The 57,671-nt window shown below is 41.3% G+C and carries 55 protein-coding genes and 3 tRNA genes (2 of these 58 running past the window's edge); 8 read left to right on the top strand and 50 right to left on the bottom strand.

The window, feature by feature from the left end:
* A protein-coding gene (locus DWW85_RS06170; protein WP_117808014.1) for a sodium:alanine symporter family protein crosses the window boundary here: on the bottom strand, positions 1-312 show its beginning. The gene continues 1,407 nt to the left of window position 1, outside the view; only the first 312 of its 1,719 coding nucleotides appear in the window; it begins with the start codon at positions 310-312; its stop codon lies off the left edge, out of view.
* A gap of 194 nt (positions 313-506) precedes the next feature.
* The gene (ileS, locus tag DWW85_RS06165; RefSeq protein ID WP_117808013.1) at positions 507-3,677 is read right to left on the bottom strand and encodes an isoleucine--tRNA ligase; all 3,171 of its coding nucleotides are present in this window, start codon (positions 3,675-3,677) and stop codon (positions 507-509) included.
* A 429-nt stretch (positions 3,678-4,106) separates the two neighbouring features.
* Between ileS and DWW85_RS06160 the strand changes: the two genes are divergently transcribed.
* From DWW85_RS06160 to DWW85_RS06150, 3 genes are read left to right on the top strand one after another with little or no spacing between them, the layout of a single operon-like run.
* A complete protein-coding gene (locus DWW85_RS06160) occupies positions 4,107-4,427 on the top strand; it encodes a PadR family transcriptional regulator (RefSeq protein ID WP_008402371.1) in 321 nt (106 codons plus the stop codon).
* Positions 4,420-5,013, top strand: coding sequence for a DUF1700 domain-containing protein (locus tag DWW85_RS06155; RefSeq protein WP_117808012.1), 594 nt, complete (start codon positions 4,420-4,422; stop codon positions 5,011-5,013). Before DWW85_RS06160 ends, DWW85_RS06155 begins: the two co-directional genes overlap by 8 nt.
* A gap of 2 nt (positions 5,014-5,015) precedes the next feature.
* Complete coding sequence (locus DWW85_RS06150) at positions 5,016-5,984, top strand: DUF4097 family beta strand repeat-containing protein (protein WP_117808011.1); 969 nt, start codon at positions 5,016-5,018, stop codon at positions 5,982-5,984.
* Between the two features lie 154 nt (positions 5,985-6,138).
* On the opposite strand, the gene DWW85_RS06145 is transcribed toward DWW85_RS06150, so the two are convergent.
* From DWW85_RS06145 to DWW85_RS06135, 3 genes are all read right to left on the bottom strand, one after another.
* Positions 6,139-7,215: a HigA family addiction module antitoxin gene (locus DWW85_RS06145; RefSeq protein WP_117784530.1), complete on the bottom strand. Its 1,077-nt coding sequence runs from the start codon at positions 7,213-7,215 to the stop codon at positions 6,139-6,141.
* Positions 7,208-7,579 carry a hypothetical protein gene (locus tag DWW85_RS06140; RefSeq protein WP_117808010.1) on the bottom strand — a complete coding sequence of 124 codons (372 nt, stop codon included), beginning with the start codon at positions 7,577-7,579 and terminating at the stop codon, positions 7,208-7,210. Before DWW85_RS06140 ends, DWW85_RS06145 begins: the two co-directional genes overlap by 8 nt.
* Before the next feature lie 182 nt (positions 7,580-7,761).
* Positions 7,762-8,487 carry a hypothetical protein gene (locus DWW85_RS06135; RefSeq protein WP_181986514.1) on the bottom strand — a complete coding sequence of 242 codons (726 nt, stop codon included), beginning with the start codon at positions 8,485-8,487 and terminating at the stop codon, positions 7,762-7,764.
* Between the two features lie 333 nt (positions 8,488-8,820).
* Between DWW85_RS06135 and DWW85_RS06130 the strand changes: the two genes are divergently transcribed.
* Complete coding sequence (locus tag DWW85_RS06130) at positions 8,821-9,753, top strand: ABC transporter ATP-binding protein (RefSeq protein WP_117808008.1); 933 nt, start codon at positions 8,821-8,823, stop codon at positions 9,751-9,753.
* Positions 9,746-10,519 (top strand): ABC transporter permease subunit, encoded by a 774-nt coding sequence (locus DWW85_RS06125; RefSeq protein ID WP_117808007.1) that lies wholly within the window; start codon positions 9,746-9,748, stop codon positions 10,517-10,519. The genes DWW85_RS06130 and DWW85_RS06125 overlap by 8 nt, the downstream gene beginning before the upstream one ends.
* 71 nt (positions 10,520-10,590) lie before the next feature.
* Here DWW85_RS06125 and DWW85_RS06120 read toward each other — a convergent pair whose 3' ends face one another.
* From DWW85_RS06120 to DWW85_RS06110, 3 genes are all read right to left on the bottom strand, one after another.
* Positions 10,591-11,319, bottom strand: a complete 729-nt coding sequence (locus tag DWW85_RS06120; RefSeq protein WP_117808006.1) for a M23 family metallopeptidase — start codon at positions 11,317-11,319, stop codon at positions 10,591-10,593.
* Positions 11,320-11,534: 215 nt separating this feature from the next.
* A complete protein-coding gene (locus DWW85_RS06115) occupies positions 11,535-12,596 on the bottom strand; it encodes a SpoIID/LytB domain-containing protein (protein WP_181986513.1) in 1,062 nt (353 codons plus the stop codon).
* 169 nt (positions 12,597-12,765) lie between these two features.
* The gene (locus DWW85_RS06110; protein WP_117808004.1) at positions 12,766-13,827 is read right to left on the bottom strand and encodes a glycoside hydrolase family 5 protein; all 1,062 of its coding nucleotides are present in this window, start codon (positions 13,825-13,827) and stop codon (positions 12,766-12,768) included.
* Between the two features lie 281 nt (positions 13,828-14,108).
* On the opposite strand from DWW85_RS06110, the gene DWW85_RS06105 reads away from it, so the two are divergent.
* Positions 14,109-14,324, top strand: a complete 216-nt coding sequence (locus DWW85_RS06105; RefSeq protein WP_008402359.1) for a cold-shock protein — start codon at positions 14,109-14,111, stop codon at positions 14,322-14,324.
* 455 nt (positions 14,325-14,779) lie between these two features.
* Here the strand turns inward: DWW85_RS06105 and DWW85_RS06100 are convergent, their stop codons facing one another.
* The 6 genes from DWW85_RS06100 to DWW85_RS06075 form a co-directional block, all read right to left on the bottom strand.
* Entirely contained in the window at positions 14,780-16,531 is a 1,752-nt protein-coding gene (locus tag DWW85_RS06100) for a phospho-sugar mutase (protein WP_117808003.1), read from the bottom strand.
* Positions 16,532-16,634: 103 nt separating this feature from the next.
* Positions 16,635-17,621: a hypothetical protein gene (locus tag DWW85_RS06095; RefSeq protein WP_242996065.1), complete on the bottom strand. Its 987-nt coding sequence runs from the start codon at positions 17,619-17,621 to the stop codon at positions 16,635-16,637.
* Between the two features lie 118 nt (positions 17,622-17,739).
* Positions 17,740-18,057, bottom strand: a complete 318-nt coding sequence (locus tag DWW85_RS06090; protein WP_117808001.1) for a type II toxin-antitoxin system RelE/ParE family toxin — start codon at positions 18,055-18,057, stop codon at positions 17,740-17,742.
* A 2-nt stretch (positions 18,058-18,059) separates the two neighbouring features.
* The gene (locus DWW85_RS06085) at positions 18,060-18,338 is read right to left on the bottom strand and encodes a type II toxin-antitoxin system Phd/YefM family antitoxin (RefSeq protein WP_008399788.1); all 279 of its coding nucleotides are present in this window, start codon (positions 18,336-18,338) and stop codon (positions 18,060-18,062) included.
* 164 nt (positions 18,339-18,502) lie between these two features.
* Positions 18,503-19,432: an acyl-CoA thioester hydrolase/BAAT C-terminal domain-containing protein gene (locus DWW85_RS06080; RefSeq protein ID WP_117808000.1), complete on the bottom strand. Its 930-nt coding sequence runs from the start codon at positions 19,430-19,432 to the stop codon at positions 18,503-18,505.
* An 86-nt stretch (positions 19,433-19,518) separates the two neighbouring features.
* A complete protein-coding gene (locus DWW85_RS06075; RefSeq protein ID WP_117807999.1) occupies positions 19,519-20,139 on the bottom strand; it encodes a TetR/AcrR family transcriptional regulator in 621 nt (206 codons plus the stop codon).
* Between the two features lie 325 nt (positions 20,140-20,464).
* On the opposite strand from DWW85_RS06075, the gene DWW85_RS06070 reads away from it, so the two are divergent.
* A complete protein-coding gene (locus tag DWW85_RS06070) occupies positions 20,465-21,052 on the top strand; it encodes a GNAT family N-acetyltransferase (RefSeq protein WP_117807998.1) in 588 nt (195 codons plus the stop codon).
* Here DWW85_RS06070 and DWW85_RS06065 read toward each other — a convergent pair.
* From DWW85_RS06065 to proS, 20 genes are all read right to left on the bottom strand, one after another.
* Complete coding sequence (locus DWW85_RS06065; protein ID WP_117807997.1) at positions 21,039-21,620, bottom strand: thiamine phosphate synthase; 582 nt, start codon at positions 21,618-21,620, stop codon at positions 21,039-21,041. The two genes, DWW85_RS06070 and DWW85_RS06065, sit on opposite strands and share 14 nt — an antisense overlap.
* Positions 21,613-22,872, bottom strand: a complete 1,260-nt coding sequence (gene thiH, locus DWW85_RS06060) for a 2-iminoacetate synthase ThiH (protein WP_117807996.1) — start codon at positions 22,870-22,872, stop codon at positions 21,613-21,615. The genes DWW85_RS06065 and thiH overlap by 8 nt, the downstream gene beginning before the upstream one ends.
* A gap of 13 nt (positions 22,873-22,885) precedes the next feature.
* A complete protein-coding gene (locus DWW85_RS06055; protein WP_117784548.1) occupies positions 22,886-23,650 on the bottom strand; it encodes a thiazole synthase in 765 nt (254 codons plus the stop codon).
* Between the two features lie 221 nt (positions 23,651-23,871).
* Positions 23,872-24,525, bottom strand: coding sequence for a sulfur carrier protein ThiS adenylyltransferase ThiF (gene thiF / locus DWW85_RS06050; RefSeq protein WP_117807995.1), 654 nt, complete (start codon positions 24,523-24,525; stop codon positions 23,872-23,874).
* 3 nt (positions 24,526-24,528) lie between these two features.
* Complete coding sequence (gene thiS / locus DWW85_RS06045; RefSeq protein ID WP_181986512.1) at positions 24,529-24,723, bottom strand: sulfur carrier protein ThiS; 195 nt, start codon at positions 24,721-24,723, stop codon at positions 24,529-24,531.
* Positions 24,724-24,932: 209 nt separating this feature from the next.
* Complete coding sequence (locus DWW85_RS06040; RefSeq protein ID WP_117784551.1) at positions 24,933-25,580, bottom strand: DUF6796 family protein; 648 nt, start codon at positions 25,578-25,580, stop codon at positions 24,933-24,935.
* Positions 25,581-25,736: 156 nt separating this feature from the next.
* Positions 25,737-26,336 (bottom strand): YitT family protein, encoded by a 600-nt coding sequence (locus tag DWW85_RS06035; protein WP_117808134.1) that lies wholly within the window; start codon positions 26,334-26,336, stop codon positions 25,737-25,739.
* Between the two features lie 293 nt (positions 26,337-26,629).
* A complete protein-coding gene (locus DWW85_RS06030) occupies positions 26,630-27,253 on the bottom strand; it encodes an L-2-amino-thiazoline-4-carboxylic acid hydrolase (RefSeq protein ID WP_242996062.1) in 624 nt (207 codons plus the stop codon).
* Between the two features lie 55 nt (positions 27,254-27,308).
* On the bottom strand, positions 27,309-27,800 hold the full coding sequence (locus DWW85_RS06025; protein WP_117784554.1) for a hypothetical protein: 492 nt from the start codon (positions 27,798-27,800) through the stop codon (positions 27,309-27,311).
* 139 nt (positions 27,801-27,939) lie between these two features.
* Positions 27,940-29,307 carry an MATE family efflux transporter gene (locus tag DWW85_RS06020; RefSeq protein WP_117807993.1) on the bottom strand — a complete coding sequence of 456 codons (1,368 nt, stop codon included), beginning with the start codon at positions 29,305-29,307 and terminating at the stop codon, positions 27,940-27,942.
* 255 nt (positions 29,308-29,562) lie between these two features.
* A complete protein-coding gene (locus DWW85_RS06015) occupies positions 29,563-29,721 on the bottom strand; it encodes a nucleotidyltransferase domain-containing protein (RefSeq protein WP_117807992.1) in 159 nt (52 codons plus the stop codon).
* 248 nt (positions 29,722-29,969) lie between these two features.
* Complete coding sequence (locus DWW85_RS06010) at positions 29,970-30,926, bottom strand: hypothetical protein (RefSeq protein WP_242996060.1); 957 nt, start codon at positions 30,924-30,926, stop codon at positions 29,970-29,972.
* Positions 30,927-31,038: 112 nt separating this feature from the next.
* On the bottom strand, positions 31,039-31,659 hold the full coding sequence (locus tag DWW85_RS06005) for a DUF6796 family protein (protein WP_117784556.1): 621 nt from the start codon (positions 31,657-31,659) through the stop codon (positions 31,039-31,041).
* Between the two features lie 112 nt (positions 31,660-31,771).
* Positions 31,772-32,572: an MBL fold metallo-hydrolase gene (locus tag DWW85_RS06000; RefSeq protein ID WP_117807991.1), complete on the bottom strand. Its 801-nt coding sequence runs from the start codon at positions 32,570-32,572 to the stop codon at positions 31,772-31,774.
* A 6-nt stretch (positions 32,573-32,578) separates the two neighbouring features.
* Complete coding sequence (locus tag DWW85_RS05995; RefSeq protein WP_117807990.1) at positions 32,579-33,226, bottom strand: esterase; 648 nt, start codon at positions 33,224-33,226, stop codon at positions 32,579-32,581.
* Between the two features lie 113 nt (positions 33,227-33,339).
* A complete protein-coding gene (locus DWW85_RS05990) occupies positions 33,340-34,440 on the bottom strand; it encodes a hypothetical protein (protein ID WP_117807989.1) in 1,101 nt (366 codons plus the stop codon).
* A gap of 30 nt (positions 34,441-34,470) precedes the next feature.
* The gene (locus DWW85_RS05985) at positions 34,471-34,755 is read right to left on the bottom strand and encodes an antibiotic biosynthesis monooxygenase family protein (protein WP_181986511.1); all 285 of its coding nucleotides are present in this window, start codon (positions 34,753-34,755) and stop codon (positions 34,471-34,473) included.
* Between the two features lie 115 nt (positions 34,756-34,870).
* Positions 34,871-35,233, bottom strand: a complete 363-nt coding sequence (locus DWW85_RS05980) for a VOC family protein (RefSeq protein WP_117807987.1) — start codon at positions 35,231-35,233, stop codon at positions 34,871-34,873.
* A 182-nt stretch (positions 35,234-35,415) separates the two neighbouring features.
* Positions 35,416-36,756, bottom strand: a complete 1,341-nt coding sequence (locus DWW85_RS05975) for a CCA tRNA nucleotidyltransferase (RefSeq protein ID WP_117807985.1) — start codon at positions 36,754-36,756, stop codon at positions 35,416-35,418.
* A gap of 396 nt (positions 36,757-37,152) precedes the next feature.
* Entirely contained in the window at positions 37,153-38,589 is a 1,437-nt protein-coding gene (proS, locus tag DWW85_RS05970; RefSeq protein WP_117807984.1) for a proline--tRNA ligase, read from the bottom strand.
* Between the two features lie 299 nt (positions 38,590-38,888).
* Here proS and DWW85_RS05965 point away from each other — a divergent pair, with 299 nt between their 5' ends.
* On the top strand, positions 38,889-39,584 hold the full coding sequence (locus tag DWW85_RS05965; protein ID WP_117784560.1) for a hypothetical protein: 696 nt from the start codon (positions 38,889-38,891) through the stop codon (positions 39,582-39,584).
* 2 nt (positions 39,585-39,586) lie between these two features.
* Here DWW85_RS05965 and DWW85_RS05960 read toward each other — a convergent pair whose 3' ends face one another.
* From DWW85_RS05960 to DWW85_RS05885, 16 genes are all read right to left on the bottom strand, one after another.
* On the bottom strand, positions 39,587-40,288 hold the full coding sequence (locus DWW85_RS05960) for an RluA family pseudouridine synthase (protein WP_117807982.1): 702 nt from the start codon (positions 40,286-40,288) through the stop codon (positions 39,587-39,589).
* Positions 40,289-40,376: 88 nt separating this feature from the next.
* Entirely contained in the window at positions 40,377-41,066 is a 690-nt protein-coding gene (locus DWW85_RS05955) for a response regulator transcription factor (protein WP_008399752.1), read from the bottom strand.
* Positions 41,044-42,735 carry a HAMP domain-containing sensor histidine kinase gene (locus tag DWW85_RS05950; RefSeq protein WP_242996058.1) on the bottom strand — a complete coding sequence of 564 codons (1,692 nt, stop codon included), beginning with the start codon at positions 42,733-42,735 and terminating at the stop codon, positions 41,044-41,046. The genes DWW85_RS05955 and DWW85_RS05950 overlap by 23 nt, the downstream gene beginning before the upstream one ends.
* 343 nt (positions 42,736-43,078) lie before the next feature.
* Positions 43,079-43,711, bottom strand: coding sequence for a helix-turn-helix domain-containing protein (locus DWW85_RS05945; RefSeq protein ID WP_021944249.1), 633 nt, complete (start codon positions 43,709-43,711; stop codon positions 43,079-43,081).
* A gap of 221 nt (positions 43,712-43,932) precedes the next feature.
* Positions 43,933-44,787: a hypothetical protein gene (locus DWW85_RS05940; RefSeq protein WP_117807980.1), complete on the bottom strand. Its 855-nt coding sequence runs from the start codon at positions 44,785-44,787 to the stop codon at positions 43,933-43,935.
* Between the two features lie 11 nt (positions 44,788-44,798).
* Positions 44,799-46,733, bottom strand: a complete 1,935-nt coding sequence (locus tag DWW85_RS05935) for a L,D-transpeptidase family protein (RefSeq protein ID WP_173789065.1) — start codon at positions 46,731-46,733, stop codon at positions 44,799-44,801.
* A 14-nt stretch (positions 46,734-46,747) separates the two neighbouring features.
* Positions 46,748-47,983: an FtsW/RodA/SpoVE family cell cycle protein gene (locus DWW85_RS05930; protein WP_117807976.1), complete on the bottom strand. Its 1,236-nt coding sequence runs from the start codon at positions 47,981-47,983 to the stop codon at positions 46,748-46,750.
* A 30-nt stretch (positions 47,984-48,013) separates the two neighbouring features.
* Positions 48,014-49,990: a hypothetical protein gene (locus tag DWW85_RS05925; protein WP_117807974.1), complete on the bottom strand. Its 1,977-nt coding sequence runs from the start codon at positions 49,988-49,990 to the stop codon at positions 48,014-48,016.
* Positions 49,991-50,002: 12 nt separating this feature from the next.
* The gene (locus DWW85_RS05920) at positions 50,003-51,529 is read right to left on the bottom strand and encodes an FHA domain-containing protein (RefSeq protein WP_021944254.1); all 1,527 of its coding nucleotides are present in this window, start codon (positions 51,527-51,529) and stop codon (positions 50,003-50,005) included.
* Between the two features lie 147 nt (positions 51,530-51,676).
* Positions 51,677-51,747: transfer RNA gene (locus DWW85_RS05915), tRNA-Cys, on the bottom strand.
* 31 nt (positions 51,748-51,778) lie between these two features.
* Positions 51,779-51,850 (bottom strand) — tRNA-Asn (locus tag DWW85_RS05910).
* 77 nt (positions 51,851-51,927) lie between these two features.
* A tRNA-Ser gene (locus DWW85_RS05905) sits at positions 51,928-52,015 on the bottom strand.
* A gap of 90 nt (positions 52,016-52,105) precedes the next feature.
* Positions 52,106-53,353, bottom strand: a complete 1,248-nt coding sequence (locus DWW85_RS05900) for a fibronectin type III domain-containing protein (protein WP_021944255.1) — start codon at positions 53,351-53,353, stop codon at positions 52,106-52,108.
* A 101-nt stretch (positions 53,354-53,454) separates the two neighbouring features.
* Positions 53,455-54,453, bottom strand: coding sequence for a hypothetical protein (locus tag DWW85_RS05895; RefSeq protein ID WP_117807972.1), 999 nt, complete (start codon positions 54,451-54,453; stop codon positions 53,455-53,457).
* A gap of 214 nt (positions 54,454-54,667) precedes the next feature.
* On the bottom strand, positions 54,668-55,978 hold the full coding sequence (locus DWW85_RS05890; RefSeq protein ID WP_117807970.1) for a fibronectin type III domain-containing protein: 1,311 nt from the start codon (positions 55,976-55,978) through the stop codon (positions 54,668-54,670).
* A 243-nt stretch (positions 55,979-56,221) separates the two neighbouring features.
* On the bottom strand, positions 56,222-57,671 hold the 3' portion of the coding sequence (locus DWW85_RS05885; protein WP_117807968.1) for a hypothetical protein. 212 nt of this gene lie beyond the right edge of the window; the window shows 1,450 of its 1,662 coding nt (coding positions 213-1,662); its start codon lies off the right edge, out of view — the gene reads right to left on this strand; the stop codon is at positions 56,222-56,224.

Raw genomic sequence — 57,671 nt, 5'->3', positions numbered from 1 at the left:
GATCCACATCCAGACCAGAGCACCCGGACCACCGGATACCATTGCTGTCGCCACACCTACGATATTTCCGGTTCCGATCGTTGCGGCAAGTGCTGTCGTCAGTGCCGAGAATGGGGATACATCACCGGTTCCTCTGTTCTTTGTTCTTGCTTCTTTACTAAGTGTGCTCTTGATCGCATATCCGAGATTTCTCCACGGCAGGAATCGCGTCCGTATCGTCAGAAAGATACCGGTTCCTACGAGAAGCACCAGCATCACCGGTCCCCACACAAACGAATCAACTGTACTTACAATCTGATTGAGTTTTTCCATACCCATCGCCTCCATATTCATTCCTATTTCTTGTTGTGTAATTGACAACTTCATTAACGAGAAAAAGGTGCAGGGAAGTTGCTATCTCTAGTACTTCCTTGCACCTTTTAATATGTTATCTATAATACAGACGCTTTCCGAAAAAAGCAAGTATAAATTTGCTTTTTTCGGCACCGGTCAACGCCCTGTATTATTTATGCGTTTTTCTTTACACCAAGTGTTACCTTCTCGCCATTAATGTTCCATTCCTTGGAATAGCCATCTACACTTCCGGTTACCAGTGCATCTGCCATAACGTCTGACTTGATGCTGTCAGCGTTTGCATTCATAAGTCCGGTTGCCTTGTCGCTTCCCTCTGCATAGACTGTAATCTTGTCCATTACTTCGAAGCCGGCTTCCTTTCTCATGGTCTGGATCTTGGATACGATCTCTCTGACAAATCCCTCCTCTAAGAGTTCTTCTGTCAGATTTGTGTCGATAACAACTGTTACCGCACCGTCTGCCTCTGTAACGTAGCCTTCGGTCTGTGCGATATCAATCAGCAGATCTTCCTCTGCCAGAGATACCTCTGTGCCGTTTACGTCAAATGTCAGAGCACCCTTTTCCTTCAGCTCTGCCATAGCTGCATTTCCGTCAACGGATGACAGATATGCCTTGATTCCGCCTAACTGCTTGCCGTACTTTGGTCCTACGGTACGAAGCTGCGGCTTGAATGTGTAAGAACTGAAGCTTGCGATATCCTCTGTAAATACTACGTTCTTGATGTTCAGCTCGTCTTTGACGATCGCTGTCTCATCCTCTGTCAGCTCTTTTGCTGCCTTTACATACATGGTTCCGATCGGCTGTCTGTTCTTGATATTTGCAGTATTTCTGGCTGCACGTCCAAGAACAACGATCTTTAAGATCTCATCCATAGCTGCTTCAAGATCTGTGTCGATCATCTTCTCCTCTACCTTCGGGAACTCGCACAGATGAACAGATAATGGAGCATCCTTATCAATGCTTCTTACCAGATTCTGGTAAATATCCTCTGCCATAAACGGAATCAGCGGAGCTGCTGTCATGGAGATTGTAACAAGGGCTGTATACAGTGTCATGTAGGCATTTACCTTATCCTGCTCCATACCCTTTGCCCAGTATCTCTCACGTCCACGACGAACATACCAGTTAGAAAGGTCATCTACGAACTCCTCTAATACTCTGGTTGTCTCAGGGATCTTGTATGCTGCAAGGTTCTCATCAACAGCCTTTACGGTTGAGTTCAGCTTTGATAATAACCATTTATCCATCAGTGACAGCTTCTCGTAATCCAGCTCATGCTCAAGTGGATTGAAGTTGTCGATATTTGCATATAATACATAGAATGCGTAAGTGTTCCATAAGGTTCCGAGGAACTTTCTCTGGCACTCGATAACCGCATCTTCATGGAAACGGTTTGGAAGCCATGGAGCGGAGTTGCTGTAGAAATACCACCGGATCGCATCTGCACCGTATTTGTTCAGTGCATCCATCGGATCTACGGCATTTCCCTTGGACTTACTCATCTTCTGTCCATCCTTATCCTGTACATGTCCGAGGACAATTACATTCTTGAACGGAGCCTTGTCAAATAACAGGGTTGAGATCGCCATCAGAGAATAGAACCATCCTCTTGTCTGGTCAACTGCCTCGCTGATGAAGTCAGCAGGGAAGTGCTTCTCGAAGATATCTGCATTCTCAAACGGATAATGCCACTGTGCAAATGGCATGGAACCTGAATCGAACCAGCAGTCGATAACTTCAGATACTCTGTGCATCTGCTTACCGCACTCCGGACATTTGATCGTTACAGCGTCGATGAACGGACGGTGCAGCTCGATCTCATCCGGGCAGTTGTCGCTCATGCTCTTTAATTCTTCGATCGAACCGATCGCATGACGGCATCCGCATTCACATTCCCAGATATTTAACGGAGTTCCCCAATAACGGTTACGGGAAAGTCCCCAATCCTGTACATTCTTTAACCAGTCACCGAAACGACCCTTACCGATGCTCTCAGGGATCCAGTTTACAGTGTCATTATTCTTAACCAGCTTGTCTCTGACTGCTGTCATCTTGATAAACCAAGTATCTCTTGCGTAGTAGATCAGTGGAGTATCACATCTCCAGCAGTGTGGATATTCATGCTCAAACTTTGGTGCGTCAAACAGAAGTCCTGCTTTGTCAAGGTCAACCAATACCTTTGGATCTGCATCCTTTACAAAGATTCCCGCATAAGGGGTTTCCTCTGTCAGATCACCCTTGCCATCTACGAACTGTACAAATGGAAGATCGTACTTTCTTCCTACATTTGCGTCGTCCTCACCAAATGCAGGTGCGATATGAACGATACCTGTACCATCCGTCATAGTTACATATGAATCACATGTAATGTAGTGACCCTTCTTATGCTGCTTCTCGCATACAGGCTTTACGCACTCATATAATGGTTCGTACTCTTTGTATTCCAGATCTTTTCCTTTGTATGTCTCCAGAACTTCATATGCAGGTACAGCAGGTGTATCGTCTGTAGCCTCCTTTGCAAGGGAACCGAGTACCTTGTCTGCCAGTGCTTCTGCCAGATAATAGGTATATCCGTCCGCTGCCTTTACTTTGACATAAGTCTCATCCGGATTTACACAGAGGGCTACGTTTGATGGAAGTGTCCAAGGTGTAGTTGTCCATGCAAGGAAATATGCATCTTCGTCGATAACCTTGAATCTTACAACTGCGGAACGTTCCTTTACAGTCTTATAACCCTGTGCTACTTCGTGGCTTGACAGTGGAGTTCCGCAACGCGGACAATATGGCACGATCTTGAAGCCTTTGTATAAAAGTCCCTGATCCCAGATCTTCTTCAGTGCCCACCACTCGGACTCGATGAAATCATTGTGGTATGTTACATATGGATCATCCATATCTGCCCAGAATCCTACCTTGCCGGAGAATTCTTCCCACATACCTTTGTATTTCCATACGGATTCTTTACATTTCTGAATAAATGGCTCCAGACCGTATTCCTCAATCTGCTCTTTGCCATCGATTCCTAAAAGTTTCTCAACTTCCAACTCTACAGGAAGGCCGTGTGTATCCCATCCTGCCTTTCTTACTACGTTATGGCCCTTCATTGTCTGATATCTTGGAATCATATCCTTGATAACTCGTGTAAGCACATGGCCGATATGTGGCTTACCGTTTGCTGTTGGGGGTCCATCATAAAATGTGTAAGTCGGAAGATCCTTTGTTTCTTCCACACTCTTCTCAAATACCTGATTTTCTTTCCAGAAATCCAGAACCTTCTGTTCTCTGTCTACGAAATTCAATTTGGACGATACTTTTTCGTACATGTTGTTCTTCCTTTCTTTTTATTCAATGTATGCAAAATATTATTAGACAAACTTTTCTATAAAGTAAAAAAAGCCGCCGCCGCAAAAAGGACGAAGGCTTAAAGTTCTCGTTATACCACCTATTACTTGCATACTAACATATGTGCTTCCCGTAACGAGGGAATGACGTCAGAGCCTACTGGCTGTCGTTTTCGGTCTGAAGCTTAAGAGTGATCTTCCATCATCTTCTACTCGCACCGGTCTTGCACCATCTCCGGCTCGCTCTGCCTTTCAAACATGATCTACTGTCTCTGTCATCGCTTTTCTTCTTATTTTTATCAACCTTGAGTATAGCAACCATGAGCATTCTTGTCAAATTATTTTTTACAAAATACCTCTTGACATATTATACTATACGTCATATAGTATAGTGCATAAGGAGGTATACATATGGATATTCAATTAAAACGCGGTATGCTGGATGTCTGTGTACTGGCTGCGATCAAGGATGAAGATTCTTATGGATATCAGATCATCAAGGATATGAAACCCTTTGTAACGATATCGGAATCTACATTGTATCCGATCCTGCGAAGACTGGAAGCCGGCGCATTCCTCACCGTTCGCTCCGTAGAACACAACGGACGACTTCGGAAATACTATCATATTACCGATGCAGGCAAAGCACGAATCGAGGAATTTAAAGAAGAATGGAAAGAACTTGAATCTATATATCGTTTTATTATCAGAGAGGAGAATGACAATGACTAAACAGGAATATTTGTCAGCGATCCGGGGAAAGATCCGGAAAATGCCGGCAGACGATATTAATAAATTTATGGATTATTATAGTGAAATGATCGATGACCGTATGGAAGATGGCCTGTCGGAGGAAGAAGCGGTTGCCGATATGGATGCCCCGGACGATGTCGTTGATCAGATCCTGGCAGATATGCCACTGACGAAACTTGTGAAAGAAAAAATCAAACCATCCCACCGATTAAAGGCATGGGAGATCATTTTGCTGATTCTTGGTTCTCCTATATGGGCTCCGCTGTTACTGACCGCGATCGTTCTGGTCATTGCCATGGCGGTTGTCATTTTGGCACTTCTCCTGTCCTTCTATGTAATCGTACTCTCGATGGCAGTTGCAGGTATCGCCGGGCTGCTGGGCGTCATTCCGTTTTTCATTACACAGAATGTTCCGGCTGCCCTTTTCATGCTTGGAGCTGCATTTGCCGGAATCGGACTTGCGATCCTGTTCATCGTAGCCGTAAAGCCTGTTACGATCGGCATTTTCAAGCTGTACAAGGCATCCATCAATGGAATTAAGAGAATGTTTGTAAAGGAGAGATAATTATGAGTAAATCCAAAAAAGCTGTTATTGTTGCTTCTATATTTATAGTAGTCGGCGTCATTATCGCTTTCTTAAGTATTGCAATTAACGGATTCCATTTTCCAAATGGTTCTGTCGACCTGCTCGGTATGAAAGCCTTGCCGGACTATGTGAAGAAAACAGTTCAAATCAAAGATGATTTCAACGCCGTTGATATCGCAGGCGAAGCATCTACCGACGTCATGATCAAAAACTCCGACAACGGAACGAATTACATCGAATATTATGATACAGATGGTCTGACCAACCATGCAGAGGTTGTTGACGGCGTGCTCACCTTCCGCTGCGAAGACAAACGTACCCACCATCCGACAATCTCACTCGGATTTGGCTCCGATACCAAGACAACCATATATCTGACAGAGAAGGAATATCAGGCGATTCAGGTTACTACCGCAAGCGGAAATATTGATTATCGGTATTCTTATAAGCCGAATACCGAGCCAGCCGGCAATTCTGCATTCACCAGTCTCAAAACGAACAGTGGAGACATCAGCATCGCAGATATCGAAGCCAATACGCTCACGACAAAGACTTCATCAGGTAACATCTCTATCAGCAATAGTTCATTTACAACACTGCTGGAGCTTCATGCTTCAAGTGGTGATATCCTGTTGAACCGTACCGCTGCCGGTCAGGCCGAGTTTTACACAACAAGCGGTTATGTATCTGCAAGCGAACTTTCCGCAAATACCAGCCTAACCTGCAATACAGCAAGTGGCGATGTGGATATGAACATTGCGGATGCCGAAGCAATCGACATATCTGCTATGAGCGGCTATATTGACCTGGAGCTGGATTCTGACCGAAGCTATAGCTTCTCCGCAAATACACAAAGTGGTAATATCGATATTCCACATGGTGCAAATAATTCCGAATATGAATGTGGTGTCACCACAACCAGCGGCGATATCCGGATTAGGCAGGAGTAATATTTTCGCAAAGAAAAGAATGCCGATGGGGGGTGCTCCCCCATCGGCATTCTTCTTTATGAACAACTTCTATCAAATCATTATATCATGTGCTTCGCACATTCTATGCATTCCGCAAAATTGCATCCTTGCGAGCAAATGGATTTTGCGTTCATTATATCATCTTAACCTTATATTTATGTCTTATTGGTTTCATTGTCCAATCATCAAATCTGACCAAACCGTCATTCTGTAATCTACCTAGTACGATACCGGGATCTCTATTAATTACTTCTGCAAAACCAATAATATCATTTAATCCAAATTTCCTGCTCGCTACAAAATCATTATACTCGTCTCTTGGTATCAAGTTATCCTCTGCAAATAAATCAGCTGCCAGTTCTTGCTCCCCTGATTCCTTTTCAAACGATATCCCATAATCACCATTGATAATATGCCCTATCTCATGAAACAGGGTAAACCAGAAAGAATCAGAATTAAGTCTTCTATCATTAACCATCAGCATAATGTTCTCACCTATCTTTTTAGTAGCACCATTAATCTTGGAACCGGAAATATTCGGCAAAATTACAAATATAACACCCGACTCCTCAAATGCCTTTCGAATCAAAGGATAGAATTCACCATGATTCTTAGTCAAAGTCAAAGCATACTGTACAGCGTCTTCAAATTTTTTCTTATTAAACTTCGGGGCATCAACTGTCAATGCCTTATTAATAGCAATCTGAACCATTGTATTAGCTTTAACTGTACTAGCTTCTTCTAACGCTGTTGTTGAACTTCTAAAGCTTACAGCCATATCACGTTTTGTAAGTACAGTCAAAGTCGCAATATTCAAGAATTCCCGAAGTTCTTTTATCTGTTCATCCTTCTTTCTAGGCAAATCGGGAAGACCAAAGTTTTCTCTAAAATACTTGTAATCAAATAATTCAAATACTTTTCTTTCCCTTACCAATTCTTCTTGCGATTTAAACTCTGCTATCAATGCATCATAAGCATTCTGAAGATTTAACCAATAATTCACACTGGACCCAAGCATTCTGGAAAGTTTCATTGCAATATCAATAGACAAGCTCTGTTCACCACGAATCAAGAGACTTAAATTCTTAGGTGAAGTGTCCAACCTCTTTGCAAAATCTTCCTGAGTTAATCCACTTTCTTCTACAATTTCTTTAATATAATATCCTGGGTGAAATGCAACCGTATCATTATATTCAATGTAATTACTCATAATGTTTGCTCACCTCCACTATTTCAACAATCCTCACATTTGAGGATATCTCATCAATATTGCAAGGAACATATGGTTCCTTATTTTCATCTAACGGTTCTAATATTATACGCCACTGATCTGTCCTTGATTTCACATCAATAGCAAAATACCCTTTATAGTTTTTTCCATCCTTTTTTTTAAGATCATGAAAGTGAAAAGATGGTTGAACTATAATATCTTTAATAGTGTCTGCCTGCTTCAGAGCATTTATCCTGGCCAAAAGACTGGTTGCCAGTATATTATTCCCACCAAAACACATTCTGGCTGCTTTTAAACTGGTACATTGTTCTTCAATTTTGGCATTTGTATAAATTAATTCCAATTCTTTCCTCCCTTTTTCAAATTACCCATTAGGTAATTTAAGTATATGACCTATATATACTATTGTCAATAAAAATCATCAATGTCCCTATAACAAAACCACCCTTTCCTTCACCAGAAGTACTTAGATGGTTTAACTGTCAATATCAATATTTTCATTTTTTTAGAATTAATGTAAAATGCCTACATAATAAACAACATGACTATACTCAACACGGACACCAAACATATGATGATCCCCAGCCATTTGAGAAACAGTTCTGTTTTCCGGTTCACTTTGTTTGATCCCGGATCGTATACCTTGCGCTGCTCTCTGGAATAGTACAACGGATATTCGCTGCCAACCGGATGCTTCTTCCGGCTCAATTCCTGCGCCAATTGATAGTTATGCACACTGCCATCATAAGGATCGGTATACTGGATCGTAAGGATCGCCTTTCCCGGTGTCAGCGTCTTAGCTCCCGGCACTTCTCCGACTACCTTCCCCGGAATCATCATATCCATGTAATCATTTTCTTTTACCTGTTTCTTCTTCATGCCACTTCCTGTAAAAAGGAGAATGATGCCGGATGCAAATGCAACCAGCCGCTGCACAAGCATCCACCCGGTCGTTCCTGTCATATCCGGTATGACATTTCTCTCCATCAGCTCCTGCGCCATGAAAAATGCTCCAAACAAAACAAACCCGGCTCCAAGTCCCATTATGATATAGATATATTTTTCCATCTCATCCATAGCTGACAGCTTCGGATGGTTTTCCTTTAACAACTGATCCACCGTTGATCCCGAAGCAATATTATCCAACAGCCGCTTTAATTCCCTGCGTCGTTTTTTCAACCGGATAAATGTGTATATCCCCATGACCAACATGCCAATTCCCACAAGAATAATGAACATAATTTTTAACATTCGCATCATTTGTAGCTCTCCCCTTGTCGTCCTGTCTGGCAGGACATTTTCTTTATTATAATAAATATGGGCTTTTTTCTCCATTATATCTTCACTATTTTTTCACTAATTTTCACTATTTTTCCTTATTTTTCATTATGCACTTTCATTAGATGATTCTGTATAATTGTTACCTTGTACCTGCACATATATAAACTTACAAACTGCACATTTTTAATATTGAAAAAAATTAAAAATGTTTCAACTTGGAGTCTGCTCCATGAATTGACTTTCCTGCGGCAAAACAGTATGCTGATTATAGGAAAATTCGGTTGAATCAGGAGGTGCTGTTCCATGGCAGAAGTCATTGCAAAAGCAACAGATGTAGAAGTGATATACGGTGATAAGCCTGCACTTGATAAGATAAATATGTCCGTGAAAAAGGGCGACATTTATGCTCTGATCGGTAAAAACGGCGCAGGAAAAACGACACTTCTCCGCCTGTTTACCGGACAGAATGCCCCTGATTATGGCAGCATCGAACTTTTTGGAAAGAAGGGAACACATGGACTAAATGAAGCCCGGAAAAGAACCGGTGCTATCATCGAAACTCCGGCATTTTATCCATTTTTCTCTGCGGAACGCAATCTGGAATATTATCGTATCCAGCGTGGGATCGACGATCCATCCATTGTTGAAACAGTTCTGAAAGAAACGGGACTCTACGAAGCTAAAGATAAGAAATTCAAAAATTTCTCCCTCGGCATGAAGCAGCGTCTGGGAATCGCCCTGTCGCTCATGCACGATCCGGAATTTCTGATCTTAGATGAACCGATCAATGGTCTGGATCCTGCCGGCATCGTCGAGATGCGAAAGCTGATGCTGCGGCTGAACAAAGAGAACGGACTCACAATCATCATTTCCTCCCATATTCTATCCGAGCTTGCAAATATGGCAACCTGCTACGGATTCATCGATCATGGTCAGATCTTACAGGAAATGTCTGCTGAGGAACTAGAAGCAAAAGAAAAAAGCTATGTAAAGGTGCGTACCAGTAATGGTGAAAAAGCTGCTGAATATCTTTCAAAAGAGCTCCAACTCGACGCATCCTACAATGCAGATGATGATACCATTTATATTTATTTTGAAAATAACGCGGTTTACCCGACTGAGAAGATCAGCCGTTTCTTATTTGAAAAGGGATACGATCTGTACTCACTGGAGATTGCGAAAACTACACTGGAAGATTTCTTTATTGAACTGTTAGGAGGGACAACGATTGAATAATTTCCTCAAAAGTGAATGTTACAAAGTAAGCCATCGGGCTTATCCATATACCCTGCTCATTATCGGAGTGGTCATTGCCATTTTGATCAACGTATCTGTCTGGTATGCCATCCATGTCATCCGGATCCCATTTACGATCGAAGGTGCAGATATTATGAATGCCGGTCTGTATATGATGGCAACGATCGTCTGGTACTGCATTATTTTCACCACCGATATCGGTTTCTCCGGTGAATGGAGGAATAATACGATGAAGAATATCGTGTCATTCGGAACCAGCCGAAACACAATTTTCTTTGGCAAATGTATCGTGAATACACTATTGCTGCTTATCGGAATCGTTGTGGTATCTGCAGCCTATCTGCTGACGAATTACATCTGTTTCCGTCATGATGGAAGTCTGACCGCTTCGGCATATCAGAATTATTTTCTGCGTTTTGTGATCATGCTTCCTATGATCATCGCCGGACAGACAATGGCATCCTCCCTGTGCATGTTCTTCTCCACAGACCTTCTGTGGTGTGGTATCTATGCTGTAGTCGTTGCCCTGCTGCCAAATGGCATCATGCTTTTTTATGCCATTTTCCCGGAAGTAGACGCACTCCATATCATCTACAGCAATCTTCCTACCGTCTGCCTGACCGCTGTTGCATGGCAGACACTAACCACCAGCCTGATTGTTCACGCTATGGAGATCGCCGCCGTACTTCTGATCCTGCCAACTGTTATTTCCCTGTTGGTGTTCCAGAGGAAGGAGATAAAATAAAAAACAGACACACACCCTACCCTGTGGATACGACATGCATCTGTTCTTATACTTTATATGGATTGTTCTGATTATTCCCCTTCGATCAATGATACAGGATCGACCGGTTTGCCATCTTTGGTAATTGCGAAATACAGATTTGTTCCTTCTTTTGAATAATAACGGCTTGGTTCTGCCACAGTGCCAATGGTGCAGCCGGCATCTATCACCTGACCAACAGAAACATTGATATCCTTAAGCTGTCCATACATGACTTCATAGCCATTTCCAAGGGATGCCTTTACCACATTTCCAAATTCCGGTGTGCTTGTGATCTCTGTGATCTTGCATTTGTAAGCGGCTGAAACTTTGTCATTTTCTGCTGCTTCCAATACGATTCCGGCATTGCATTTGTACTGGTTTAATGTCTCGTAGAATACTGTGGTGTCCATGCTGAATGGAATGATCACATTTCCGTTTAGTGGCCACATAAGAGCTGTACTGCCGTCATAGTTCAGTTCGATCTGTTCTTCCACCTTGGCAGCATTTGCTCCGGTTTCTACTTCTGAGCTTTTCTCTGTTGTTGCTTCTGTCTTGTCCTCTGCTTTGGCGGTACCGCCAAGTGTTTCCTTTACTGCTTCTGTTGTTCCGAGATTGCTTCTGTCTGCGGTTTCTTCTACTGCCTCCGAGCTGACAGCATTTTCATCATCTGACTGAGTTTTCACATTATATAGAGCTACAAGTCCTACAAGTGCCACCATTCCGGCGATCAGGGCAATGTAGAAAATATTTCTCTTAATAACATTCAAAAATTTCTTCATGTTTATCACCTCATGGATATTGTTGCCTGAACTTCCGGATTATATACACAGGCAAATATTTTCCATAAGCTTTTTATTTATCTTATGCATTTTGTCGTATCCTGCCACCAACGAAATGAAATGATTTGCAAAGCAACCACTTTTGCAATTCCATCTGTATGCTTTCAAATATCCTTAATATATTGGTAATTATCCTTATATGTTTTCGCGGATATTTAATATGCCGCTCCATCCGCGATCGAAGTTTCCGGGTAATAGTATGCAATGATCTCACGATATGTACTGCCCTGATCGGCTTTCCATCCGGCTCCGTACAACGACATTCCAAGGGATGAGCCTTTACCGATCGAGATGATCCGATATCCCTCCTCGACCTGATCGATATGAAAATTTGTCGTTCCAAGTGACAGGGTCTGTGCAAATGTCTCTCCGGTCACGACCGTCCCGAACACATTTACCTTTCGGACAAATCCTGATTTCGTCGCTTCAAGCACAGTCAGTGCATCCGCATCCACTGCCTGTTCCTCGTTCTGTGCTGAACCAGCCGTCTCTGATTTGTTTTTTTCAACATCCACGTCGGTCTGACCCAGATTTTTCGATCCGTCGAACGCTTTCCCCTCTCCATTCATGCCAAATTCTTTCTTTATACGAAGCGCACTGTAGATCTTTGTCGATGAGAATTCCGGTGACTGGATATCCTGACTGCTGTCAACGGATACCAGATATGGAATCGCAGTACCATATAATTCCTCTGCACTAACAGTTACCCCTATGCTGACTGCATGACTGACCGGAATAATAAGTCTGCCATCATAAACGATAACCTGTCCCATCGTATCTTTCACAGCCTGATATACCATTTCCATATTCTGCTTATATTCTTTCCCCCATTTTTGCTTTAATTCATCTTTCTCTATCCGTATCTCTTTCAGATCTCCCTCATTGATAATCTTGCCCCCGCCATTTGCAGTATCCGCCTGATCGTTCATTTCATAATAGATCGCAGTCCGGGTCAGAACTGCCATCGTCTTTGCCATCTCCACATTCCATGACGGGTCATACAATCCGGCAAGGACATACAAAATATATTCTTCACAGTCGATCAGCCTATAATTGCCATTTTGCAAGATACACACATCCCGGCTGCTACTAAGTGCCGCGATCCGGGCATCCGACACATCCCGATAACGCACAAAAAGCCTGGTTCCCACATATGGAATTGCAAATGCTAACAAAACCATGGTGAACCAGGCTAGAATCCTGTTATTTTTCTTCATACCATCACATCCTGTCCTGTCATCATTCCGGAAAAATCCGATTCGCTTCATGCGATTTCCCTGTATTATTTATTCTATGATACACAGGTGCAAAATATGATTGATTCATTATACAAACAGACCATCTGGCTGTCTGCCGATATTACTGTTTATCTCATATACATGATCACTATGCTTTCTTGCCAAGAGCTTTCTTTCTCGCAAGATATTTCTTCTTGATATACTTTCCTGCTGTGGATAAGTCACCTGACTTCCAGCCGGAGGTTTTCTTTGTTGATGGTTTAAGCAAAGATGCCGACTCGTTCTTATTACTGAGGCTCCAACAGAAATAACTGATGTTATATTTGTTAAGCAGCTTCATCCATTTGTCTGCGGATGCCTTGTTAATGGCTCCGTCGCCACTGGCCGGTGATAAACCAAACTCAGATACAATGATCGGAAGCTTCTTCTTTCTTGCATAAGCAACCTTTGCCGGAAGATATTCATTGTGCGCCCACTCACTTGCGTAGAAATGCAGGGAGTACATGATATTCTTATATCCCTTGATTGGGCTGTCTGCAACTTCATTTGACGTTCCATCCGTTCCAAGCTGTGACCAGGTTGGTGTTCCCACGATAATAACTGCTTTCTTGTCGTATTTGCGGATCGTTTTGATAATGTCTGTCGCATAGGATTTGATCTCTTTCCAGCCACAGCCATTTGGCTCATTGCAGATCTCATAAATAACATTTTTATTGTTCTTATATTTCTTTGCCATCGTGGTAAAGAATTTCTTCGCCTGCGCCTTATTCTTATTCGGATTCCCGTCACTTAAGATATGCCAGTCGATGATCGCATACATACCAAGATCGGTCGCATATCCGACTCCCTTATCCACCAGTTTCCGAAGCTTTGCCTGACTGCCGCCACTGCAATAGCCATTGTATTCTTCGGTATACATTGCCAACCGGATCGCATTCACGCCCCAGTCATCACGAAGCGTCTTGAATGCTTTCTTATTCACATATGGCGATCCGACATCCCAGTTGATTCCATGTGTGCTGATACCACGGAGCTGGAATTTATTTCCCTTACTGTCGACCAGGTCTGCTCCCTTTACAGACAGTCTTCCATGCTTTGCAACCGGTGTTGTAGCTGCCGCTTCCGCCGTTCCATTTCCACCAAATACACAGATTGTAAACAGCATAACAACTGCCATGATCCATGCAATCAGACGTTTTCCCTTTCTCATACGCTCTCCTCCTGTTTTTGCATTTTTCCTGTATTTATAGTACCCTACTTTTCTTTTTCTGCCAAGAACCCATGGATCATTTTTTACCAGATTTTATCATTATTTTTACCTTGTTTTTCTTGACAAATAGGTGCACCCATACTATTATGAGAGCGTATTCAAGATTAACTATGTAATCGCTTTTAAGCGGACGTATGGATTAAGGTTTTAATCGTATTTCTCTCATAAATGATGCACGTTTTCATTGGGTACAAGCAAGAAATATATAAGGAGGTACCCACATGAACAACGGTACAGTAAAATGGTTTAACGCAGAAAAAGGTTATGGATTTATCTCAAACAATGATGGAAGCGGAGATGTATTCGTTCATTTCTCAGCTATCCAGGGTGAAGGATATAAGACACTTGTTGAAGGTCAGCAGGTTACATTCGACACAGAGGAAGATCCTAAGGGTGGTTCAAGAACAAGAGCTACTAACGTTGTAATCGTTAAATAATTTCCTACTTTGAATAAAAGAGACTGAGGCTCTATATAATTTATAAAGCAGACCTGTTCGAACGAAAGTGTTCTGCGGAATAAATTGATATAGAGCCTCAGTCTTTTATTATTTCTCTAAGATATCGATATCTAACATTTACAGATCAAGGCTATTTTCATTTTGATATTTTAGGGACATTGTGCCCTTCTTTTTTAACAGAAAACACAGGAATTGCCCCTGTACAGACCATAAGCCCCATTATAATATGACATCAGTGAAGGTTCCGTCGTGAAATGCATATTGCCAGTAAATACGAGTGCTTGTCTGAGCCAACGTTTAGTTGGCGAGTTAGCGCAGGAGTATTTACGAATCAGGCATATGCATTGAACAGAAACCGCAGCGAGTCATTTATAATGGGGCTTATGGTCTGTGCAGGGGCAATCCCTGTGTTTTATATTTAAATTAAGCTTTTATTATTTCTCTAAGATATCATAGATCAGATCCATGATCTTGTCGCCTGCTTCTGCGGACATCTTCTGAGCCTCATCATATGAGCTGCCCTTGATTCCATAGTAGAACTTGATCTTTGGCTCTGTACCGGATGGTCTTACTGCAAGCCATGCATCATTCTCTAATTCATAGTAGAGAACATTTGAGTTCGGCATACCGGTCTTAACAGTTTCGCCTGTCTCAAGGTTCTTGATTGTCTCCAGACGGTAGTCACGAACAACCTTTGTCTTATATCCGGCGATCTCTGCCGGTGTATTGTCACGAAGTACATTCATGATGTGTCCGATCTTCTTGGAACCTTCTACACCCTTCAGAGTTACAGTCTTGATATCATCTACATAGTAGCCGTATTTCTCATACATATCCATCATAACATCCCATAAAGTCTTACCCTGTCCTTTATAGAATGCCGCAGCTTCGCAAAGTGCCATTGTTGCTACGATGGCATCCTTATCTCTTGCATGTGTTCCGATCAGACAGCCGTAGCTCTCTTCGAAACCAAAGAGGTAAGTTCCCTTTCCTTCCTGCTCGAAGCGTAAGATCTCACGTCCAATGTTCTTGAAACCTGTGAAGCACTCGATCAGGTCTGTATCGTAATATTTTGCGATCGCATCAACCATATTTGTTGTAACGATCGTCTTAATGATCGCACCGTCCTCCGGCAGCTTGCCATCGCGTGCTTTCATCTGACTTACTTCATATTCACACAGAAGGCTTCCTGACATGTTACCGGTAAATACCTTATATTCGCCTGTCTTGGAATCCTTTGCATATACACCAAGTCTGTCTGCATCCGGATCAGTTGCAAGAACGAGGTCTGCATCTACTTTCTTTGCAAGATCAAGAGCAAGGGCGAATGCTTCCTTTGCTTCCGGATTTGGGTAAGCAACTGTTGGGAAATTACCATCCGGAAGTTCCTGTTCCGGAACAACATATACATTTTCAAATCCAAGATCAGAAAGAATTCTTCTTGCAGGAATATTTCCGGTACCATGAAGTGGTGTATATACGATCTTCAGATCCTTACCATATTTATCAATAGCATCCTGATGAAGAACCAGCTTCTTCAGTTCGCCCATATATGCATCATCAACTTCTGCACCGATCGTTACCAGAAGTCCTGCTTTGATCGCATCGATCATTTCCATTGTCTTGGTATCTGCAAAATCTGTAATGGCCTTAACCTCTGCCATGATTCCCGTATCATGTGGAGGTGTGATCTGCGCACCGTCTTCCCAGTATACTTTATAACCATTGTACTCCGGTGGATTGTGGCTGGCTGTTACATTAATACCTGCTACACAGTCCAGATAGCGAACTGCAAATGACAGCTCCGGCGTCGGACGTAAAGACTCGAATCTGTATGCCTTGATTCCATTTGCTGCAAGACATAATGCTGCTTCCATGGAAAACTCCGGTGACATTCTTCTGGAATCATATGCAATAGCAACACCCTTATCCTGTTTGCCCTGCTTGATGATATAATTTGCAAGACCCTGTGTTGCTTTACGGACAACGTACTTGTTCATTCTGTTTGTTCCGGCACCGATAATACCACGAAGTCCGGCAGTACCAAATACCAGATCACAGTAGAATCTTTCTTCTATCTCTTTTGGATCATCCTTGATTGAAAGAAGTTCATCCTTAGTCTCCTGACCAAATAATGGATTGTTGACCCACTGCTCATATACTTCCATATAATTGCGTTCGCTCATTTTAATATTTCCTCCTGTGCGTTCCTTTAAAACATTACACTTAATATATTTCCTAAATCCCAAAGTTAGATTTTCTCACACATGACATTATACATTCAAATTCCTAACTTGTGAACCCATAATGATTGCAAAAATCACTCAAAAATTTTTGTTTTTCTTGTTCATCTGTTATAAGTTTACTGAGTTTTTCAAGATTTGCAGGGGAAATCCAGCATTTTCTGGAGTTCATATAGCGATTGCTGACCTTCCAGAACTTCTCCGGATAACTATATAATATGTAGATATATCGATAATCTTCTATGGTAAGCGGCAGGATACGATCGTATTCTTCTATGATCTTCACCGCCATATTGAAGTTATAATTATTCTTTTCCATGACCTTCCGTATAAACTGATATAAGTCGATCAACTGATATCCGACATGAAACCGGTCAAAATTCACAGTCGCCAGATACCCACCGCAAAACAACACACTGTGGTAATTATATGCTCCATGGCAATATCCGATATGCCCGGCAATATTTGTCCGGTCGCAGGCATCCATCATCGCCTGACAGTCGATTGCCTGTCTGTAAAATGCGTCATATGCTTCTATATATAAGAGTTCAAAATCATTCTTCGTCGGACGCTTTGAGATAAAGCTCCGGATTTTTTTCATTTCCTGCGTTTTTCGTCTGAAGTTGCCCGGCTCACGGTACGCATACGTTCTCCCCTCTTTTGCATACAGCTCACGCCCCCGGATATGAAATACCGCAAGATTTGCAGCCGCCTGATTCAGATCGCAGATACTTCCGGAATTACATTCCCGTCCCTCAAAATATTCCCGCATCACATATGGATTCCCGTAGCGGTCGCAGGTGATCAGCTCTCCTTCCCGGTTCGGCACGCAGCAGTCAATATGGTGAAATCCTGTCTCATACAGATTTTCCTTAAATTCCCGTTCCTGCTCCAGCCGCTCCTCGCTGCCGTCAAATGGAGATATCTGCCTGATTCCCCGATCCGTTTTCAGGATCATAGATCCCCGGCCTCTGACGGCACCCAGTATTTCCATGTCATATGCTTCGTAGACTTCACTCATTTTCTCAGACAAAAAATCCCCTCCTTGAATTGTCTTCATACTTTGTATGAATCGGAAATCCCGATAAGTAATTGTATGAGGGAACCTTCAAATTCATTCTTAATTTCTGTCCAGAAAATTTGTGCACTTTCTATAATCCACGTATTATATTCAAATAGTCTTGTCTGCCATCCACTACCGCATATACAATAACCGTTTTCTTCTCTTCATTAATTTTATAAAAAACCAGATTCTTTTTTAGTATAAGGATTTTATATCCTTGTCGTTTAAGAACAAGGTATCTTGGATCTGTTCCAATATATGGATCATTTCCAAGTTCAAGAATTTTTTTCTCTATATAATCAAGTTGTTCCAAAGCTACTTCATTGCCAAAATTCTGAGCTATATATAAAATTATTTTTCTGATCCCTGCATCCGCAGTATCAGTTCGTATTACCTCATATTCCATACTTAGCCCTCCTGAAGCATTCTACGCAAATCATCAAATGTTTCAGTTATCGGTGCAACACGATTATTTTTTATATCATCCTCTGCCTCAGCTAATATTTCAAGTAACTCTATACGAGCTTTCATATTTTTATATTCTTCATATGAGAGGGCTACCGTATCACCTCTGCCATTTACTGTAATAATTACCGCTTCTTTATTTTCCTTACATTGTTTTGAAATATCATTATAATGGTTTCTTAAATCAGCCGATGGTCTGATTGATTCCTTTAATGTTAACATAAAAACCACCTCCGTTTATATTATATGCAAATTATATCATAATATGTCTATTTGTCCAATGCGTTTTACTGCCTGCAGGATTTCTTCGTTTTCCGAAATCGAACAAACCCATACGAATATACAGCAATGATAAATCCGTAGATCAATAAGAGCAAATACGGATATTAATCCGCTGTCCACTCCTTTAACGCTGCGGACAGTCTGTGGTCAATATCTTTTCTGGTTGCCTCACATTCCTTTGGATAATCTTTTGCAGCCTTAAAGACAAATTTCAATACAAATTTGAGTCCAACCGGAAGTGCGATCCGAAGCAAAGTTTCCGGCAATACAAAGTGAGTACCATGTTCATAAACAAGAGCATCGTATTCACATGTATGTGGATGTCCCTTCAAACGCTGATCCATACGGCGGACATATTTGCCAGCCTCCCAGAAGCTGTCATCATCCGCACCGATCAGGAATAAGCGACCTTTTATATTCTCAACCTTTACCATTTCTTCCTCTGTATGCGGTCTTGCCTTTTCCGAATCTATAAACAAGCAGGTCGACCGTGTGATATCACCGGAGCCTTTTGTTTCTTCCTCAATCTTCTGCCAATACACCGGATGTTCATAGACAAATGGCATATAAGGCAGCGGCTTTCCCTGCCATGAAAGTGTGGATGCATTCGGTATCGGCCATTCCTTACAGCCATCCTTTTCTCCCTGTTCAAATCCCTGCCATACAAAATCACTGGCAGTAAGCCCAATCGTCATCGTAATATCCGGGAAATAAGATGCTGCAACGATCGCATCCATTCCGGCCGTGCTCATCCCCATAATACCGATTTTCCGGTTTCCATGATCCTGTAACCACTTTATTGCGGTCTGAATTCTTTCCAGCGGATTGTTGACATGACTGTAATTTTTTCTGCCCGGAGATACACACATAACATTTACACCCTGTCTGTGAAGCCATTTTGCTCCACATTTCGCCATATAATCATTCGGATCATCCCCAAATAATCCGATCACGGCACAATCCGCCCCTTTGGGATTTTCGTAATACGTTCCATAAAATCCATCTTCTTCGTTTTCAAAAAATTGTTTTTTCATGTTGTTCTCCTGTCTCTAACACAAGTTAGCATATTCTAACACCCATGGACAGTATACTCTAAATGACTGCCAGATTCCACACTTTCTTACATTTTCTTATCATATTCATCTGCAATACAATATCGGCAGATCAGATCCGTAAGCGCATCGATGACTTTTTCTTTATCATAGTCATTTTCATAGAAAGTCACCTCATGCACAACGGACTCCAATGCACATTGAAGAATCAGGGATGTGGTCTTAAGATCAGAGATTCTGAGCATTTTTTTATTTGTCTCAAGCAGCGAGAAAAATGTCTGAAATGCACCCGCGCGCGCCCTTGCTTCCAGTTCGTGCAAGTCATCATACTGCAGGGACAAAGCGGATATCTCCTTCTGGAATGCTGTCATGTATTCATGATTATGTAGGATCAGAGCAACGTATCTTCTGACAAATTCCCGTGGAGAGGTGAACCCGGACACATCAATGACCATAATCTCCTGCAAAGACTCATTATAAAGATCTGTGATCAATTCCTCATATAACGACTTTTTATCAACAAAATAGCTGTAAAATGTACCGATCGACACATTTGCTTTCTTTGCGATTTCATTGCTGCTGGTGTTATGAAACCCTTTTGTCGAGAACAGCTCGACCGCCGCTTTCTTCAGTGCTTCTTTTTTCTCAATACTTCTTTTCTGTTTTGGGATACGAATTTCTTCCGGCATGTGTTACTCCTTTATGTAAAAAACAATTCCGTTCATATAGTTTTACTGTTTCCAGTATAAGCATATAAAAAAATAAAGTCAATAAAACATGAGTATATACTCACATTTCTATTGACAGCAAAATCCCGGCGTGATATTCTACAGCCATACATAATATGAGTTATAACTCACATTTTATTAATATAATATTATGTGTTTGCAGAGATATTATTTTTTAGAATACATTAAACGAACGATATGTGAAGTAAAAAACAGCAAACTTTCAGATTATGGAAAATCATGCTGACTTTTCAAACATATTGAAAGGAAATTTTGGAGGTAAAACATGATAAAGATTGAGAACTGGTCAACAGAAGATATAGAAAAATACAGCAGACTGATCGGGGAAGCATTTGCCGCATCTCCCGGAATCGCAGAAACGATTCCACATGATGACCTCGTCAAATCTTTCGAGATCATTACTGAATTCTATTACCGGATGGGTACGTTATATACAACCTCCGAAAAATATGAAGGCTTCCTCGCATACTGGGATAAGAATACCAGACAGCCCCTCGGACCTGCTCTGCATATGATCCGGAGAATGCTGCGCGAGATACCATTTAAATCATTATTAAATATCGCAACCGGATCAAACGAGCAATATAAGAAATTATACCGCAAAGAAAAAGATTATATCGCCGTCTCGATGGTAGTCGTCTTACAGGCTTATCAGGGACAGGGCTTCATGAAGAAGGTTCTGGAGCTGCCATTTGCAGAAGCCGCCAAACGTGGCTGCCCCTGCATTCTTGACACCGACAACATCCAAAAGGTTGTCAAATACGAACATTGCGGCATGACGAAAACTGCCGAGAAGAAGATGGCACATGATATTACTCTATATACCATGGCATATCTTCCTACATCCGCATAAATCCTGACATCATACAACCGCCTGCCGCACCGGCTTCCATCACCTGTAGCAGGCGTTCTTCATTGATTCCACCGATCGCATATACCGGGACCGGACAATTCGCACAGATCTCACGAACAAATTCCAGCCCTCTGCCCTTCAACCCTTTCTTACATTCTGTCTCAAATATCGTTCCAAGCACAATCTGTGTCGCTCCGCTCTTAACTGCAAGCTCGACATCCTCCATGCTGTGACAGGACACACTGATCTCTTTAAAATTCGTTGTCAGCACATCACGCTGAACATCCGGCAAATCCTGCAACACAGGAATTGACAAATGAATATTCTCACAGCCAAGTCTTTCTGCAATCTCCATTCTGGAATGCAGAAAGACAGGTATGCCTGCCGCTTTGTATATTTCTAAAACCTTCGCTGCAAGCTTCTCATATTCTGCATCCGGCAGGTCTTTTTCCCGCAGGATCAATGCATGCGGATGCACCTGCGAAACCTTTTGAAGCTGCTCCAGAAAATCTCCGTTTACCAGCGCACGATTGGTGATCACAATCGCATGCTCATAACATTTACACATAAATATAATCGTTTAAGACCGGCTGTAAGCCGCCCTTCTCCATATCCTGATACATGGACGTAAAGGAACGATCATCGTTGATCTCGAACTGCTCATCTCCTACATCCGCATCTTCCTTACCTTCGTATTTCTCCTCATGATCACCGATTCCGGTCGATACTCCGGCAGAAACCTTTGTTGCACAGATCTTCGTAATTCCGTTTCGGAATGTTGCGCTCTCACGGCTCGATACCGTGATTCCGGCAAATGGCAGGAACATCCGATATGCACAGAGCACCTGACAGAGCTCCTTCTCACCTACATCCCTTGGATTGATCTTCTCATTATTCACGATCGGACGCAGACGCGGACAGCTCAATGATAATTCTGCATGTGGGTATTTGCGGTTGATATAATAGACATGAAGTGCCGTTGCCAGTGCATCCTTTCTGAAATCATCCAATCCCAGAAGTGCCGAGAATCCGGCTCCACGCATACCGCCCATCAATGCACGCTCCTGCGCATCAAAACGATATGGCCAGACGCGCTTATGTCCCATCAGATGCAAGGTCTCGTATTTGTCCGTGTTGTATGTCTCCTGAAAAACAGTCACATAATCAACACCACATTCATGCAGATATTTGTATTCATCCACATTTACCGGGTAGATCTCGATTCCGATATTCTTAAAATATTTTCTTGCGATCTTCACCGCTTCCCCGATATATGTAACATCCGAATATACCCGGCTCTCGCCTGTCAGGATCAGAATTTCTTCCATGCCGGTATGCGCAATAACCTGCATCTCATGCTCGATCTCCTCCATCGTCAGCTTCTTCCGACGAATGTTGTTATAACAGTTGAAGCCACAGTAAATGCAGTAGTTCTGGCAATAGTTTGCAATATAAAGCGGTGTGAAGATATAGACCGTATTTCCAAAATGATTCTTCGTGATCTCCTCTGCTTTCCTTGCCATCTGTTCCAGATATGGTGCTGCTGCCGGTGACAGCAATGCCTTAAAGTCCTCGATCGTACAGCTCTCATGTGACAGCGCACGTTCTACATCTGCCGCAGTATAGGAATCATAGTCATATGCATCCATAGCCGTAAGTACTTTGTCCTTGATATCCGAATCGATCACCTGCATGCCTTCCATATATTCCATATGATTTGTCCGGAACGATGCATCCTGTTCCAGACGATGCTTGCGCGTTAGCGCTTCCTGTGGAAGCTTGTCACTGTCAACAAAATATACCTGATTTTCTTCGTTCATTTCCGACTGCCTCCTAACGCAAGAAACCTGTCAAAGGATCGGAAGCACTTCCACCTCTTGCAAGGACACGACCCATTCCGGTCAGGTATGCTTTTCTTCCTGCTTCGATCGCAAGTTTAAATGCTGCTGCCATCTCCGGTACATCACCTGCTGTTGCGATGGCTGTATTTGCCATGATCGCAGCCGCACCCATTTCCATTGCTTCACATGCCTGAGATGGTTTTCCGATGCCGGCATCCACGATGATCGGCAGGTCGATCTCATCGATCAATACCTGGATCATAGTCTTTGTCGCAAGCCCCTTATTACTTCCAATCGGAGCTGCAAGCGGCATAACAGCAGCCGCACCTGCATTCTGAAGATCCCTTGCTACATTTAAATCCGGATTCATATACGGCAGTACCACGAAGCCTTCCTTTGCAAGGATCTCGGTTGCTTTCACAGTCTCATAATTATCCGGAAAAAGGTATTTTGCATCACGCATGATCTCTACCTTTACAAAATTGCCGCAGCCCATTGCCCGGCTAAGTCTTGCGATGCGGACAGCCTCTTCGGCATTTCTTGCACCGGAAGTATTCGGAAGCAGGGTAACTCCTTCCGGAATATAGTCCAGAATATTCTCACTTTCCTGTGTATTTGCACGTCGTAATGCAAGGGTGATGATCTCTGCCCCTCCCTGTTCGACTGCTGCCTTGATCAGATTCAGGTTGTATTTGCCTGATCCTAAAATGAAACGGCTCTTGAATTCCTTGCCGCCTAAGATGAATTTATCTTCCATGTTGTCTCCTTTTCTCTGCAGAGAAATAAATGTTAGAGTTATATATATTATAATACTCGTATACCTTGACATTACCAACCAAGGGACGCTTCCGCTCGTTGAGTCCTGCAGCGGTACTAAGATGCCGCTTATGCGCCATCAAGTACCGGCGGACTCAAATGCCCTTGTTTTGGTAAATCAAGGCATCCGGGTATCATGTAATCTCCAATTTTCTCTAACATTTATTTCTCCATTATCAATTGTAATACTTTGTTTGCCTCATGTGCCGCGCAGGCGGCTACCCGTGGGGCGATGAGTCCTATGCCGCCACCGACATCTGTGCTCTGGTCGCCACACACATACAGGCGGCGCATCATCTGGCGCGTTTTTATCGCATTCGTATCTGCATATCCTGCTATGCCATTTCCCGATACAACAGTTGCATCCGGACACTGCATCAGTAGTTCACGCACCAGCATTGCCTTCTGATCCGGTTTGTCAAATGCTTCACACACGATCGGATATCCACCGAATAATTCCTTTACATTGTCCGGGGTTACTTTCGTCTGCACTGTCTCATACGTCAGATATGGATTGATCTGATACAGGGTTTCAAGCAGGGCTTCCGTCTTCGGCTTCCCGAGCTGGGATATAAAGTACATCTGACGATTGAGATTCGTCACATCCACCACATCGAAATCCACCAGAAGCAAATGTCCGACGCCACTTCTTGCAAGCATGACTGCAATATTTGACCCCAGTCCACCGATACCTGCAACAGCCACCTTCGCCGCACGTAACTTTACCTGCATCTCTTTCGGAAATCTTGCATCAAATGCACGATCCAGTTCTTCCTGCGAGATCAGCTCCTGCATTTTTTTCTGCATCTCTGTCATGTCTCAACCTCCGCCAACAAATCGTAATACTTCGATCACATCTTCATCCTGAATGATCGTATTGCCAAGTTCATCTTTTGGAATAATGTCGAGATTCCGTTCTACAACGACACGTTCCGGCTCAAATCCGGCTTCCTTCAAATATTTCAGAAGATTCTTACCGGCAATCTCTTTTTCTTCACCATTGATTTTTACCATGTATGTTCTCCTATCTTTCATAATTACACATTTTCTGCACTACAGGACATATGCCCTGTAACACAAAAAGGCACCGGATCATACAACCATAACGTATGATCCGGCGCCTGTTATCTTCCTTGTGAAAAGTGGTGCCCCCAGTTCACAAATATTCATATAAAATTATTTTACCTTATGCAGGGTGTTTGTGCAAGGACTTATTCGTTTCACTATTGTAAACCTGCAATTATGAGTAAAACTGACAACAGCATATATCCAACGCCAAGTATTCCGATAATTTTGATCTTGCATTTCTTGAATATTGACAGCACAATCAACGCAACGATCGGATTTAAAAGCAGACACCATTTTGAAACTGCAAGTGCGCCTGTTATAATAGCGATCGCAACAATAATTGTTCCACCAAGCCACAGTGTCAGTCCACCGATAAGCATTGGTATCTTTGTGATCGGATCGATCGCCTGCAAAATCTCATCACATTCGCTGTCTGACATTTTTTTGCTCAACTTCTGATATATAAGTGGTTTCATACAGAAATACATATGGCACAGAAGACCTGTATAGCATCCGATGAGTGTATTGATTTTCAATGCTACAGCCAGCGGTGTGCTTTGTTTTACTATTAGATCTGCAAGAAGCCACAGCGTAACATAAGCACCCGGCTGTCCAAAAAAGGATAACCAGAAGGACAACTTAAATCTCTTGGTCGGAACCTCTGCCCACCATGGCTGGACTCCATTTAAAGATATGTTCTCATTCTCACCAGGCTTACCCGGCTTGATAAGTGGCAGGTCTGCTAATGCAGCTACAAAGTTACTGATAATTCCGAAGATTCCTACGGCAACATAAATGTTCATATCATTCTCCCCTTATGTTTTATTTTTTGTGATTATATAGATAACAGCTATCGGTTAGTGCTATCTAACCAGATAGATTCTACACTCTTTTACAGAATTCTGCAACATATTCTTAAAAGGAAATCCTAACCGGAACTCTATCCCAAATAAAATATCCTACATCTTAAAAATCTGCTTTGCCTTGCCATTTGTAAATTGTATAACCGGTCCTGAGATTATAACTGTGATGATCGTACATACTCCAAACTTCCCTCCCATAAGCACACCTGTCACGACCATTAAAATATCTAATATCATACGAACGATCTTAACCTGCCAGTTATTTTTCTCTGCCAATGCAAAGGTTACTGCTTCATAAGAACCTCTGCCAAGAGATGCAGATGCATACAAACCTGTTCCAACTGCAAATAAGATCACCCCTGCCAGCATAATGAAGAAATTTATCCACATATATTTGCTGTATATATGGCATTTTGCAAACAAATCCACACACCCACTGTACACAACCTGATACAAAAATGTTCCTATATGAATCTGCGACCTGTCATAAATAGCCGCAAATAAGATCATCACAACAGCTACAACAAACGAAGCCATTCCGATACTTATATGAAATGTTTCTGAAATACCCTGCCACAAAACTGCAAGTGTTACGCCTCCAAATCCCGCATACAAGGCAAGTGTGATTCCATAAGCTGCAATAACAGAACCTACTATAATTATCACTATTTTTTTCAACCAATTCTTTGATGACATCATGTTCTTCCTCCATCTTCTGTAATTACATAAATAAAAAAGACTATAGAGCATACTGTTATGTTCAGAAACAGCAAAATCTATAGTCTTCTTTAACGCCGAGACAAGCATTTATATTGTTCTATATATACTGCATTGTATTGTTTTTGTCAATTTCCTTACTTCTTTATCATTCCAATTTATTTTTCACTTGACTATAATTTCATTTTTTTGCTAAATACGAAAGTTGCAAAAGACAAATGCACAAATGAAATCCAGAATGAAGATGCGCAGATCGTTGAGAATGCAATGTATTAAATTCTGGTCACATGGAAATTACAGCAGTCATCCCCCTGTGCCAGTGTCTTTGTCCGATGTAACTGTCCGCCTTCATTCCGGTAATTCCTCTCATCCATATTACACAGACACGGAACGAATTCAAAACAGTTTTCCCTCTTACCGAGCTTACAGATACCACATTCCGTATATGTATTATAGAATTCATCGATTCCCTTTTCGTAATGGAATTTCCAGTCAAGCTCATATTTTGATGTCTGGCTTGCTATACTTTCCTGCACTTTTTTATCCTGTACCTCATCTGTAAATAACATACATTTTTTATTTGCATGTGCCTTCACCATAAACGGCGAGTCAAATACGGCAGTTACCATCTCGTTTACAACATCGGGATCGATCTTATCCGGCTCTGCTTTATGTAAGGAGAAGACAAATGCTGCAATATACAGATTCATTTCCAATGAACTGCCCCCTATGTCCGGGGTTCTCAAAAGCATCGCCTTGAATTCGCGTTTTACCTTTTTCTTATAGTCTTTCATATCCATATCCGGATTTATCTCTGCAAGTCTGGCTAAGGCTGATTTAAAACATAACAATTCTACTGCTTTTGCATAAATTCCGTATTTCAGCATACTTATCATCTATCCTTTCGTTTTCCAATGGCTCTTATTTCTTCAGGATCTGTGCGATCTCACTTTAAAAAAGTGTACAGATCCATGCAACTACAGCACAGATCGGAATATAAATAATGAAATGTAATATGTGTGTCTTCTTGTTATATCCGAACATATGCGGACCCACAACACCTTTCAGTTCCGGGTAGAAATGTGGGAAGAAGTTCGAATGACAGAGAAGCACCCAGTCAAAAAAGCAGATATCATAGATCTCCATGCAATAAAGCATGATAAGGAATCGTGCAAAGAAATTTAAAAATCCATAATCATTTTTTACACCATCCCATACGCCTAGAACAACCGCACCTATAAACATAAGAAGTGCGATTACTTCTATGATCCAGCCGATTGCATGTGCACCACGGAACCGCTCTTTCGAATCTGGAATGGCTTCCAGATTCTCCTTTGGTGCAGACGAGAAAAACCTCTTATCCTGAATAAAACCGACTACTCCATATAAAATGAGGAAATACGCCACCCAGATCATAACCGTTGCAACTATCGTTATCACCATTTTACTCTCAACCTCCTAAGTACTTTAAGTTAGTTCTATCTAACGATTATTATAGCATACTGACTTATGATTACAAGCCACTTTCCCCTTATAATTCCTTATATAAAAAGATGGGAGCCTGTGCTCCCACCTTCATAACCTAACTTAATTTTTCTACCTTGTTTCTCTGTATTCTCTTCAAAAATACATATCCCACTAAGCATGAGACAAATTCCGTAATCGGGAACGCCCACCAGATCAACGAAACACCCATCTGACCATTTCTTACAAAGAAAGAAAAAATAGCTGCCAATGGCAATATGATCACAAGCTGTCTGAGAAGTGATATGACAAGCGACTCAAGACCGCCATTCAATGCCTGATAGATTCCCTGATATGCCACATTGATTCCGGCAAATATAAAACTGATCGAGATAATTCTCATTGCACCGATAAAATACGCTCTTGACTGACCTGCATTGAACAGCGAAGCAAAGGCATTTGGAAAAATCTCTGTGATGAGAACGCCCAGGATCATCAATGCTATGGTATAAATAAGACCATAGCGGATTCCATCTTTGATCCTTTTTTTGCTTCCCATACCATATGCAAAAGCTATGATCGGCGTGATCGCATCTCTCAGGCCAAATGCAAGAAACAATACAAACTGCTGCACCTTATAAAACAATCCATATGCCGTCTGGGCGGAAGGATTGAACTTTAAAATAAGATTCATCGCATAAACCATAATTGACATAAGTGCCTGTGCAATGATAGCAGGAAGACCAATGGAATATATCTCTTTCATAGTTCTGGCACTTGGCTTCATATGTTTTATTCCATGTTCAAATTCCTTATTTAACTTCAGATGAAATACCAGAAGCAAACCGGCAGATACGATCTGTCCTATGACGGTAGCATATGCTGCTCCCGCTACTCCCATTTCCGGAACAGGGCCAATACCATAGATCATGATCGGGTCAAGAATAATATTTATAACAGCTCCCGCAACCTGACCGATTGTTGAATAAAGGGAACGTCCTGTTGCCTGTAATAATTTTTCAAATAATGAAAAGAAGATAATGCCAAAGGACAACACACAGCAAATCCGCAAATATGTTGTTCCCATCGAGATAACTTCCGGATCAACGGTCTGAGATGAGATATAGGCTTTCACTCCAAAGATACCAAATAACAGACATACCACATAAATAATTCCACCAAGAAATAAACTGTTACCTGCAACTCTTGCTGCTTTTTTCATATCTCTCTGCCCAAGTGTCATGGCAAGAAGTGCATTTGTTCCTACACCTGTTCCGATTCCTACAGCCACCATAAGCATCTGAACCGGAAATACCAGTGTGAGTGCATTTAATGCCGCTTCACTCCCCACCTTCATATTGCCTACAAATGCACTGTCCACGATATTATAGACCGCCTGTAATGCCATCGATAAGATCATCGGTATTCCCATCTGAACCATCAGCTTATTTACCGGCATCTCCCTCATCTTATTACTTTCCGCCATCTTAATTTAATCCTCCTTTTTCACACAAAAAAAGTGTGTACTTATCTTATAAGTTGGACTTACGCTGATAAGCTACACACTTTCTAATGGCAATATATAATTAAAAAAACGAGCAGCAAAACTGGATTTACGCATGTTTGCTACTCGTTCAAGACGTTATTATATTTCTCATTTTCGAAAAAGTCAAACGAAAAATTGGGATGGCTTTAATCCGACAATCCATCCAGTGAATTGCAGAAAGATAAAAACCGTCTGTTAAATTTCTCGTCCATATTGCCTGATATTCTCCAATAATAACTGATTCCTACAGGTATCCATATTCACTAAATCCACACCCGAAACAGCAATATCAATATCGCTTCTTTCCATCGCTGTACCTTTTGCCCTTGAACCATATAATATTACTTCTTGCACTACTCCACAATCTTAACTCTGCCCGACTTTCTTGGTTTGCTGTGTAGCTGCTCCTTTGATACATAACTTCCAGCCAGATGAATGCGGTTAAAATATGCCATATGAAACCAACTCCTTATCTGCTCTTATCCCGGACAAATAATGATCCGGCGTTTTTCTGTTACACTCATAGTTTACATTGAAATATCACGCAAAAAAAGTACGCACTTTTTTATTACATAGTCACCTTTTCGTAACCACTTACTTCATTAAAAAAGATCCAGCATATTATCCAGATAGACAGCCTCCCGAACGTGCAGTTGATATTCCGGTTTTGTCATGTAATAAAGCAAAAATTCCAAGATCAAGGCACTGCCAAGGCTTCGCCCTTCAATCTTAAAATGAGAAAATCCCCTCGGCAGATACGTTCCTTTTATATCATTGATTCCGATAAATCCCGGATTTGTCATTGCCTTTGAAAAACGATAACCTCCCATGACATCCAAAGCCGTACACTCATGCTCCGGGCAGTCCTCTCCAAGATTCTTGCGACTGACCGTTTCATAACATTTGCGTCTGTCCTTACAGCCAAAGGAACAACATTCATTACACAGGAATTCCACTTTATCCCTCTGCGACTGTGTCAGTGTTTCCCATTTGTCCCATGCCTTATTCAATCGGAAATCCGGCACAACATAACGGAAATCTTCCCGATCTGTCTCCTTTACCAACTCCTCAAAATCTGTCAGAACCTTTGTAGTTGATGATACAAAATAAAAACCCGGATACTGCTTTTTCAGGTAATCTAACAATAGATCCGAATGGACGATCACCCCATTTTCTGCCTTTCCATTTTTCTCAAATAATCTGCAAAGCTCGTTACATCTCTTATCTGCCAGATGCTCCTCGCAAAGCAGCGAGTTACTGAAGGTCAGCCGGGCTGAGATTCCATACTCGTCCATCAATTCCCGAGCATCCTCCGGATCACAATCACCATATCCAACACGTCCGCCACCCCACAGGCAGTCCGCCGGAGCACCATAGATCGAACCGATCTCGCACCAGTCATAGAAATATTCTCTGTGCTCACGGAACAATGGCAGGAAGATACGATACAGCTCATAGAATTCGAACAGTCCCGGCAAATGATAATATGCTGTTTTATCTGTATGAATACCTGCGTTTTTCGGTGCTTTACTAAATGTAATTGTAAATGGCTTCTGCATATATTACCTCATTTTATACTTTTTTTTACATTTTCCTTTATTTTATACTTTTTTACAAGATAATTTCTATAAAGTAAGAACGCCGATAGTTCCCGGCTCTCGAACGTGACCATTATATAAGAAAAAGCAACCCGGCAAACATGATCACCCCGATTACATTTGCTTTTGCCGGAAGTTTTGTTGGCAGGATCACGATTGCAAGCGGCAGCAGATTAAAAATACATGCCCATGCCGGAAGTGAAGTTTTTCCTGTCACAACAGCAATAAAAAATGCTGCCGCAAATACCAACATTCCCAGATATCCCAGATACATCGTATAACAGGTTGTCTTAAAGAAATCCCATACCGCGTGCAGAGCTTCTTCTGTCAGATTTAATTTTACAAAAAACCATTCAACCAGACAACAGAACAGATGATGCAATGCAAGATTGATAAACATGACAAGTGTTGCTATCAGCATGATCAGATAATATGTTTCTGAATACTGCTGCATCCAATCACAAAGAGCTATGTATCCGAATATCTCAAGCGTCATTGCACACACGCCCAACAACATCGCAACCGACAGATTCTTCAGTGGCATTCCATGAAAGGCTACCTTGGATTTTTCATAATCCTTAAAATTTGTCAGATCGACTTTTCCATTTGGAGCATATGTCAGAAATCCATCTGAAATCCCACACAATATATGCCCGATCAATGCCATCACCATAAATATTTTCCACTGTAACATAATATCTATTCTCCTTTATAAAAAAAATATGCCAATGCAGTTAGCCTCTGCTAACTATATTAGCATATTCTTCATCAACCATGCAAATGCTTTCGCCGTCCGGAGCACCATATTAAATTATAAACGTTTCCAGATCATCCGGGATCAGAAGATTCCCACTGAAATATTTTCTTCCTTCTTCATAATACAATTCTTTTCGATGTGAAAGATTCTGATCCTCTGTATGATACAGCAGCAGATTTTTCACATGCAATTCTTCTGCAAACTCACAGGCATTTTTCACTGTTGAATGATGCTTCTCGTATGGATGGAATATATCCGCCTGACCATCCAGACAAAATGCTTCGTGCAACAACCATGTACTGTTCTCTGCATACTTCTTTTCACATGGATTGTATGGTTCATCTCCGCAGCAGGTTAATCTCTCTCCATCTCCCAGTTCCATGCAGAAACCGAACTGTTTCGCTTTTGTGGATTGGATATCAAAAAATGTAACCCGTTTATTCAAAATTTCAACAGACTCTCCATTTTTAACTGCTATCAGATGCAGCCGTTTACCGATAAAATCTGTCTCTTTCTTTGGCAGAAGTTTTCTGGCCAGATCAAGCAGCAGATCAATGACTTCATCATGTGCATATATCACAGCTTCGCCTTCATATTCGCCCTGCTTCATATGCTGGCATATCATACGGATCATCCATATGATACCCGTAATGTGATCGATATGTTTATGTGTCACAAAGATAGTTCTAACCTCTTTCCAGTCAATTCCAGCATGCTTTAACTGATGCAGAATGGCACTTCCACCGCCACCATCCACCATAAAATATTCCTCATTTTCCTGCAACACAAAACAGGTGTTATAACATTCCGTAACAAGTGCATTTCCTGTTCCAAGCATCGTAATATTCATAAAGTATCACCTTCTTCTGATCGTTCCTTTTGTTCTTTCCATCACCCATGCAAATGCCTTCGCCGTCCGGATTCCCGGTTCTTTAAAATGATTTCCCGAATTCCATTCCAGCATACTGTCAATCTCCTGCTCCTGCAGCCATCCATACAATTCCCTGATACAATCGCCTACCGCAGCCATAACCTGATTCTTCGTTCTTTCTTCCCGATCACCAATACTCAGATAAACAGCAGGGCTTGCAATCCCATATTCTTTCACATACGAAAGAAATCCCGGAAACCAAACCGATGGGGATGCTGCCGCTATCCCGGCAAACCTGTCCGTCTGGCAGGATGCCCAAAGTGCAAACAGCCCCGCAAGGGAATATCCACCAAGATAATAAGTCTTACTTTCATCCTTACACAATTCCAATATCTGTGCCAGTAACGCCGACGCACCCTCACCAAAATCTTCATTTCCAAATACAGCAGGTGCTCTCCACGGAGACAGATCCTGATTCCAGCTATCTACTTTAACTGCGATCATCTGAAATTCCAGAGAAGTCCTCTTCTTTATCTCTGAAACCTCATTTTCTATATCATGCACATCATGATCTCCCACTGGCTGAATCAATACAATATTTGCTTCCGGATCACCATATTTATATACAACCATTTTTGCTCTCCAAATTTAAATATATTATTATAATATCTGAAACATCACCACTCCGCAAACACATAATATACTTCCCTTTCTCCTGAAATACCAGACAGCATAACGCTATCTGATCAAGGCACTTCGATTATATTGCTGACTCTGATATACGTTCCATTTATATATGCCTCAAGCCAGATCGATGTATCCGGATATGTATATTCTGTCGGCAGCTGCAATTCACCTCCTGCTGCTCTATCCAAAAGAAGCGAACCATCCCGCTCAATATGCCAGCCCAGATTATCATATCCTTCGACTTCATCTCTTGTGATCACGCCATTTTCATAAGTCAGGGTAAATGCTTCAACAACCGGTGTTTCTGCAATTAACTGATATCTGTGCGAAAAATACCGGATACTTCCAAATCTTCCGTTTTTCTTTTTATACACAACCGTTGCATCGCAGTCTCTGAAATTAATACCGGCTTCCCTGCCAACGATCGAGCCGGTTTCAGGTCCGGGTGTTCCAACCATACCTGATACATTTACATTTATCCAGTCTTCAGAACCATAAATTTCTCCGCCTGCAATTCCTACATACGTTCCTCCGGACACATATGCCTTTTCAAAAGTGATATTCTTCATCTGCAAGGAATAAGAATATCCTACAAATCCGCAATGTCCACCGTATTTTGTATCTATATGCATATTTTTTATTATATGATTTTGTCCATCTATAAGCCCCACAAATGTAGTGTGCTCAAGATATCTATCCGGTCTGTACCATCCGCCCATCGGAACCCATTCCAGACCGTCAAGATCTATATCCGCCTCAAGGTAGAGTTCCACGGAATCATTATACCCTTTGACTGCATTGACATAATACACAACTCCAGCCAGTTGTTCCTTTGTTTCTACATGAAACACGGGAGCATTTTCTAATGCCCAGTCCGTGTCCGCAATCTCCATGATCGAGCCGGTATCCCCATAATTTTCCCAGTCTGTTTTTGTCGGATCATAGTCCTTGTTGTTATAGGTTTTCAAGTTACCTCGTCCGGCAGCATACTCCGGATCTGGATACGGATAGTCCCCATAAACACTGTCCTCTGAGTCTGCATATGAATATTCTTCATAAGTACTGTCTTCCAGATCTGCATCTGTATAATTCTCATATATTGATCTTGGAATAAATATGCCGAAAAGCACTCCGAATATAATTATAAATATTTTCCACATAGTAATTTCCCCTTCCCAATTATATAAACCCTATCTTTTTGTTACTACTGTATCAAAGACATATTTTTCTTTTATCTGCTTTAACATCTCCATATGCGGCATCTGCAAATGCTTCTGCTGATCCTCCTCCGATTCCCATTCCTCTACGAGCAGCAGTTTGTCCGGATCTTCGACATCCTCATAATAATTATATGACACACATCCTTTTTCCTTCCGAATCTGATCTAAAATCCCGGATGCCATCACAGCCTCAACAAATTTCCCTCTCATCCCTGATTTTGTTGTATATCTGACAAGCAAAACGATGTTTTTCATTTTTTCTCTCCTGTTATTTATAATTTTATTAGTCATGCCTAACCTCCGTAATTATAGCATGCCTTTATTAAATTATAAATTTTCCACCGCATATAGCTTCCTTGTCTGTTTCCGGTTACGTCGGCGTCCCAACCTCGATCAGATTTCCATCCAGATCATAGAAACGAACCACCTTCTGTCCCCAACTGTGAACCATAAGTGGATTTACATATTCAATCGATGGATATAACCGCTCCAGCTTTTCAACAAAAGCTTCGATATCCCGCTCCTCAAAATATAGCTCGGCGGAATTATTGTGGGATATCACATCTCTTTTTAGAAAATCTTTCCATATCCTCTCATCCTGCAATACAAGTCCTTCCGTCAGGATCAGATTTCCGTCATTATCTAATATTGGTTCGAGTCCAAACAGATCATGGTAAAATTGCTTTGACCGTTCAATATCTTTCACAACAATTAACACATTCCTCAGTCTCATTCCACACCTCCATATTTTTATCTGTTTTAAATGATTTCCGGTCTTTCACATAAAAAGTCACATTTACCTTCGGACTCAAACAGGCACTTGTATTTACCGGCACTATGCATCTCATTACGAAATCTTTGGTAATGTCAATATATAATTAACTGGATGCAGTTATAACTCCACCTTTATTTTTTCTATTTTCTAATATATGACTCTGCCATAGACAGCAGCGTTTCTCTGTTGTTCAACTCAGGACTGCCAAGCACCTGATTCAGAAGCTCCTGCAGGATATCGCCGATCTCTTTTCCCGGCTTTACGCCAAGTGCGATCAAATCCTTTCCATTGATGGCAAGCTGTTTAATCGTCAGACAATCTTTCGCATCCGTGATCTCCTGATACAATTTCTCCAGATGCTCGATGCTGCCTCTCCGTTCTTCTAACTTATAATCACTCTGCGCCGCCATATCCGCCCGGCGGATCTTGATATAATAAGGGAAGAAATCTGCTCCCATCCTGCTGAGTGCTTTTCGGAAGGTTGTCTTTTTCAACATCTCCCCTAAACCATAATCATGCCACAGCACCATCTTGCATACCAGATCTGTCGTTTCATTGTCAAACCGCAGTCTGCGAAGCACCTTACGGGCAATCTCTGCCCCCTTCTCATTATGTCCATAGAAATGGTCGATACCATTTTCATCCACGGTATGACATTCCGGCTTTCCCACATCATGAAGCAGCGCAGCCCATCTGCATACTGTAGTTGGCTCGATAACCTTAACTGCTTCCATTGAATGAACGCCTACATTGTATTTATGGTATGGATTATTCTGCGGCTGTTCCATCATTCGGTCAAATTCCGGCAGGATATATGCTGTTATGCCTGTCACATATGCTTCCATCAATTTCTCCGGATGCGAAGAAGTCAGCAATTTGTCAAGCTCCACGCGGATACGTTCGGCACTGATATCCTGTAAGAACTGTGCCCGCAGGATCATCGCCTTTCTGGTATCCCTCTCGATCGTGAAATCAAGCTGGCCTGCAAACCGGATCGCCCGAAGGATTCTCAGAGCATCTTCATCAAATCGTGCCAGCGGATCACCGACCGCCTTGATGACCTTATTGTCCAGATCATCCATTCCACCGAACAGATCGATCACACCTGCTGAAGGACTGTATGCCATAGCGTTGATCGTAAAATCCCTACGCTTCAGGTCTTCTTCTAAATTTGCAGTAAATTCCACAGAATCCGGTCTTCTGTGATCGGAATATTCTCCATCCACCCGGTAGGTGGTTACTTCATATGCCTCTTTACCAAACATAACCGTAACCGTACCATGCTTAATTCCGGTATCGATCGTCCGTCTGAATAACGCCTTTACCTGTTCCGGTCTTGCTGCTGTCGTAATATCCCAGTCTCCCGGTTCTCTGCCAAGAATACTGTCTCTCACGCATCCACCAACAATATAGGCTTCATACCCGGCAGCTTCCAGTGTCTCTATTACCTTTTTCGCATTCTCCGGCATCCTGATCTCCATATCACAACCTCCTCCTTGGGTATTTCTATGCCTTTCTGTACACAATACCATTACTTTATTTTTTGATAGGGTATCTCTCATCTTCTCTTCTATTATACCCTATGATCTATCCTTCACTTGGGTATCACTTCTGTTTTCTAGCTGTCATACCCACGCGCCTACCCTTCGGCGGGGTATTAACAAGATTTTTCATCCAATATACCCTCAAGCGCCACCATCTATACTATATTTCATGATATCAATTGAAAACAGCATATTCCATACCAAATATATATTACATTAAAATAGGTGATAACAATCTATTAATATGTTTGTTATCACCTATTGCAAGTATCATAAATTCCTCAAAATCAGATACACTACTTATCTATCATCTGCTAATAGCCGGTGTTCCTCTTAGTATGCCTTTCCAAAGTATACCATAGTCTTTGCTGGCTTACCGCAATGTACACAGACATCGGACAAATGCTCCTGCTCAAATGGCATACATCTGGTTGTTGCACCGGTCTCATCCTTGATTGCTTCCTCACAGGCTCTGTCGCCACACCACATAGCCTTGATGAATCCCTGCTTTCTTGTCAGAATGTCAGTGAATTCTTCCCAGTTATGAGCCTCATGTGTATTGGCATCTCTGTGAGCAGTTGCCTTTGCAAGCATGTCTGCCTGCATCTTCTCAAGGATCTCTCCAACTGCTTCTGTAATATTATCTAATGAAACAACTGTCTTTTCTCTATTATCACGACGCACGATAACTGCCTGACCAGCTTCAATATCCTTTGGTCCGATCTCGATACGAACAGGGATACCACGCATCTCCTGCTCAGAGAATTTCCAGCCTGGGTTCTTATTAGAATCATCCAGCTTAACTGTGAACTTCTCAGAAAGAGCAGCCTTGATCTCCTGTGCCTTTTCAAGAACACCTTCCTTCTTCTGGTTGATCGGAATGATCATAACCTGTGTAGGAGCGATTCTTGGTGGAAGCACCAGGCCGCTGTCATCACCATGAACCATGATGATCGCACCGATAATTCTGGTTGACATACCCCATGAAGTCTGGTGTACATACTGTAATTTATTATTTGCGTCTGTATACTGAACGCCAAATGCCTTGGCAAATCCATCTCCGAAATTATGGCTTGTACCGGACTGAAGTGCCTTACCATCATGCATCAGAGCTTCGATCGTATAAGTAGCCTCTGCACCTGCAAACTTCTCTTTATCTGTCTTACGTCCCTTGATCATAGGAATAGCCAGAATCTGCTCACAGAAATCAGCATAGACATTTAACATCTGGATGGTTCTTTCCTCTGCTTCTTCTGCTGTAGCATGTGCCGTATGACCTTCCTGCCATAAGAATTCCATCGAACGAAGGAAAGGTCTGGTTGTCTTTTCCCAACGAACAACTGAACACCACTGGTTATAAACCTTTGGAAGATCTCTATATGAATGAATGATATTCGAATACAGATCACAGAACAGAGTCTCTGATGTAGGTCTTACACATAAACGCTCCGGAAGTGGATCCAATCCACCCTGTGTTACCCATGCAACTTCAGGTGCAAATCCTTCTACGTGATCCTTCTCCTTCTGAAGAAGACTTTCAGGAATGAACAATGGCATATATACATTTTCTACGCCTATTTCCTTGAATCTTCTGTCGAGTTCCTTCTGTATATTTTCCCAGATGGCATAACCGGCCGGTCGTAAAATCATGCATCCTCTTACACTTGAATAATCTGTAAGCTCTGCTTTCTTTACAACATCTGTGTACCACTGGGCAAAATCTTCGTCCATGGAAGTAATAGCCTCTACTAATTTCTTTTCATTAGCCATCTCAATTTTCTCCTTTATATACTTATAAAAATAATTCTATCGTGCAGCCTTTTAAATGTGTCTGACATCTATACCTGTCCTTTAAAAAGTTACATACCTTCTGTCATTATATAGATATAACCTGATATTTTCAAGGGATTTTTGCCGGTTCTGCCAGAATGTAAAACATTTTTTCTTGCAATTTGCACTGTTTCTGTATATATTATCCATGATGAAAAGCACTAAACACAGGAATGAAAAATCATTTGTCTGCAACGGATGATCTTTCCATATTCCAAACAAATAATGAGGGTAAAATAATGAATAAACAGGAGTCAAATACATCTTTCCATTTGAAAGGCGAATCAACAAAAACCGGAAAACTTCCGGTCTCTGAACAATATCTGGAAGATAAGGAAATCCAGGATCAGACAGAACAATTAAAAAATCAGACAGATATATCAACAGAAGGTCTGACAGAGACAGCCATTCTTCGTTTAAAAGCGGAGCAAACTTCTGCAAATAAGTCAAATGGTATCTCCGGTGCCACTTACAGCATCAGCACCTCCTACCACGAGGCAGTTGGGGAACAGCAGGCATCTCTGACAAGACAGCGCAAGAACCGCCATACCTTTGCAATCGTCCGGAAAACCATAACACTTGTTGTAATCTTTGCAATCCTGGTTGCAGGTATCTACTTCCTGTCCACACATCTCCGGAATCTGAAGCCACACGATGACAAATCCATGCAGGAGCTTCTCTGTGAATCAAAATGGACAATAGAAGATCTTGGCAGTTTCATATTCACAGAAGACAACAAAGTGATCAAAAAGAAAGGCTCCACCGAAACTGGAACCTATGAAGTAACAGATGACGACATTTTGATCATGCATTTCAAAAAAGAAGATCTGAGTTATCTGTTGGAAACCAGTTCAGATGGAACCGTAAAATGGGTACACAGCTATAATGGCTTTGAAGAAGTCATTATTCCGAATACCATTCCAATTACAAAATAATATTAAAATTCATCCAGCTCGATGATCTCAAAGGCTTTGCCCTCCGGCTCATTCTTAAAGATCATATGCTCACCCGTCACCGGATGTTCGAATTCCAGTCTGGATGCATGCAGACCGATCTGCTTATAAGATTTCTTTGTTTTCTGGAACTTTGGATTATACTTTGTATCGCCCCAGATTCCGGCTTTTTTACCAGCCATCTGTACACGGATCTGATGGGTTCTGCCTGTGATAAGATTGATCAGAACATAACTTAAGATTCCATCATCTGTCTCTATGACATCTAACACTTCATAATCCAGCTCCGCTAATTTGGCTCCCGGCGTATCTTTATCCACAATTCTTGTGACATTTGTCTTGTTATCGTGAATCAGATAATTCGTAATCGTTCCGGCATCATTCGGAAGTTCTCCGGTTAAGATTGCCTGATAATATTTGACCATCTCGCCATCTTCACTCTGCTTTGACAGCTTCGAAGCAGCCTCCTTGTTCTTGGCAAATAACATAATGCCGCCAACCGGACGATCCAGTCTATGGATCGGAGCCAGATATGGTTCCTCTGTCCGATGCTCTTTCTCAAAAATGCGAAGCTTCAACATACTGACCATATTTTCAGAATTCTTCTTGTCCGGCTGGGATGGCAGCCCATACGGCTTCACCGCAACCAATATATCATTATCTTCATATAATACTTCTATCTTCATCTGTTATCTCCTTATCAGAACCTATCAAAATCCAAAGCTCTGATGCACACTCTCCCATCTGTGCAGGCTCTGTCCTCACACTTTTTCACTACATTCTGAATCGGTATCCAACGCCCCATACAGTTTCGATGTACTGTGGCTTAGATGTATCAAATTCGATCTTCTCACGGATCTTCTTGATATGAACCGTAACGGTTGCGATATCTCCGATACTCTCCATATTCCAGATCTTGTTAAACAGTTCATCCTTTGAAAATACCTTATTCGGATTGCTTGCAAGGAAAGTCAGAAGATCGAATTCCTTATTTGTAAATACCTTCTCTTCTCCATCCACATAGACACGACGATCGGTCTTGTCAATCTTTAATCCACGGATCTCAATGACATCATTCTGCAATGCGGTTGAACCAATCAGACGCTCATATCTGGAAATATGTGCCTTTACTCTGGCAACCAGCTCACTTGGACTGAATGGCTTTGTTACATAATCATCAACACCAAGTCCAAGTCCACGGATCTTATCAATATCATTCTTCTTTGCTGTAACCATGATGATCGGAATATCCTTCTTCTCACGAATCTGACGACAGATTTCAAATCCATCCAGATCCGGAAGCATCAGATCAAGCAGGATCAGGCTGTAATCATTCTCTAATGCCTTATCCAGACCCTTTGCTCCATTTGTCTCTATCTCAACCTCAAAATCATTCAACTCCAGATAATCCCGCTCCAGCTCTGCTATGCTAAGTTCATCTTCAATTATCAGTATTCTGCTCATCTTTATTTTCCTCCTTGATGTATTTCTTCAATGTGAAATAGATCGTTGTACCTTCACCTTTCTTACTGGTCGCCCAGATCTTTCCACCATGTTCTTCCACGATCTTCTTGCAGATAGCAAGCCCCAGTCCGCTTCCACCTCTGGAACGTCTTGCACTGTCTGCACGATACGTTCGGTCAAATATATGCGGCAGGCTCTCTTTGTCGATCCCCCGTCCATCATCATTGATCGATACCTTGATCATTTTCTCACTTTCTTCTATAGAAATGTCAATATGACCTTCCTCTTTATCTGTATACTTGATCGCATTTGTCACAATATTGTTGATAACACGCTTCAACTGATCCGGATCAACAACAACCTTTACATCTTCCGCACAATAATTGTTATAGTTCAGTGTCATATTATGTGATAACAGATCTGCCCGAACCTCTTCCATACAGTCATTAAAATAGTCTTTTACCGATACTCTGTGGAATTCATACGGAATCGCATTGTTCGTGATATTGGTATATAGCGACAATTCGTTGATCAGCGCATCCAATTCATTTGCCTTATTATAGATCATCTTCAGATAACGATCCTGCTTCTCCGGTGTGTCTGCCACACCATCCATCAGACCCTCAACGTATCCTTTGATCGTTGTGATCGGAGTTTTCAGATCATGAGAAATGTTACTGATCAGCTCCCTGTTTTCTTCCTCATACTGCATCTTAAGCTCAACCGATTCATTCAGGCGCTCTCTCATGTCGTTAAATGACCGGCATAATTCTCCAATCTCATCTTTTCTTCCATCACTGACCTCTACCGGCTCTCCCAGATTCCCGGTACCAATCTCCTCTGCTGCCTCCTTCAGACGAACCAGCGGACGGATGAACTGTACATATACCAGTGTCGACAAAGCAGTTGTCAGAACCAGCATGATCAAGAACATCATAAGGATAAATCCAACCAGCGCACTCTTAAACTGGCTGACGTAATTACCATAATATGTAACCAGGAAAATACTGATCGATTTGCCATTGATCTGATAATCGATCTCATTACACAGATATGCCTGTGGAGATGTCAGCATATATTCATAAGTTTTGCCATATTTTCCAAATGCATATGAACCCTGATCGCCCATTTCCCCGGAACCGGACTCTGATGAACTGTTTTCTACTTCCTCCTGCTTGATTCCCTTCTCACCATTTATATAGATTTCACGTTTGGTAAGTAAAGACGCTTCCAGTTTTTCTACTTCATCTTTTATACCGGAATATGTAAATTCACCATCAATATAGACAAGCACCGATGTTCTGTAATTTCCGGCTTTCTGGTTCAGACTGTCCAGATATTTCTTATCATAGAATTTGCCCGGATCTGTCTGCAGATCCTCCTGCACATCCGACATGATGATCGACAGATTCCGGTATGTTTCCTTAATCGGATCGCTGATCGAATATAATGACTGTATACTGTAACCGTCACCAAACATTTCTGACAAATAACTTCGTCCAATCACAATCGTACCTACCAACATGATCAGCACGATAAAGATCCAGACGGAAACCAACGCCCATTTAACTTTTTTTATGATCTTCATATGTTTTCCTTTATAATTGTTTTTCCTCGCAATGCTCCAGATTTCTCTCGCATTGCTCCAGATTGCTCTCGCATCGCTCATCTCGTAATCCTTCGGATTGCTCTCGCAATGCTCATCTCGTAATCCTTCGGATTACTCTCGCAATGCTCATCTCGTAATCCTTCGGATTGCTCTCGCAATGCTCATCTCGTAATCCTTCGGATTACTCTCGCAATGCTCATCTCGTAATCTTTCAGATTACTCGATGTCCGTGCTTCGCACTATCAGATCATAAAAATAAATCAGGTCTTGTGCAAGCACAACCTGGTTTATTTTTATGATCTGGCATTGCTCGGCATACGCTCATTATATCACGGATTCAATTTCTCTTATATGAAGTTTTTATAAAGAAAGACTAACAGATGGATGAAGCTGGCATATGTTCTTATTTATTCTTCTTACCAAATAATCGTTTTTTCTTTTTTCCTCCGGCTTCTGCTGCCGCGATCTCCCGTCTGGTCTGCTGCATTTCCCGGATCACGGTATCCAATCTCTGATACCGTTCCTCTGCCCGCTCATCCTGTTCCTTCATAATAACATCCATCTGCTTTGCGATCTGCTCTGTTGCTTCCGCAGTTACTGCCTGACTGATCGGCTTGATATTCTCCTTTATCGAATTTCCCACAATCTTCGTCATCATCGACTGGAACTGTACCAGCTTAAAATCAACAATCCGCTCCTGATCCTCACCCGGCTCCTCCGTGATCTGGGTAACTGTATTGACCAGTTCCGAGGTGAAATCTGTTTCAACCTCCTTCGATGCCGTTTCAACCGGAACTCCATTTTCCAGAATATCATACATTTTCTGCACCAGTTCATGGATCGCCTTTAACTGGATCCCCCGATCCTTCAGCTCCTTTATCTTCTTCAAAATTCTGATATCCTGCTCATCATAGTACCGATGTCCCATATCATTTCGCTTGATCCTCATATCCAGTTCTTCTTCCCAGTAGCGAAGCACATGTGGTTCAACATCCACCATTTTTGCCGCCTCTTTTATCAGATATTTATTTCCCATTTGAATAGCACCCTCCTGATATTTTTTGTGAACCTCCCAGAAGGCCTGTCCACTTCACAAAATAATTCTACATTTATCTTCCCCTCTCTACAATTCTTATCGTGAGCATTCTTTTTACAGCTTTCTACATAAAAATACATCCCGGTCAGAACGTTATCCGGATTCCTTTTCAGCTTCCGGGCAACATCTCCAACCGGGATGTAATATCATATATTTGCAGGCTAATTATTGATCTTTACGATCTTATAAACCCCATCCGATGTCATGCGAAAATAAATATTCTTACTTGCTGAACCGATCAGCCATGCATCACCATCCCTGCTCTTCCGCAGGTTATCGATCGCATCGGTTCCTACTGCCTCCAACAGCTTATCTGTGAAGATCTGATCAGCCGGGATTGCCATCAGCTCATCTATATTTGCAATGGACTCTCCGCTTCCAAGTTCCTGCGGATAGTTCAGGATCTCAGACAAGCCATTGACATCCTTATTCTGGAACACCGTTATGATCTGTTGTGCAAATGCTTTACTTTCCGCCTCTGCATGCTCAATTACATCTTCTCTCTCATCATAATGATCCTCAAATGAAAGCAACGGAAGGATACTGTCTACAACTGAATCCTCTGCTGTTACATAGATGTACAGACAATAATGAATATTCGTATCACTCCAGAAAACAACCCTGCCTGGATTCAGCTTATAATACGTTGCATTGTATCCCTGAACCCCTGATACCAGCATATCTCCGGTACCGGTATTCGTTACCCCTGCCAGATCAAAATCACTGTATACCGCAGACGCAAGGAACTGACAATCAATTCCGTTATAAACAAATTTTATACAGGCGATCTCTTTATTTTTGATCTCGTATGAAACATCCTTAACCATATTTGAAGAAGCAACATCAATGATCATGCCAAGCCGCTTAAAATCCTCCGGACCACTGACCGGGCCGTCAGTTACAACCTCTGTTGTCTCTTCTTTTGGCTGACTGTCGGCTTTTCCACAAGCAGTACAGACCGCAAGTAATCCTGTTAAAATGCACAGACTATAAATCCATTTTCTGAACTTCTGCACGTTATTTCCTCCTAATGGCAGCCATTCTGCTTGCACTTATACTGCATATTTGGATCGGTTGGATCCCATGTGTGCCAGGATGGCAGCTTATATGCAGTTGGCTTTGGAAATGGATCACTGCCCTTTTTATTTATGATCGTAACCTTTGTTCCGACCTCACAATTATCATATAACCATTTTGCATCTCCGGCGGTCAGTCGGACACATCCGTGAGAGCAGGTTGTCCCCAGCTTGTTATATGCATATACACTGAGTGCGTTATTATTATTTACATCATTATAATATACGGAATGGAACAAATATCCTTCATAGATACCGGTACACCACTGTCCCCAGCAAGGTCCCATCAGTTCATGCCATCTGTAGTGACTCTGTGTATGGAAGGTTCCAAGCGGTGTGCTCTGACCTGTAGAACAAATAAAGGAACGGACCGGAATGATATAACCCTTATCTCCATCCTTCGCATATACCGTAACAACATTTGAATACTTATTTACAATGATCTCATAAGAATCCTGCTTGCCAATAACATCATCCACTTCTACCGCACGTTTTCCGTTTGAGCAGAAATAGAACTTATAACCATCCACATATGCCCATTTCTTGCGGTACATCACACCATCCGTACCGAAATAATAATAGGCATCCTTGATCTTCTTATAACCTGTCTGCGGATGTCCGTTATTATCGCAATAGTATGTATTTCCATCTATAGTGACAAGCCCTGTCGCATTTGCAAGTTTTCCATCTGTCCGGAAAATATAGATCTTACCGCTGATCGTATGTGGACCTGTATATGCCGTTCCATTCTTATCAAAATAATACTTATTCTTGTCAACGGTCTTCCATGCTTCCTTCACAGCCGCACCATCAGATTCAAAATAATAATACTTGCCATTGATCTGTTTCAGTCCGGCTGCCGCATATCCAGTATCCTCCATATAATAAAGCTTTCCATTATATGTTATGAACTGATTTCTGTAGAGCACACCATTCTTATTGAAATAACAGGTATGTCCATCGACAGTTGCAAGTCCGGTTGTTGCCTTTCCGTTACTGCCAAAATAAAACTTCTTGCCATTGATCGTGCGCCATTCATTCTGGATCATTCTTCCATATTTTGTAAAATAATAATACGTTCCCTTTACCTTTTTCAGACCGGAGAATGTATATCCCTTATATCCAACAAAATAAATATTTCCATTTACTGTAAAGAACTTGCTTTTCTGAAGTACGCCATTCTTATTAAAGAAATAACGATGTCCGTCAATCGTACAGAAACCTGTCTTTGCCTTTCCATCATAGCCAAAGTAGAACTTTTTGCCGTTGATCGTTTTCCAGGTCTTAACTGCCATTCTGCCCTTTTTGCTGAAGTAATAATAAGTTCCCTTTACCTTCTTCAGGCCGGAAAACGTATGTCCCTTATATCCAACAAAAAAAGTCTTTCCATTTACCTTGAAAAATTTGCTCTTCTGCAGCTCACCCTTATCATTAAAGTAATACCGGTTGCCATTAATCGTACAGAAACCCGTTTTTGCCTGTCCGTTATAGCCAAAGAAGAATTTCTTACCATTGACTACTTTCCAGACCTTCTTCTGCATTCTGCCATACTTATCAAAGAAATATCTGGCATCACCGATCTTCTTTTTACCGGTAACTGCCTGACCATTTTTCTTACTGAAATAATAGGTCTTTCCGGAAAGAACCTTCCAGCCCTTTACTGCCTTTCCATTCTCGTAATACTTCCGGCCGCCTTTTACATTTACCCAGCCGTTTTTCACTGTTGCCAGTTCTGCACCGGCTGTTGTCTGTAATTCTGCATCCGTAGCCTCTGCCTCATTTTCAGATGTATAAGCCTCTTCCGCTCTGGATGGTATTGATATTGCTCCTGCCATACATACGGCAAATGCCATCACCGCCAGTAAACCTCTAAGTATCTTTTTCATTGTTCTCTCCTCATCTAAGATATTCTTGAATATTTTCGATTCACCTGCTGTCTCCGTATTCCGATCACAAGTCCAATCTCCATTAATGTACATATGATGGCAGAACCACCTGCACTGATAAATGGCAGCGATACACCTGTATTCGGAAAGAAATTCACAGCCACACAGACATTGACTATAATCTGGAAAATGATATGTAAGATCACCCCGATCACAACCACACTTGCATATATATTTCTGGACTCTTTCACAACAATAACCATCTGATACAAAAGATATCCAAACATCAAAAACATAATAATAACACCGATCAGTCCAAGCTCCTCACAGATGATAGCAAAGATCATATCATTCTGTGCTTCCGGAATGTTGCTCAGCTTCTGTGTACCATTTCCAAGTCCCTTGCCAAGCAATCCGCCGCTTCCGATCGCATACAGAGACTGTAATGGCTGATAGCCAAGCGTACCTGCATACCGTTCCGGATCCAGCCATCCGAAGAATCTCCGAATCTGATATGGGTATTTGTCCATCTCACTGTCAAGCGGCATATTCGCCTTTAACCACATGATAAAGATAACAATCATTACAATACCAACCGCTGCAATGATCAGATGCATTTTGGGATGTTTTCCAACAATAAATGTCAGAATAAATACCATGAGCATAAGGATCAGGCAACTGCTCAGATTGGATGATATCTTCAATATCAGTCCCGCCTGAAGTGCAACTAACAGCCATAAGATCAAGGTATATCTGAATTTATCAAATTCCTTCCAGAAACGGTTCACATACCAGCCCATAAAAACGATCATACAGACCTTTGTTGCATCCGCAACCTGAAGCTGCATAAATCCCAGATTCAGCCATCTGGTCGCACCACCGGAATTAATACCAAGTGGTGTCTTTAACATAACGATCAAAACCAGAGATATAACATACGCCAGGATTCCACATTTCTTGATCAGCTTATACGGAACCCAGTTAAGGAATGCAGCAATAATAACTCCAAGTGCCATTACCTTCAACTGCTTTTTAAAGTAATATGCCGAATCGTAATTCGTGACGCGGCTGATCGACGATGTATAACTGGACGCACTGAAGATCATAATAAGTCCAAATGCCATAAGGAACACAACTGCAACTATGATCTTGATCTCTACTCCTGGGGTATAGGTATATCCTTTTTTCTCTGTCTGTCCGTTCTGTTCCACTTTTCCCCGAACACTCATATCCTGTCCGTTTGAAACCATGGTTACCCCTTTCTCACTTTAACGAATTTTTTATTTAATAGTAAATGTAAATTTCTCAACCAGCTTATCGGTATCATCATATACATATAAGGTTGCATCTCCCTTGATCGCAGATGACGGATCAATGCTCATCCATGTTGTATAACGATCCTTTACCTCTCCAAATGTAATGTCATTGCTCTTTGTACCATCTGAATATATTACATACCCTTTCAGACTCATAGATGCATCATTTTCATTCAGATACATAGTATGTACATAGATCGTCTTGCTGGAATCCGCAGATGTCTTCTTATTTTTGTAATCATCCAGTTTATCATTTACAAATGATTCTACTGTCCATCCGATCAACTTTGTATAATCATCTTCTGCCGAACCATAATCTGCATAACGAAGATCACAGAGATAACTCATCGTTGTCTCATCACTGCGATCCTTATGATCCTTTACATAAGCTGCTTTTGCCTTGTTGATCTTATCCGTTACATCTTTCTTTGTAACCTGCTCGTATTTCTCAACAGCACCCTTGTAATCCTTGCTCTTGTAAAGAGAGCTTCCCCATTTTGTATAAGCACTGTCAATCTTCTTTGTGCAATCTTTATACTTGGAATCCACCTCACCGTAAGTCTTGATCGCATCCTCAAACTTCTTATCTGCCAGATATGTCTCTGCCTGCTTGATCAGACACTCATTTGCCTTATCGGAATAATCGGAATATTCTGATTTCAGGAACAGCTCTTTTGCTGCCGCATACTCTTTAGCTTCCATTTTGTCAGATGCATTATTGTAGTAACATTCCTTGATCTTATCTGCGGCATCCTTATAATCTCCGGCTGTCTCGTATGCCTTGACTGCCTCATCATATTTCTTCTGCTCTGCAAGTGTCTCACCATTCATGTAAGAACACTCTTTTACTTTTTCTGCCGCTCCGGTATAATCTCCTGCCTTTGTATAATACTCAGCAGCTTCTGTATATTTCTTCTCACCGTAGAGCTTCTCTGCCTGATTGAAATAACACTCTTTTGCCTTATCTGCTGCATCCTTATATTCATCTGCAACTGTTTCCAATGCAATTACTTTCTCATAAGATGCCGCCGCATCAATATAATTGCCTTCTTCTGCAAGACTTGCTGCATACTCATAATATACGCCGCCATTTACCTTAGTCTCTGCATCCTTCATCCAGCCGGCTTTCTTATACAGTTCAACTGCATCATCGATCCGTCCATCCTTATAAGCCTCTTCTGCCTTGTTATAATTCAGATACTTTGGAACAACATAAGCAGCTCCACCGCCAAGAGCAAGAACAACTACGATCAGAATAATGATCAGTGCTACTTTTCCACCCTTGCCTTTTTTCTCTTTTGGCTGCTTTGGTGTCTTTGGTTCTTTTGAAGCCTTTGGAGCTTTCGGCTGTTTCGGAGCCTTTTCCTTTTTTGACTTTTTATCTTTCTTTTTTTCATCCTTTTCATTTACAGGCATACCACCCATAGCACCTGGCTGGCCAGGGATTGGTCTTGGCTGAAATGGTGGGATCCCATTCTGTGGTGCTGCACCCGGCTGACCCTGCATTGGTCTTGGCTGGAATGGCGGAACCATCCCATTTGGTCCCGGCATCGGACGGCCATTTGGTCCCGGCATTGGGCGGCCGTTTGGTCCCGGCATCGGCATTCCCTGATTCTTCAGCATATCGGCTGACAGAACCGTTGTACCTTCTTCATCCTCATTTTCTTCAACCTTCTTATCCAGATCAACTGCCTTTAATACAGTCGTCCCTTCTTCTTCCATTTCATCTGTATCAACAACAGCAGCATTTGCCTCTTTGCTGATGTCCGGCAATTCCTTTCCTATATCCTCATTTTTTGATACATCTGCTACCTGGGAAGCTACATCCTCCATTCCGACACTGTTACCGTTGTCAGCTGCCATATCCTCAACTTTTTTCCCGCAAACAGGACAAACCTTCATATCCGGTCCAAGTTCGCAACCACAATTATCACAATACATGACAGTTCCTCCTTATTTAATCTTGAAGAAAAATTCTTCATTTGAAAGCTGTATCGTACTATTATCCGGGATCACAACCTCAATATTGCTGTAAAGCATCTCCCCATTCAGGTATGTGTGATTGGTTGAATTATTATCCCTTAAATAATAAACACCATTTATATTTGTGATATAAGCATGTCTTCTGCTGACAGATTTATTGTCTGTAATCTTGAAATCAACACCCTGATCTGCCTTACCCATACAGAATACCTGCTTATTAATATAAATCTTCTCTCCGGTTCTTTTTCTGACAAGAATTGGACGCTTCAGACCATCACTTAATGATTTCGACAATACTGTTGTCTCATCCTCGCTGTCATCCGGCTTTCTGGTTTGTCTGTCCTCGGACAGTCTGCCAATCTCTTCGTTTCTTCTTCGAACCTCCATCGCCAGTTTTCTGGCTTCTTCATTGTTCTTTCTGGCTTCATATTCTGCACGCATTCTGGCTTCCTCTGCGCGCATCTCTTCTTCCCGTGCCAACCGAACTTCTTCTGCCAGTCTTTCTGCTTCTGCCGAAGCTCTCCGGAATTCTTCTTCCGCCTGACTTGCCTGTTCCTCTGCCAGTAATCTGGCTGTATTTATCTCTTTTTTAGAATTCTCATCCTCCGCTTCCCGCATCTTACATGCATATAAAACTGCGGTCTGTGATTTGTTATTATATTCTTTTTCTGCGGCCTGTTTGTCAATCTCTGCCTGTATTCTGGCAGCTTCAGCGAGCATCCGCATCTCCTCTGCAGATCTGGCAACATTTGCCTGCTGTTTTGCATACTCTGCCAGCCGTTTTGCCTCACTCTCGGCGTGGAGCCTTGCGATCTCGGCATTTCTGGCAGCTTCCTCGGCACGAAGAATATTAATCTCCATCTTCGCATGATTTGCTGCAATCTCTTTGGTCTTTGATGATGTTTTCTCCGTATTTACCAGCAACTGGCTCTGCGCCCGTAACTCCCGGATAAACAGATTGAACTGGATCGCATTGAATTCCTTGTGTCCATTCAGATACTCTATGATCTGATTTGCACATTCGATCGCCGGTGTATGTGCATAGACAAGCACTGACAGAAAACTTCTGATAAACTCTTCTACACCTGTCATATCTGATGGATTATCAAATGGGAGAAATATCAACTGTACACTGAAATCATTCAATCTTACATACATATATTTCAGGTCAAATACGATCTTTCCCAATTTCAGACCGTTATGTACCATAGACACCATCTGTCTGCTGATACTGTACAAATACTCTACCAGTTCATCCCGGAATATCGGCTTCCCGATCAACTGTTCCATCGTCAGATCACCTTCGATACAGTATTCCAGTATTCTTTCACCTTTTACAAATGTTTCTTTACAGGTATTTGTATTTCCCGCAAAAGGCACATTATATATCTTTATCTCTTCCTGGTTCAGTGTCATTGATTCATCTAATTTGTAACGAACTCTCTGTTCCCTGCTCTTTTGCGTCATAAAGCCCTCCTCCACAAAGGAATCTTTCATTTATATGTCTCCTGAACGCCCCTTTTCTGTTACTCAAAAATAGTTTCAGAAAATGGGACAAACTCCCAGAGTTATTATAACAAACCACTTTGTAAAAGTAAATGCACAACAAAAAAGAGACTGGAAACATTCCAATCTCTTTTCAAGAGGCGCGAGCCGGATTTGAACCGGCGATGACGGTGTTGCAGACCGGGGCCTTACCACTTGGCTATCGCGCCATTTATTAAGTTTTAAAGCTTTCGCTTTAAGCTCCCCGAGTAGGGCTCGAACCTACAACCCCTCGGTTAACAGCCGAGTGCTCTACCATTGAGCTATCGAGGAATATCCTTCGTCAAAATCCATCCAGCAGGGCTCCTGCAATGCCATCTCCCTACGAATTCTATCATTTAGATAAAATACGCAGAAGGAGGGATTTGAACCCTCGCGCCGCGCGAACGGCCTACACCCTTAGCAGGGGCGCCTCTTCAGCCACTTGAGTACTTCTGCAAAATGCCTAAATGAAATGTTCCCACCAGGGATATTAAATTTTGACGCTAGTACATGATAACAAAGGATATATTGTTTGTCAAGTTTTTTTTACTCAATATTCATATATAAATGCCATGTATAGGATGCCTTATATGTGTTCCTGCCAACCTGAACCTCTGGAATAACATACATTGCTGTATATTTTCCCTCAATACAATTATTATATTCATAGGAATTTGTTCCGGCACCAACCGTTGCAACCTCATACCATTCCGGCTTTTCTGCCTTGATATCATTACATGCATATACATGATATTTTGTTACATTCTTTACACTTTCCCAGTTGATCTCTACAGAATTTCTTCCGGTACGCTTCATACTGATCTTTGCCTGTGGGATCACAGTCTGCATATCTGTCCATTTACCAAAATACTTCTTGCCATTGATCTTGACATAGGCTCTGACACGAACCTTGAAGCCTTTATTTTCAACGGAAGGAATGTTGATACTGAGCTTTGTTTTTGTAGAATAATACAAATTCAATCTTCTTCCTTCCAGTGAATATACTTCCATCTGATATCCGGTTGGATCATACTTATCACCAGCCGCTTTTGTCCATCCAATTGTTACAGTATTGCTTTCTGTTGGCTGCCATAATAAATTGTTATACCGGAATGCCGCTACTCTCTTTGGTCTTTTTGGTGATGAATAGAAATCATATGCTTCGATATTTCCACCCTTTGCCATAAAGCCGGAGCTGGAACGCTTTACAGGTACAACACGGACATTATTAACAGATCCGGTTCTGACACGGATCGATACCGCATTTTTCTTTACAACCGCTTTTTTCTTATCATTTACATATACAATATAACGGTTTGCACCTCTCACCTTATCCCACTTAAATCTGATATAATGAGGAGTCGCCTTGATCTGCTTGATCGTAGATTTTGCTGTCTTAGATGGCGAAGTTACTACTTCTAATCTCTTTCCTGCAGGTCCGATCTTATATTTTCCATTTTCTTTTTTATAAACAGCCTTTACAACTACATAATATGTTCTGCTTGACGTAAGGTTACTAATTTTTTTCTTTGTATTTTTACTTCCTACAACATCACATGTTTTATTTGTCAGGCGCTTATATTTTCCATTTCCTGATGAAATAAACACATCATAACCATATGCATTTTTCAGGCTCTTCCAGCTCACCGTAACCGAATCCTCTTCTGACCGGGTCTGTGTGAGTCCCTTTACTTCGCTTGCTGCAGATGCCTTCAATGTTCCGTTTGAAAAAAAACATACTGCCATCATAACAAATATAAATGCCTTTAATATTGATAAGTTTCTGTTTTTCATGCCAATCATTTCCTTTTTGTTAAAAATATATTACAAAAATATCAAATTTTTGATACATAGTCAACATTTATTTTCATCTTTTTAATGTCTACCGGCAGTTATTAATATACCAGTTTTACATGTGTATACCAGGTCTTATCTGCGGTATATTGTTTTCCTTTTATCTTTACAGTTGGAATAACATAAAGTCCCAATGACTTTCCTGGTGTTAGAAGTTTTGTCACGAAGCTGGTTTTGTTTCCCTTAACGGTTCCAAGCTTGCGATATATCCGGTTCTCGATTGGATCAAATGGATTTTCACATAAATAGATCGTATATTTTACTGCTTTGTCGACCTTCTTCCATTTCAGTCGCACATTATATCGTCCTGCCATGGTAGTCGATGTAATTTTTGCACCCGGTATGATGGTTTTAAGATCTGACCATTCTCCATAACACTTCTTATTATTGATCGTAATATATCCGGCAACCTTACATTTGAACCCTTTGTTTTTCACATCTTTTCGGCTAAAAGTCAGATATGGATTTGTGCTTGCATAGGTTTTAAGCTTTTTCTTTCCATCTGCGGAATAAATAACTATCTTATAACCCTCTGCATACACTTCATCTTTCGGATTTTTGTCCCATTTGATATTTATACGGTCATCTTTCAGTCTCCACTGTAAATAATTTTTTTTAAAAGATGCCAGATTTTTCACTTTTTTTGGTGTTGTTTTTATATTATAAACTCTGCGAGCCCAACTCTCCAGTGCTTCGCCTTCTTCTGTCGTCCTTCCTGCAACAAGCAACAGGGTTCTTTTTGTTCCGGCTTTTGCTTTTATGGTAACTGAAGTTTTTCCAACTACTGTTTTTAGAAGGTTTCCATTTTCATCCAGAACCTTATAATATTCCGCTCCCTCTGAAGCATCCCACTCAATCGTATAAGAATTCGTAGTTGCCTTTGTCTGTCTGATATTATTTACATATGCCGGCTTTGGTTGCCATACCCCATATGTCTCCGCTTTCGTATCTTCTGTTTCTGCCTGGCTCACCAGATGTGTTGATCCGGCAATCACCAATGCCATGATCAATAATGCATACCTGACGATTTTGTTTCCCATTGTTTTCCTCTTCATCATATCGCATTCCCTCTTTCTTCAATATATTTGTAAATTCCGCTATTTTTATGGTCTTTATTATATATCATTCTGGTCTTGAATCCTAGTCCCTGATTATAAGATTGAAATTATAAAAAACACTGGAAAAACCATCAAAACTTATGATTTCTCCAGTGTTTTTTCAACTAAATACTTTTATGATTATTAAAGTAAAATTTTAATAATACTTGCTCATGTACATACTCATATACCATGTGGCATCTGCCTTATATGACTTCTTACCGATCTTTACAGTTGGTATAACATAAAATCCTGCATAATTACCGGTTTTCAGCTTTTTAACAGTATATGATGTTGTTTTCTTTCCTACTTTTGCAACCTTATACCATTTTTTATTGCTGGTAAATGAACCTGCATTCTTGCATGCATAGATAGTATAGCCTGTAGCATTTGAAACTTTCTTCCATGATAATTTTACAGAAGTCTTTGACTTTCTTGTAAGTTTAACATTTGCCTGAGGAATTACAACCTTAGTTTTTGACCATTTGCTGTAACACTTCTTACCATTTACTACAACATAACTTGAAACCTTTACTCTGAATCCTTTATTCTTTATTGCCTTCAAGCTAAATGTCTTGCTTCTTGTATATGAATTGGTAATATTATATGTTTTCAGCTTTTTCTTACCATCAACTGAATAAACAGCAATTCTATATCCCTGTTCATAGAACTCATTATTATCATTTCTATCCCAACCAACTGTTACTTTAGTTCTGCTATATTTATCCCAACTTATATTATGATAGGCTAAACTTGCAACTTTAACAGGAGCCTTAGGTGCAGTTTTAACACCAGATATCGATTCATAATTATAACTATAGATTGCTTCATATCCTGTTGAAGATACTCTTACAGGATATACATAGTATGTGCTTTGTGTTCCTGCTTCGGCTTTAAGCTTTACAGAAGTCTGTGAGCCCTTAACTTCTGCTACTTTTACACCATTTGTCATATTATTATCACGATATATAACATATTTTGTAGTACCATAAGAAGGTGACCACTGTATTGTTACTGAATTATATGTTGCACCAATCTGTTTAACTGTGCCCAGTGCGTCTGATGACGGTGCTGTAACAATTTCACCTGTAGCTGCCAAATTCTCTTTTGCATTATAAACATAACCAGTGCCACTTACATATGTTTCATATACAGGCACGGCTTTTACTTTATATGTACATCCCACACTTAAGCCAGTATAAGTATACTCTGGTTTATAACTATCTGGATAAATATCATCATCTACTCTTTTCCATTTAGCACCATTATTTGATGAATAATAGATGTAATATCCTTTTGCGCCATCAGCACCATTAAATTCTATCTTGGCTCTATTCTGCCCTACTTCTGTCTGCCTGATATTTGTAACATTTGTCGCTGCCATAGATGTAATACTCATCGCAAACAGCATAATACTTGTAATTGCCAGTAAAAGTAATGATTTACTGAATACTCTTTTCTTTTCCATAGAACTCTCCTTTACTTTTTAAAACTTTTTGCTCTGGCTGATTCAGCCCAAGAATCAGCCTATAATAATAATTTACGATATATTTGATCTCGTGTCAATTTGATGTGATTAGTGAATACTGCCAATTTTATTTATGCAGTTTGTACACATTTACACAGATTTTAAATACATCTTGCATATACTTTATATAAGTGTACGCATTCAAAGCATTTCCTTTTTATACAGTATTTTTTTCTAAATGATTTATTTGTCGTACGAGATCAACTGATTGATTGCATCCTCTCCTTCCTGATAAAATACTTTGATAGAATCTCCCGGCTGAATGAGGATCAGACTTTCATTTTCAGCAAAATCCTGCTTGTAGACATTTCGTTTTTCATCTGTAATATACACATAGGTACTATCCTCTAACTGGATGAACTGAATGTCTTTGACCGTGATCTGCTTGTTTGGAAGATTGTCGGACAGATCTTTGCCCGTCTTTAATCCATTCTGTGCCAGCAGTTTATTATAAGATATCAGTGTTTCCTTCTGTGTATTTCCGGTTGCTACGATGTTGTATTTCTCGACATCAACCAGTGCATACATTTTGACAAGACCACCGTTATCCTTTAATACCATGATATAAGTAGGAATACCACCAATATTTATTAATGAAGGGAAGGATGCTTTATATCCAAGGTGCTGTACCTGTCCTTCTGCTGATGCCATGGCAGAATGCTCTTCCGCTCCTGCGATTGAATAATATTTACTCTCTCCGGTACGAAGATTGATCATAACAAAACCGATATTGGATTCATCTCCATTTACGGAAGTTACGCCGGTGTATACCCACACATCTCCGTTCATGACCTTATAACCATAATCATCTGTTGTCGTTTTGCATCCCTTATTTCCAAATACACTGTTCCAGTAGCCACCAGATAATTTTCCGTACCAGTCATATTTTCTGCATGCAAGATCTCCGTCATAGACACGGTCTACCCATTTTGGTACATCACCGACTGCATGATATTCAGTATCACCGGTACATGGATCACAGATTACGATGCCCTTTACATCCTTTGCTCCGAACAGACCTGCATTTGCTGTCAGTACCGGACAGATATAATATGGATTTCCGTTATCATCCAATTCCAGATAAAAGCCTTCAAACATAGCCGTCGGATATGCCATTTGCACATGACGGTACAGATTCTGATTAAAATATGCAGAAGGTGAATAGATCATTGGTTTTTCAAGCTTTACATATTTTGCTTCATTCTTTACCGGATCGACGAGTACATATCCCGGTATACCGCTCTTTTTATTATTCATATATTTGATGAATCCGGCATATTCCAGAGCTGCTACCTTCATCGGACTTCCATTATAATCGATCGTACTGTAGTCACTGCTTACTTCGTACTGGCTGACTACATCAGATAAAGAACCGATCGCACGTTCACCGATAATAACTGCGGTATCTGTATCCATCAGTGCTATATCATTGATCTCTTTGCTTTCTACGATATCAGTCTCAAAATCACCATCTTCGATCTGTATCAGTCCGGCATATTTGGAAGATGCAAATAATTTGGATGATCCGATCCATCCAACAAGTGCTGCCAGAATCATGATTCCGATCACAATACCAAATATCTTCGTCAGTTTTGGTGATACAGGCATATCATCCATCTGTTCTGCCTTTAAA

The sequence above is a fragment of the Clostridium sp. AF17-21AC genome (assembly GCF_003461365.1).
Lineage (GTDB): Bacteria > Bacillota > Clostridia > Lachnospirales > Lachnospiraceae > Coprococcus > Coprococcus ammoniilyticus.
Note: the sequence above shows the minus strand (reverse complement) of the source record. Positions and strands in the feature narration are given on the sequence as shown.

Coding starts and splice junctions, on each gene's coding strand:
- DWW85_RS06005 (WP_117784556.1), bottom strand. CDS start 31,659: ATGTTACAGTGGAAAATATTTATGGTGATGGCATTGATCGGGCATATA.
- DWW85_RS05990 (WP_117807989.1), bottom strand. CDS start 34,440: ATGTGGAAAATATTTATAATTATATTCGGAGTGCTTTTCGGCATATTT.
- DWW85_RS05960 (WP_117807982.1), bottom strand. CDS start 40,288: ATGAAGATAGAAGTATTATATGAAGATAATGATATATTGGTTGCGGTG.
- DWW85_RS06115 (WP_181986513.1), bottom strand. CDS start 12,596: ATGAAGAAAAATAACAGGATTCTAGCCTGGTTCACCATGGTTTTGTTA.
- DWW85_RS05985 (WP_181986511.1), bottom strand. CDS start 34,755: ATGAAAAACATCGTTTTGCTTGTCAGATATACAACAAAATCAGGGATG.
- DWW85_RS05900 (WP_021944255.1), bottom strand. CDS start 53,353: ATGAAAAACAGAAACTTATCAATATTAAAGGCATTTATATTTGTTATG.
- DWW85_RS06025 (WP_117784554.1), bottom strand. CDS start 27,800: ATGGTGATAACGATAGTTGCAACGGTTATGATCTGGGTGGCGTATTTC.
- DWW85_RS06065 (WP_117807997.1), bottom strand. CDS start 21,620: ATGTGTAAATGTTATGAGCATGCGATTGTGATCACCAATCGTGCGCTG.
- DWW85_RS06075 (WP_117807999.1), bottom strand. CDS start 20,139: ATGCCGGAAGAAATTCGTATCCCAAAACAGAAAAGAAGTATTGAGAAA.
- DWW85_RS06135 (WP_181986514.1), bottom strand. CDS start 8,487: ATGTTAAAAATTATGTTCATTATTCTTGTGGGAATTGGCATGTTGGTC.
- DWW85_RS05995 (WP_117807990.1), bottom strand. CDS start 33,226: ATGGTTGTATATAAATATGGTGATCCGGAAGCAAATATTGTATTGATT.
- DWW85_RS06080 (WP_117808000.1), bottom strand. CDS start 19,432: ATGAAAAAACAATTTTTTGAAAACGAAGAAGATGGATTTTATGGAACG.
- DWW85_RS06110 (WP_117808004.1), bottom strand. CDS start 13,827: ATGAGAAAGGGAAAACGTCTGATTGCATGGATCATGGCAGTTGTTATG.
- DWW85_RS05945 (WP_021944249.1), bottom strand. CDS start 43,711: ATGGGAAATAAATATCTGATAAAAGAGGCGGCAAAAATGGTGGATGTT.
- DWW85_RS06160 (WP_008402371.1), top strand. CDS start 4,107: ATGGATATTCAATTAAAACGCGGTATGCTGGATGTCTGTGTACTGGCT.
- thiH (WP_117807996.1), bottom strand. CDS start 22,872: ATGAACGAAGAAAATCAGGTATATTTTGTTGACAGTGACAAGCTTCCA.
- DWW85_RS05890 (WP_117807970.1), bottom strand. CDS start 55,978: ATGGAAAAGAAAAGAGTATTCAGTAAATCATTACTTTTACTGGCAATT.
- ileS (WP_117808013.1), bottom strand. CDS start 3,677: ATGTACGAAAAAGTATCGTCCAAATTGAATTTCGTAGACAGAGAACAG.
- DWW85_RS06000 (WP_117807991.1), bottom strand. CDS start 32,572: ATGAATATTACGATGCTTGGAACAGGAAATGCACTTGTTACGGAATGT.
- DWW85_RS06070 (WP_117807998.1), top strand. CDS start 20,465: ATGATAAAGATTGAGAACTGGTCAACAGAAGATATAGAAAAATACAGC.
- DWW85_RS05935 (WP_173789065.1), bottom strand. CDS start 46,733: ATGAAAAAGATACTTAGAGGTTTACTGGCGGTGATGGCATTTGCCGTA.
- DWW85_RS05925 (WP_117807974.1), bottom strand. CDS start 49,990: ATGTATTGTGATAATTGTGGTTGCGAACTTGGACCGGATATGAAGGTT.
- DWW85_RS05975 (WP_117807985.1), bottom strand. CDS start 36,756: ATGGAGATCAGGATGCCGGAGAATGCGAAAAAGGTAATAGAGACACTG.
- DWW85_RS06120 (WP_117808006.1), bottom strand. CDS start 11,319: ATGAAGAAATTTTTGAATGTTATTAAGAGAAATATTTTCTACATTGCC.
- DWW85_RS06155 (WP_117808012.1), top strand. CDS start 4,420: ATGACTAAACAGGAATATTTGTCAGCGATCCGGGGAAAGATCCGGAAA.
- DWW85_RS06105 (WP_008402359.1), top strand. CDS start 14,109: ATGAACAACGGTACAGTAAAATGGTTTAACGCAGAAAAAGGTTATGGA.
- DWW85_RS05920 (WP_021944254.1), bottom strand. CDS start 51,529: ATGAAAGATTCCTTTGTGGAGGAGGGCTTTATGACGCAAAAGAGCAGG.
- DWW85_RS06040 (WP_117784551.1), bottom strand. CDS start 25,580: ATGAACATTTATGTTGCCGTAGGAATCTTCGGAATTATCAGTAACTTT.
- DWW85_RS06035 (WP_117808134.1), bottom strand. CDS start 26,336: ATGTCATCAAAGAATTGGTTGAAAAAAATAGTGATAATTATAGTAGGT.
- DWW85_RS06090 (WP_117808001.1), bottom strand. CDS start 18,057: ATGGAATATGAGGTAATACGAACTGATACTGCGGATGCAGGGATCAGA.
- DWW85_RS06055 (WP_117784548.1), bottom strand. CDS start 23,650: ATGGAAGATAAATTCATCTTAGGCGGCAAGGAATTCAAGAGCCGTTTC.
- DWW85_RS06030 (WP_242996062.1), bottom strand. CDS start 27,253: ATGATAAGTATGCTGAAATACGGAATTTATGCAAAAGCAGTAGAATTG.
- DWW85_RS06150 (WP_117808011.1), top strand. CDS start 5,016: ATGAGTAAATCCAAAAAAGCTGTTATTGTTGCTTCTATATTTATAGTA.
- thiS (WP_181986512.1), bottom strand. CDS start 24,723: ATGGTAAAAATCAATGGTGAAGAAAAAGAGATTGCCGGTAAGAATCTT.
- DWW85_RS05955 (WP_008399752.1), bottom strand. CDS start 41,066: ATGAGCAGAATACTGATAATTGAAGATGAACTTAGCATAGCAGAGCTG.
- DWW85_RS06100 (WP_117808003.1), bottom strand. CDS start 16,531: ATGAGCGAACGCAATTATATGGAAGTATATGAGCAGTGGGTCAACAAT.
- DWW85_RS05930 (WP_117807976.1), bottom strand. CDS start 47,983: ATGGTTTCAAACGGACAGGATATGAGTGTTCGGGGAAAAGTGGAACAG.
- DWW85_RS05950 (WP_242996058.1), bottom strand. CDS start 42,735: ATGAGCGATGCGAGAGCAATCTGGAGCAATGCGAGAGAAATCTGGAGC.
- DWW85_RS05895 (WP_117807972.1), bottom strand. CDS start 54,453: ATGGGAAACAAAATCGTCAGGTATGCATTATTGATCATGGCATTGGTG.
- DWW85_RS05980 (WP_117807987.1), bottom strand. CDS start 35,233: ATGAGACTGAGGAATGTGTTAATTGTTGTGAAAGATATTGAACGGTCA.
- DWW85_RS06130 (WP_117808008.1), top strand. CDS start 8,821: ATGGCAGAAGTCATTGCAAAAGCAACAGATGTAGAAGTGATATACGGT.
- proS (WP_117807984.1), bottom strand. CDS start 38,589: ATGGCTAATGAAAAGAAATTAGTAGAGGCTATTACTTCCATGGACGAA.
- DWW85_RS06145 (WP_117784530.1), bottom strand. CDS start 7,215: ATGAGTAATTACATTGAATATAATGATACGGTTGCATTTCACCCAGGA.
- DWW85_RS06085 (WP_008399788.1), bottom strand. CDS start 18,338: ATGTTAACATTAAAGGAATCAATCAGACCATCGGCTGATTTAAGAAAC.
- DWW85_RS06020 (WP_117807993.1), bottom strand. CDS start 29,307: ATGGCGGAAAGTAATAAGATGAGGGAGATGCCGGTAAATAAGCTGATG.
- thiF (WP_117807995.1), bottom strand. CDS start 24,525: ATGACAGAGATGCAGAAAAAAATGCAGGAGCTGATCTCGCAGGAAGAA.
- DWW85_RS05965 (WP_117784560.1), top strand. CDS start 38,889: ATGAATAAACAGGAGTCAAATACATCTTTCCATTTGAAAGGCGAATCA.
- DWW85_RS06010 (WP_242996060.1), bottom strand. CDS start 30,926: ATGCAGAAGCCATTTACAATTACATTTAGTAAAGCACCGAAAAACGCA.